The following is a 57,671-nucleotide window of genomic DNA, read 5'->3' as shown; positions in this document are numbered from 1 at the left end:
CGAGCCCGGTTCCATGGCAGTGTGGACACGGATTGTCGATGATCTGCCCTTCGCCGTGGCATTTGTCGCAGACCACCGTCTGAGCCATCATGCCGAAGGCCGTCTGGCGGCGCATTGTGACCTGGCCGCTGCCGCCGCACTTGTCACAGGTTCTCGGGTGAGAGCCTTCCTGCGCGCCGGAGCCGCCGCAGGCCGAGCAGGTTTCTCGGCGCTTGATCTTAATCTTCTTTTCCGTGCCGAAAACGGCGTCCTTAAAGGACAGCCGCAGGTTGATCCGCATGTCGGAGCCTCTGGACGGGCCGCGTCTGCCGGAGGAGGTTCCGCCACCGCCGCCGAAGCCGCCAAAGCCGCCGCCGAACAAATCTGAGAAGATATCATCAAAGCCGCCGAAGCCGCCAAAACCGGAGCCGCCGCTAAAGCCGCCGAAGCCCTGACCGTCTACGCCGGCGTGACCGAACTGGTCGTAGTTGCGGCGCTTATCTTCATCGCTCAGCACTTCATAGGCTTCGTTGATTTCCTTGAATTTTTCTTCCGCTTCTTTGTTCCCCGGGTTGCGGTCGGGGTGGTATTTCATCGCCAGCTTGCGGAAAGCCTTTTTAATTTCATCAGCGCTGGCGTTTTTGTCGACGCCCAGCACTTTGTAATAATCGCGTTTTTCTTCACTCATTGATAATCACCTCTTTTGGCTTTGCTGTTCAAACTGCACAGCATTATATCATTTTCGCCGGTGTAAAGAAAGGCAGCTCGTGCAAGCTGCCCTTTCTTTTTATCCATTTTTATGCAGATGATTATTTATCGGTGACGTCTTCGTAAGTGGCGTCTTCGACGTTGTCGTCGCCGCCGTTATTGCTGCCGCCCTGCTGCGGTCCGGCCTGTGGACCCGCCTGCGGGCCAGCCTGTGCGCCGCCCTGAGCCTGCTGCTGCGCCTGTGCGTCAGCGTAGAGCTTCTGAGCAATTGGGTAGAGAGATTCGTTCAGCGCATCGGTTGCGGATTTAATCGCGTCGAGATCGTCGCCCTGAGCTTTTTCTCTCAATGTCTTAATCGCGTCTTCAACCTTGGATTTTTCGTCTGCAGTCGCCTTATCGCCGATGTCCTTTAAGGACTGTTCAGCCTGGTATGCAGCCGTATCCGCGTTGTTCTTCGCTTCGATTAATTCTTTTTCTTTCTTATCTTCTTCTGCGTGCTGTTCCGCTTCTTTAACCGCTCTGTCGATATCGGCTTCGCTCATGTTAGAAGTGGATTTGATGACAATGTTCTGTGCCTTGCCAGTGCCCAAATCCTTCGCGGAGACGTTGACGATGCCGTTGGCGTCGATGTCGAAGGTGACTTCAATCTGCGGCACACCGCGGCGTGCAGCCGGGATGCCGGTCAGCTGGAAGCGGCCCAAGGTCTTGTTGTCTCTTGCCATTTCACGTTCGCCTTGAAGGACGTGGATGTCGACAGCGGTCTGGTTGTCCGCTGCGGTCGAGAAGACCTGGCTCTTCTTCGTCGGGATCGTGGTGTTGCGTTCGATCAGTTTAGTGGTCACGCCGCCGAGGGTTTCAATCCCCAGTGAAAGCGGGGTAACGTCGAGCAGCAGCACGTCGTTGACTTCGCCGGCCAAAACGCCGCCCTGGATAGCTGCCCCAACGGCAACACATTCGTCCGGGTTGATGCTCTTGTCCGGTTCTTTGCCGGTGATTTCCTTAACCGCCGCCTGAACTGCCGGGATTCTTGAAGAACCACCGACAAGCAGGACACGGCCGAGTTCTGAGCCGGAGATGCCGGCGTCAGACAATGCCTGGTTGACTGGGCCTCTCGTCGCGTTGACAAGGTCTCTCGTCAATTCATCGAATTTCGCACGGGTCAGATCCATCTGCAGGTGCTTCGGACCGTCGGCCGTTGCGGTGATAAACGGCAGGTTGATTTCAGTTTTCAGCATCGAGGACAATTCGATCTTGGCCTTTTCAGCCGCTTCCTTCAAACGCTGCAGGGCCATCTTGTCCTGTCTCAGGTCGACGCCGTTTTCTTTCTGGAATTCGTCAGCCATCCAATCGATGATCTTCTGGTCGAAGTCATCGCCGCCCAAGTGGTTGTTCCCGGCTGTCGCCTTAACTTCGAAGACGCCGTCGCCGAGTTCGAGGATGGAGACATCGAAGGTGCCGCCGCCCAAGTCGAAGACCATGATCTTCTGGGATTCGCCCTTTTCAAGGCCGTAAGCCAGAGATGCAGCGGTCGGTTCGTTGATGATTCTCTGAACGTCGAGGCCTGCGATACGGCCTGCGTCCTTTGTTGCCTGACGCTGTGCGTCGTTGAAGTACGCCGGCACGGTGATGACGGCTTTTTTCACTTCTTCGCCGAGGTAAGCTTCCGCGTCAGCTTTCAGTTTCTGCAGGATGATCGCTGAAATTTCCTGCGGAGTGTAGGATTTGCCTTCAATAGTGACTTTATAATCTGAACCCATGTGGCGCTTGATCGAGGAAACGGTGCCGTCCGGGTTGGTGATGGCGCCGCGCTTTGCGACCTGACCGACCAAACGTTCGCCGTCTTTGATCTGAACCACTGACGGGGTTGTCCGGCTGCCTTCAGCGTTTGGAATGACAACCGGGTCGCCGCCTTCGAGGACAGCCACACAGGAATTCGTAGTACCTAAGTCGATACCGATGATTTTTTCTTTACTCATAACTCTTTCCTCCTGAGTTTCTCATTTCTAAATTTAAATACGATTTATTTTTGATTGATCCGGACCATTGCCGCCCGAATCACCTTGTCTTTGTACATATACCCTTTTTGGAAAACGTCCAAAACGATCTGGTCGTCCACGTCGTCTTCATTTCCGATAGCGACGCCGTGGTGATATTTCGGATCAAAGGGCTTGCCTTCCGCTTCGATTTCCTGAAGTCCTTCGTCCTGAAGGGTCTTCATCATTTCCTTGTAGACCATTTTGATACCGGTCGCAAGTTCTTCGCTGCCGTCGTCGTTTTCGCTCGCCGCAAGGGCTCTTTCCAAATTGTCGATAATCGGCAACAGCTTCTTCAAGAGCTCTTCGGTGGTGTACGAGGCGATTTCAGCTTTTTCCCGGCTCGTCCGCTTTTTGTAATTGGAAAAGTCAGCCTGGAGCCGCATCAGCTGATCCGTCAGCGCTGCCACTTTGGCGTCACTTGCTTCCTGCTTTTCTGCCGGTTTTTCTTCTTCCGGCTGCTGATCCGTTTCGGCTTCCTGTTTTGTGTCAGTGCCCTTTGGATCTTCCTGCTTCGCCGCTTCCTTTTCCGCTACATCTTCTTGATGCTGCGGTTCGTCGGCTGCGGCCTGCGTTTTGTTTTTTTCTTCCGCCATATTTCCACCTTTGATATTGATTGTTCTATTTCAGCAATTTTACAATGTTGGCGTTCAATTCATCCCGAATGGCGTCGAGAATGGATGAAACCTGCGAATAATTCATCCGCGTCGGTCCGATGACGCCAAACGCGCCCATCGGCACACCCTCTCGCTCGTAGGTCGAGGTGATGATTGAAAATTCCTTCAAATGCTGATTGTCATTTTCGTCACCAATGGTCACGTGAATGACACTGTTGTTATCGTCTTTCCGCTCAGCTCCGTTGATCATCACTTTCGCGAGCAGCGGCTTCGCTTCGACGACATCGACGAGATTTTTGATCTTGTCAATGTTGTTGAATTCCGGATAATTCAGCAGATTCTTGAAGCCGCTCGCCGTCACGTTGGTTTCCGATTCGAGAAGGGCATCCCGAATCATCGGAATCAACTCGTCGAGAAGCTGTCTTTCCGTCGGATTCAGATCGCCGATCTTGTCGATGAGATCCGTACCGAAATCCTGAAAGGCCACATTCTTGAGAATGCTGTTGAGCACGTTGGACATTCTGAGTGCCATCGCGTCGTCCACATCCGAGGACAAGGTCACTTCCAGATTTCGCGCGATCCCTTCGATCGTCACCATGACGACCAGAACACGGTTGCGAATCAGCGGCACAATCTGCAGATGCTTGCAGTTGAAACGCGACACCCGAGGCGCCAGCACCACTGCCGTGTAATTGGTCAGCTGTGACAGGACGTTGGCCGTGTGGTTGACCGCCGTGTCAATTTCCTGACCCGCCTGCAGGTAGCCCCGGTGAATATCCCGGCGCATCGTTTCAGCCAGCTTTTTGAACTGCATGATTTCGTCCACATAATAGCGGTAAGCCTTCTGTGTCGGAATTCTGCCGGATGAGGTATGTGGCTGCATCAGATAACCCATTTCTTCCAAATCAGACATTTCGTTCCGAATCGTCGCCGGACTCACGCCCAAATCGTACCGTCTCGACAATGTTCTCGAGCCGACCGGTTCAGCCGTGTTGATGTAATCTCTGATTACGGCTTCTAGAATTTTTTTCTTTCTCGGCTTTATGATACTCACCACCTTATTTATTAGCACTCTTTTTATTTGAGTGCTAATATCTTGAATATAATATAGCACCGCCTTTTCAAATTGTCAATAACAATTCAGTCTCAATTTTCACTTTTTGAAAATTTTCAGACGTTTTTAAGTTGATGCTTCTTGTCCAATATCCATTCCCTCAGACAAAGGCCATAAACACCTGGTTAGCCAGGTCCAGCCCAAGGGTCGTCAATCGGATTCGCGAACCCTCCCGCTCGAGCAGACCTTCTTCTATTAAGGAATGTATTTCTCCAGCGTAGCGGTTTTCAATGGATTCGCCGAATAACGTCTGGAAATCCCTGTCGTCGACGCCTTTTGTTCTGCGAAGGCCCAAGAACATGTAATCGCCCTCGGCCTCTTTTTTAGAGAGCCGATGCTTTTCATCGCAGGCGGCCGGATTTTGTAAATACGTGTCAAAATCCGCTGTCGTCGTCTTTCTTAGGAAGGCGCCGTCTTCGCCTGGCGCTTTGTTTTCCAAGAATAATGACGCCGCGCCGAGGCCAAATCCGGCGTAGGGGGTTAAATCCCAATACCCGGAATTGTGGCGGCTTAAGTAACCCGGACGGGCAAAATTGGAAATTTCGTACTGTTCAAAGCCATTTTCCGCGAGGCGTTCACAAATATCGTGATACATCGCCCGCTCGGTTCTCTCGTCCGGCAGGGCCAGCCTGCCCTCGCGCTGCCATTTCTCAAAGACGGTTCCCGGCTCGACGATTAAGCTGTAGCAGGAAATGTGGCGCACCGGTGCGAAATGGGAAAGCTTGTCGATCGTCTGGTCCACATCCTCGAGAGTCTGCCCCGGCAGGCCGAAGATCAAATCGGCGGAGATGTTGTCATAGCCGGCGGCCGCCGCGTCGCGGAGGGTCTTTTCCGCTTCGTCCGCGGTGTGCAGCCGGCCGATGGTCTTGAGCAGCTCGTCATTAAAGCTCTGTACGCCCACTGACAGCCGATTGAAGCCGAGCCTTCTATAATAGTAAAGCTTTTTTTCGTCCACCGTTTTCGGGTTGACCTCGATGGTTTTCTCAAAGGCCGCCCTTTGAAAGTCAAAGCCGAATTTTTCTTCTAAAGCGCCGATCGTATCAGAAAGCAGGGACGACGGCACCGCTGACGGCGTGCCGCCGCCGAAATAAACCGACCGAATGGGCAGCGCACCGCTGTAGGGAAAGGCCGCGATCTCTCTTTTGAGCGCCTCGAAATACTGTTTGACGCGGTTCAAATCATGTTCCGGCCAGGAAACGAAATCGCAGTACCGGCATTTTGACCGGCAGAACGGGATGTGAATGTAAATTTCCAGCGCGTGATCCATATTTTTTCGCCTCTTCTGTAAAAATTTGTATTTTTATCCATTATTTTCGCAATTTTATAATATTCTCTTGATTTTATTTTAACTTGCTTTATAATTAAAGATAAAATAAATAATTCCTTAAGGAAGGAGATTTTTTCTGTCATGAAAAAGAAAATACTCGCATTTGCATTAACGCTTGCGCTCGTAAGCGTCGCAGGACTGGCTGCCGGCTGTGGCTCTAAACAATCTGACCCGCTGTCGGACGGCGTTTTAAAGATCGGGACAAACGCTGAATACACCCCGATGGAATACAAGAACAAAGACAACAAGATCGTTGGCTTCGATATCGACTTGGGTAAAGCCATCGCGAAGAAGCTCAAGGTCAAGGCTTCCTATAAAGACACCGACTTTGACGGCATTTTCAACGGTTTGAATTCCGGCCAGTACGACTGCATCATCTCCGGTGTCAGCAACACCACTGCCCGTCAGAAATCCTTCGCAATGAGCGATTCCTACCTCGGCAACGGGATCGTCATCGTCTCCAGAGCAAGTGTCACCCCGGCTACAAAGACCGAAGACCTCAACGGCCAGAAGGTTGGTGTTCAGCTCGGCACCACCGCTGACGACTCCGCGAAAAACTTGAGAAAAGATGGCAACACGATGAACCTGAAGGAATTCGACTCGATGGTCGACGCGTTTACCGCTCTCCAGGGCGGCCAGATCAGCTACATCATGACCGACAAACCAGTTGCAGACTTCTACACCGCTCAGAAGCCAGACGTCTACAAGACCACTTCTGACGAACTCTCCAACGAACCGATCGCCATTGTCTGCCGCAAGAGCGACAAAAAACTGCGCGACAAGATCAACAAAGCCCTCGACGAAATTAAGAAAGACGGCACCTTCGGCAAGCTGACTAAGAAATGGTTCGGCGAAGATTTAACAAATGCGAAGATTGACGACGTCACCAAGACCGTTAACTAAGCAAAGCAAAATCGCCCGCATCCTCAGGATACAGGCGATTTTTTTATGCCGCAAATTATTTATTAAACAGCTTAACGAATAAAATGGGTGTATTGACCGGTTTCGATTTCAGGTTCCTTGACGCCAGCCTTTTTCGCGGCCTCGACGGATTTTAAAAACCACGCCATATTTCGGCCAAGGTTGCGCATGGTCTGCAGCCCTTCTTCATCCTTTTCGACGTGTTTGGGCGTAAAGCCGTGAACCTCGTTCCAATAACTCGAGCAGACGATGAACATGTTCGCGAGGCCGTAATATTTGTTCATCTGATCGAGGGCCGCCACATCCCCTGCTCGGCGACAGGACGCGACCGAGGCGACCGGCTTGTGCGTGAAAATATCGGAGCCGGCGTTCATATTGGAATAAAACACCCGATCCATGAAGGCGCTCATCTGCCCGGCCGACGATGCGTAATAGGTCGGCGAGCCGAACACAAAGCCGTCGTAAAATTTCGCGATGTTCGAGAATTGATTCACCACATCATCAAAAATACATTTCTTGTTTTTCAGGCACATATTACAGGCGATACAACCGCGAATCGGGTCGTTTTCAATCCAAAAGATATCCGCTTCGACGCCTTCCTGCTCCAGCGTCTTTTTGATCTCCTGAAGCGCGCGGTCGGTACAGCCGTGCTGATGCGGGCTGCCATTGACGAGTAAGACTTTCATCGTTTCTTCCCCTTCTCTATGAAATAATATAACTATTTTTATTTTACGGCCTCTATATCTGCTTGTAAATGTAAAATTATGGGTTCTGAGGACAGATTATGCGGTGGTCCTTGTCCATCCTGACGTGCACGTCGGCGAGCCGCTCGGCCAGCTCGCGGTTATGGGTTGAAATGATGATCAGCTTCCCCGTCGACTTTAACGACGCGATAAAATCCGCAATCCATTGCTGACCGTCCTCATCGAGACCGCTCAACGGCTCGTCAAGCATCAGAATCGGCGGGTCCATCGCAAGCACTGCACCGAGGGCCACCCGTTTCTTTTCACCACCGCTTAAATTGTAGGGCGTGCGCTTTCTCAGCGGCTCAAGTTTTAATAAACGGATGTATTTTTCCACCCGCTCCCGGATTTCGTCTTCGGGCAGGCCGAGCTGAAAAAGGCCAAAGGCAATTTCGTCCTCGACGTTTTTACAGAAAAGCTGCACCTCAGAATTCTGGAAGACGTAGCCAATTTTCGCGTGAAAAGCCTTGGCAAAGGCGTCGTCTCGGAGGCGCTTCTCTGTAATTTCCTCGCCGTCCAATAAATACCGCCCGCCGGTCGGAAAGGCCAGGCCGTTTAGGATCCGAAACAGCGTGGACTTGCCGCAGCCGTTAGGCCCCTCGAGGCAGTAGCAGTTTCCCATTTCAAAACTATAGGTGATGTCCCGGAGCGCCGGGATTTCCTGATAATCGTAATCGATGTGTTCGAGCTGAATCATATTGTCTCCTTTTTATTTCGTCATCACAAATAGCGCGATCATCGCGGCGTAGACCCCGAGAAACAAGACGTCCTGCCAGGTGAATCGGTGGCGGTGGTAGCTTCTGTACTGCCCGTCAAAGCAGCGGCAGGCCATCGCCTCCGACGTCGCCTCAGCCATCTGCCGTGATTTCAAAAACGTCGTACCGAGAATGCCGTCCACCTTCGCGTTTTTCCAATTGGTTTTGCCGACGCTTCTGAGCATGACCGCCTCCAGCAGTTTGTCGCTGTAATCGCCGAGGATCATCAGAAAACGCATTGTCATGTCGAGAATCAGGACGAAGACCGCCATCCCTTTTGTGACGCTGAAGGCCTCGGTGACCTCGCGCCAGTCGAGGCTTTCGTTCATCACCGCGAGCACCAGCACCGATTCACACACCTTCATCGTCACCGTGAGCATGGTCCGCGGGTGGCCGAAGAAAACGGCGGGCAGCATGATCAGCGCCGTAAAGATTACCGGCAGGATCAAGGCCTTTAAAACCCTAAGGATGCGCTCAGGCGGCATCAGGGCAAGCCTGAGCAGCTCGACGGCGATGACGGTGATGACGTAAACAGCGTTTTGCGAGATGGCGCAGAGCAGAATACAGAGCACCGCCGCACCGACCCTCAGAGCCGGCGCGACGGGGCTGGGCTTTCGTCCGGCGTTCTCACGGTCGTTTTTCAAAAGCCGGCCGGTTAATTCCATGACTTTTAGATTCAGTCTCATATTTTAATTCGAATGTCTTTCTAGGGTTTCCTTTTTTTGATCGCGGCTCACGCGTGACTGGTTTTCGAGCGGCCGCCCGCCGCGTAACCGATCAGCCTAAAGATAATGATCAGCAGCGCGACACCGATCACGGCAGAAAGGATATAACCGAACCATTCAGGCAGTCCAGAGAACGAGTAATCCGGCAGCAGCGCGCTGTAATCGAAACCGTGCACCATGCCTTTTGGCGTGTAGCCGACGCCAGTCGCGGCAATTTCGTCCGCGCCCCATTCTCCCCAAGCGGTCCCCGCGGCGAGCAGCCCAAGGGGCGTGGCCACGATTAAAACGGCCAAAAGCACCTTGAGGGGGTTGGACGATTTGGATTCCGCCGTACTGACACTCAGCTCCGGCGCAGCCTTTCGAACAAAGGCTAAAATGGCGACGGTAAAAACGACCTCAGCCAGCCCAAACACCGTAAGATGCCCGATCATCATGGCCGGAATAGAGACATTTAGACCGTAAGGGCAGTACAAAGCGCTGCCCGCAGCGTCTCTGAACAGCATCGGCTGAATGCCGAATTCAATGGCCGCGCAGAGGGCCGCCACGTTGATGCCGAGGTAACTGCCGACCCCAGCGCCAATGTATTCCCGAGTGTCTTTCTGATGACCGCCGGCAATGAGCTTATAAACCGCGTAACCGACGAAAGGCAGGACAAAAGCCATATTAAAACAGTTCGCGCCGAAAGCCAGGATCCCGCCGTCCCCGAAAATCAGCGCCTGCAAAAGCAAGGCGACACTCACCGACAGACAGGCCGCGTAGGGCCCCAAAAGGATCGCGATCAGCGAGCCGCCGACAGCGTGGCCGGTGGATCCCCCTGGAATCGGCACGTTGAACATCATCGCCAGAAAGGAAAAGGCCGCGGCAACGCCCATCATCGGGATTTTGGCCTTAGGCATGTTTTTTTTAATTTTATTGATCGACACCGCCCACACCGGCACCATCGCGGCCGCCATGACGCCGCAGGTCTGCGGGCTGAGATAATTATCAGGGATGTGCACCTAAATCCTCCTCTTGTTTAAGATTCACGCATTTCAGTATAACAAAAGAACAAAATAAGTTATAATTTTATTGATAAAATGTAAAAATTTCGAAAAAGGAGAGACGATTATGAATATTCTTGTGATCGACGGACAGGGCGGCCAGATCGGCGCCCGCCTCATTTCAGCACTGAGCAGCCAAACCGAGGGGCACACCGTCATTGCCGTCGGCACCAACAGCATCGCCACCCAGGCCATGATCAAGGCAGGCGCGGACCGGGGCGCGACCGGCGAAAACCCCGCCGTCGTCCTGGCGGCGCGCGCCGACATCATCGCCGGCCCCCTCGGCATCATCGCGGCCAACGCCCTGCTCGGCGAAATCACCCCGAAAATCGCGATGGCGGTCTCCGAGAGCCGAGCCGAAAAAGTGTTGATTCCGGTAAACCGCTGCGGCATTCAAATCGCGGGCGCGTCCCACCAGTCCATGAAAGAGGATATCCTCGACGCGGCCCGCATCATTGCCGGGCTGATCAGCCGATAAAAAGGCCGCAAAGATCGTCTTGATCTTTGCGGCCTTCCTGGCTCTTTTGAAACCGCGTATTCGTACGCGGTCTCTGCGCTTCCTGCGCCTTTAATTTTATGCTTTTGTGTCAGCTTATTTGGCTTCTGCCACCGCGCGGGCAGACTGAATCAAATAAGAGATGGACGTCGCACCTGGATCCTGATGACCGATGGAGCGTTCGCCCAAATATCTCGCGCGGCCCTTTGTCGCGATAATGCCTTTGGTGTATTCCACACCCTTCCAGGCAGCGTCTTCCGCGTCTGCGAAAGCGTCCGCGACGGATTTGCCGTCTGCAATCGCCTTGTCGTAGGCTTCCTTCGCCGGGCAGATCGCGTCGAGCATGGTCTTTTCACCTGTGGTCGATTTGCCGGCTTTTTCGATGCTCGCAATGGCGGCACCGATCATTTCACTGATATCTTCCGGGCTCAGTTCTTCCTTGCCCTTCGCTTTGGCACTGGCTTTCACAAAGGCCATGCCGTACAGCGGACCGGAGGCGCCGCCGACCTTTGACATCAGCGTCATCCCAACGGTTTTGACAATATCTGTGATGGTTTTGTCCTGGACACCTGGGATCTTTTCCATGACGGCCTTCATCCCACGGTTCATGTTGATGCCGTGGTCGCCGTCGCCAATGGCCTGGTCGAGATCCGTCAATTCCTGATGATGTTCTTCGATGCGTTTATCGAATTCTTCAATGAATTTCAATACATCTTCTTTTGTTGCTGCCATAAGAATTCCTCTTTTCGTCAATTGATTTTAAAAAGAATTGACAGGCACGAAGGCCTGTCAATTTCCTTTATTTCATTATACTATTAACGCGACGATTAGTCCTGAGTGAATGCGATGGTGTCAGCCGGTGCATTCAGCAGTTCTTTCATTTCGTCGTCGAGTTTCAGCAGAGAAATGGAAGCACCTGCCATATCGATGGAGGTCATGATGTTGCCGACAAAGGTCTTTGCAACTTTGATGCCTTTTTCGGTCAGTACGTCGTGAACGCGTTTGTTCATCAGGTAGAGTTCCATTAACGGCGTTGCGCCGGAGCCGTTGACCATAACAGCCACTTCAGAGCCATCGTAATCGACGTCGTCGCCTAAGATGTGGCTTAACAATTCATCGACAATCGCGTTCGCCGGTTTCAAAGGTTCGCGGCTGATCCCCGGTTCGCCGTGGATCCCGATCCCGATTTCCATTTCATCGTCTGCCAGTTCGAACCCTGGTTTGCCAGCTGCCGGAATGGTTGACGGTTTGAGTGCGGCACCCATGGTTCTTGTATTGGCGATGACTTTTTCTGCGACAGCTTTAACTTCAGCTAAGCTTGCGCCAGCTTCAGCCTTTGCGCCGGCAATCTTGTGAACAAAGATCGTGCCTGCAACACCGCGGCGGTCTTCTTTGTTGTCGACTGCAACGTCATCGTTGGTGATGACTTCTTCAACTTCGATATCGTCTGCCATATCTGCAGCCATTTCGAAGTTCATGACATCGCCTGAATAATTCTTAACGACCATCAAGACGCCCTTGCCTGCATCTGCTGCGTTAATGGCTTCGAGAATCTGGTCTGGTGCTGGTGAGGTATAGATTGCGCCAGGAACAGCTGCGTCCAACATCCCCTTGCCGACGAAGCCAGCGTGTGACGGTTCGTGGCCGGAGCCGCCGCCTGAGATAATGGCAACTTTTCCTTCTTTTTTCTGTTTTCTAACGATAACGTCTGTTCCTTCTAAGCGTTCGACCTTATCAGGATAGGCATCGCACATACCTTCGAGCATTTCGTTTTCGACATCTTCAACAGCGTTAATAAATTTTTTCATTTCGATTAACCCTCCTCAAGAGTAGATCATTTAATGGTTTTATTATAGCATGAAAACTATTAAATAAAAATAAATTTTAATCAAATTCTATGGTATGAAAACGTTGAAATTTTCCCGCTGTGGCTTTCTTCTTTAATAATAGGCGACGATTTACTTCGTGAAAAATGCAATGCGGTGGAGCACGTCCCGATCGCAGGCGTACGGAACTTTTTTAAGCTTATCCGGTTTGCCGGCCAGCACCTCGACCGCGTACTCGAGGTCAGCGTCAGACAGTTTTTCGCTGCCGCAGAGGGCTTCGTAAAAGCTTTGGTAATCATCGACCGAATCAAAGCCCGCCAAAGCAAGGGCTTCTTCCCGATCCGCCGCGTCAGCTTCTGCGAGATACCCGGCCTGGAAATAGCCGACAGCTTTGCCGTGGGGCATGTGCTGATTGTAGGTCACCGGATAGGAAAGGCCGTGGGGCACGGTCGTGCCGACCTGCGCGATGGACATGCCGGCCAGACTCGACGCGTTCATTAAATTAGCGTAGTCTTCGTCAGTGGCTTCCCGTTCACCGAGGAGCACCGCCTTGCTCCGTTTCCAGACCCGCAGGCCTTCCGCCACGCACATGTGGGTGTAATCGTCAGCGTCAATATTAATGAGCGACTCCCACAAATGGGCCAGCGCGTCGATCGCCGTGTTGTGCAGCACAGATGCCGGCGCGGTCCTTAAGTATTTGCCGTCGCTGAGTGCGTAATCCGCGAAAATTTTGTGCGGGATCGAGCCCTTCGTCTTTTCGGCGTGAATCGTCAGCACCGAAACCGGGGTCACCTCTGACCCGGTGCCGCAGGTCGTCGGTACTTCGACGATCGGCAGGGTCGAACTGTCAGCTCCCTTCTGATAGAGATAGCTGCGGTCCTTGTCCTTGTGCTTGATCATCAGCGCGATGGCCTTCGCCGCGTCGAGGGGAGAGCCGCCGCCGATGCCGATAACAAAATCGACGCCGTTTTCGACGCCAAAGTCCCTGGCCTTCATAACGGTTTCAATCGACGGATTCTGTTCCACTTCGTCAAAAAGCACATGGCCGATCTTTTCAGCGTCCAAAGCCCGGCACACGTCATCGTATGAGCCGTTGGCCTTTGCGGAATGCTTCCCCGTCACAATCAGCGCGCGACTGCCCAGCGCGGCCATTTCACCACGATGGGCCATGACGCAGTCCGGCTCCTGGAATAGTCTCGTCGGCATAAAAAACTTCATCGCTGTTCCTCCTACCTATAATGAATGATCTTTATATTTAGATTTATTTTCTGCCTATAGTTTAGCATAAATCATAAAACGCTGGGTGAACAAAGTTTTAAACTTGTTGTTTTATTGTGTTTTATGTCAAAATACACAAAATCTTTACTGAAAGTTAATGAAAATTTATTTCGACATTTTTTAGTGTAAACCCTTTACACAAAAAATAAATTATGCTATTATGAACACATCGAAGAGATGTAATCAATTCAACAATCATTAACAGAATAGAAGCTGGAGAACATGGAGAAGCGTAGAACACAAACAACTTAATCGTTGCAGTAAAAAGCTATTTATGTTCTTTTTTTGTGTCGTCAATTTCATGACAGGCGCAGTCACATTGATTTAATTGCACTGCAGAGCGGTGTATTAAATAAAAACATTTATAAACGAGGGGGTTTATATTATGGCAAAATATGTTTTGGCTTGCGACGCTGGTACAACCAGTTCTCGTGCCGTTCTGTTTAATCACGACGGTGAAATCGTTTCGGTTGCACAGCACGAATTCCCGCAGATTTATCCGCATCCAGGCTGGGTAGAACATGACCCAATGCAGATCTGGGCTACACAGAACGCTGTTTGTGCTGAAGCAATGGCGAAAGTCAACGCAACAGCTGAAGACGTCGCCGCAATCGGGATCACCAACCAACGTGAAACCACAATCGTTTGGGACCGCAAGACTGGCGAACCTGTTTACAACGCGATCGTATGGCAGTGCCGTCGTACCGCTAGCTACGCAGACCGCTTCAACGCAATCCCAGGATTTGCTGATTACGTACAGAAAAACACCGGGTTAATCCTCGACCCGTATTTCTCATCTACAAAACTGTTATGGATCCTCGACCATGTCGATGGCGTCCGCGAAAGAGCTGAAAAAGGCGAACTCGCATTTGGGACTGTCGACTGCTGGCTGCTCTGGAAATTAACCGAAGGCCGTGTACACGCAACAGACTACTCAAACGCATCCAGAACCATGCTGTTCAACATCAACACATTGGAATGGGATGACAAACTGTGCGAAACCTTCGAATGCCCGAAATCATTGTTACCGAAGGTTCAGCCTTCATCAAGCAAATTCGGTGTCACCACATTGTTCGGCGGCGGCGAAATCCCAATCACCGGTATCGCAGGTGACCAGCAGTCCGCTCTGTTCGGCCAAGCTTGCTTCAAACCAGGTATGGCAAAGAACACCTACGGCACTGGCTGCTTCATGCTGATGAACACTGGCGAAAAACCGGTTAAATCTGAAAACGGCCTGTTGACCACCATCGCTTGGGGCATCAACGGAAAAGTCAACTACGCACTCGAAGGTTCTATCTTCGTCGCAGGTGCTGCAATCCAGTGGCTGCGTGACGAACTCCGCATGGTCGATACTTCACCAGACTCCGAACACTTCGCTAAGAAAGTTGCCGATACCAACGGCGTTTACGTTGTTCCTGCCTTCACAGGCCTCGGCGCACCGCGCTGGGATCCGTACGCACGCGGCTGCATTGTCGGCTTGACCCGTGGCGCTAACAAGAACCACATCATCCGCGCGACCCTCGAATCTCTCGCATATCAGACAAGAGATATCCTCGACGCGATGGAAAAAGACTCCGGTATCGCACTGCAGTCTCTGAAAGTTGACGGCGGCGCTTCCAACAACAACTTCTTAATGCAGTTCCAGGCTGATATCCTCGGCTGCCCGGTAGACCGTCCGTCAGTTGTTGAAACCACAGCTGAAGGTGCTTCTTACCTCGCAGGTCTGGAAGTTGGCTTCTGGGATGACTTACAAGATGTTGTCGATCACTGGCAGATCGACCGTACCTTCGAACCGATGATGGATGCTGAAACCCGTGCAAAACTGTACAAGGGCTGGACAAAAGCTGTCGGCCGTTCACAGCACTGGGTCGATCCTGACGAAGTCGAAGAATAAGTCAACACTTCATTTTAGAACTTCATTTCAATTTTGTTTTATACTCTCCGACGATCGCGTGTCGTCGGAGAGTTATGTCGTGAGTTGATCACGTTTGTCTTTTCAAACAGAAGGGGGGATCAATGTCCACAAAAAAATGTCTGCACTTATTGGAGAAAAACCCAATTATCGCGGCGATCCGCGATCCAAAGGACATTTATGACGCTGTCGCCTCTCCCTGCCAAATTGTCTTTCTTCTGACAGGCAATATTTACAATCTCAAAACAATGATTGACTACATCAATGTCGCTGGCAAATACGCTTTCGTGCATTTGGATCTTCTGAAGGGCTACGGACAAGATCACTACTTTGTCAAATACCTAAAGGAAGAGCTTCACCCTACCGGTATCATTTCAACGCGGAATTCGTTAATTACCATCGCTAAGCGTGAAAATTTGATGACCATTCAACGTTTATTTCTTCTTGACTCATCAGCAATGGATGTCACCATCAACGCTGCTAGGAAAATTAAGCCCGACGCAGTCGAAGTACTCCCCGGTCTGGTTTCCAAGGTCATCCGCAAGGTCAACGCGGAATTATCCATTCCGATCATTACCGGCGGATTCATTGAAACGGAAGAAGAAGTAAAGAGCTGTATAGAAGCAGGTTCGATTTCTTCCAGTACCTCTTACAAGCCATTGTGGGATAAATTTGATGCAGTAAAAATTTTTCGAGAAAATTTTGTCAAAGAACCCGATTCTATGTTAAAATAAAGACAAACATAATTAAAACTAAATGAAATATGGCAATGGAGAGCCGCACAACTAGAATGATGTCATGACTGTGTCATCATTTTCTTGCTTGTGTGGTTTTTTATTTGTATAAATTTATCATTCATCAAGGAGGATTTTATTATGTATGATATCGCTATAATAGGTGCCGGTATCGCCGGATCCTACGTAGCACGGGAGCTCTCCCGTTATCAGCTGAACGTCGTTTTACTTGACGGCGAAAATGATGTCGCCAACCAGATCACAAAAGCGAACTCCGCTATTGTCCACGCTGGCTACGATGCAGTCCCAGGCAAGAAAAAGGGCCTGTTCAACGCACCTGGCAACATCATGTACGAAAAAGTCTGCAAAGACTTGGGGGTTCCATTTAAACGCACCGGTTCACTGGTTGTCGCGCACACTGAACGCGAAATGATGACACTGCAGCGCCTGTATCAGCGCGGGGTCATGAACGGTGTACCAGATATGAGAATCATCTTCGAAGACGAAGTTCACGAAATGGAAGAAAACCTCGCTCCGGATATCTGCGGTGCACTTTACGCAGGTACAGCTGGCCTGGTTTCTCCGTATGAATTGGGCATCAAGGTCGCAGAAAATGCTGTCGACAACGGCGTCGAATTGAAATTGAACCACCTGGTCACCAACATCGCAAAGAAAGATGACGGGACCTTCAAAATCGAAACGACCGAAGAAGACATCGAAGCCAAATACGTCGTCAACGCTGCCGGCGTTTACGCTGATGATATTTACAAGATGGTCGGCGATCCGTACTTCAAGATTCTCGCTCGCCGCGGTGTGTACTTCATCTTTGATAAAGAAATCGGCGACTTGGTTCACAACGTCATCTTCCCGTGCCCGACTAAGAACGGGAAAGGGATCCTGGTCTCCCCGACTGTCCATGGCAACCTGTTAATCGGCCCGGATGCAATGCCAGTTAAGAAAGGCGACATCGACACCACTCAGGATCGTCTGGACTACATCAAAGAAAACGCTTTGAAGAACTGTCCGGAACTCGAACACTACTTCAACAAGATCATTCGTTCCTACGCTGGAACCCGTAACACCCCTGTTGCTGACACTTACACCACAACAGACGGCGACTTCATCATCGAAGAATCACCGGTTAAGAACTTCGTCAACTTCGCCGGCTACGAATCACCGGGTCTGACCTCAGCTCCAGCATCCGCAACCTACTGCGTTGAAGACGTCATCCTGCCGATGCTCGAAAGAGACGGCGTCCACGTTGAAGAAAACAAAGACTTCAATCCGAAGACCCGTCCGCACATCATCTTCAACCAGCTCAGCGATGAAGAAAAGAAAGCAGCCATCGAAAAGGATCCGAAATACGGCAAGATCATCTGCCGCTGCGAATCCATCACAGAAGCTGAAATCGTCGACGTCATCAATCGTAACGTCGGTGCAACAACGGTCCGTGGCGTCACCAAACGCTGCCGTCCAGGTGCTGGCCGCTGCCAAGGCGGTTTCTGCCAGCCAAGAGTTGTTGAAATCTTAGCCCGTGAACTCGGCTGCGACATGGAAGACATCATGTACGATGCTAAGGATAAAGGCTACATCCTCAGCGGCAAAACGAAGAATCAGTAAGGGGAGGTTTTTTCACGATGTATGATATTATTGTAATCGGAGGCGGCCCTGCTGGATTAGCCGCCGCTGTTGAAGCCAAAAAAGAAGGCGTCGATAACATTTTAATCCTCGAAAGAGACCGCGAACTCGGCGGGATCTTAAACCAGTGCATCCACAATGGTTTTGGGCTGCACACCTTTAAAGAACAGTTAACCGGTCCGGAATACGCAGGCCGTTACATCGACATGGCGATGGACCTGAAGATTCCGTACAAACTGAACACGATGGTGCTCGACCTCGAAAGAAAAGACGACGACACCAAAATCGTTCATGCAATTAACGAAGAAGATGGCTACATGGCACTGGAAGCCAAGGCTGTCATCCTGACCATGGGCTGCCGCGAAAGAACCGCCGGCGCCATCGGTATTCCGGGATTTAGACCGGCTGGTGTCTTCACTGCTGGGACTGCACAGCGCTTCATCAATATGGAAGGTTATATGACCGGTAAAGAAGTCGTCATCCTCGGCTCCGGCGATATCGGATTGATCATGGCCCGCCGTATGACCCTCGAAGGCGCACACGTCAAATGCGTGGCTGAAATCATGCCGTACTCCAACGGCCTGACCCGTAACATCGTACAGTGCCTCAACGACTTCGATATTCCATTGAAGCTGTCCCACACCATCACCTTCATCCACGGCAAAGACCGTGTTGAAGCGGTTGATATTACCCAGGTTGACGAAAACCTCAAACCGATCCCGGGCACCACTGAAACTGTGCCTTGCGACACGCTGCTGCTCTCTGTCGGCTTGATTCCTGAAAATGAAATCTCCCGCGGCGCCGGCGTCGAAATCGACCGCAGAACCCAGGGTCCGTCGATCTCCGAACTCTGTGAAACCAACCTGCCAGGTGTCTTCGCAGCTGGCAACGTTGTCCACGTTCACGACTTGGTCGACTTCGTTTCTCAGGAAGCTGCTTTGGCTGGCAAGGGCGCTGCCCGCTACGTCAAGGGACATCTGGAAGAAGACATCAACTTCACCACTGTCAACGGCGACGGCATCGGCAACGTTGTGCCTGAAAAGATCACGGTTGCCAACCTTGATGATTCGGTCAACTGCTACATGCGTGTCCGTTCCGTCAGCACCAACACAGTCATCAACTGCTATGTGGGCGACGAAAAGATCGCGACGAAGAAAGCGCAGAAATTCGTTCCGGCCGAAATGGTCAACTTCAAGATCAAAAAATCTGTCCTTGAAAAATACGGCGATGGTGAATTAAAATTCGTCGTTGAACCGAAGGAGGCATAAACATCATGAAAAAAGAAATGGTCTGCATCAGCTGCCCGATGGGTTGCCACCTGACCGTTGAAGGTGAAGGCGACAACTGGACTGTCACGGGCAACAACTGCAAAAACGGTGAAAGATACGGTATCCAGGAAATGACGGATCCCCGTCGTATCCTGCCGACAACTGTCGTCATTAAAGGCGCCATGATTTCCCGTCTGCCGGTTAAAACCGCTCAGGAAATTCCAAAGGGAAAACTCTTCGACGCGATGGACGAACTCTCCAAGGTTGTCGTTGAAGCGCCGGTTAAGGTCGGCGATGTGGTGCTCAAAGATGTCTGCGGCACCGGTATCGACGTGATCGCCACCAAAACCATGCCCGCTGTTTAAATCAAATCCTCGTTGATACAAATACAATAGCAAACGCCCGAAGCTTTACGCTTCGGGTGTTTTTTTGTGCTATTTATTTTAATATTTATATACTTGATCGTGCTTTTTCATCCGCCCTTTCCCCTATCCATATTTTCAATATTTAAATACAAAGCCAAATAAAAAACAGCGGCCGCCGCAATTGAGATTCGTTTCAATTGCGGTTAAGCCGCTGTATAAGCTTTAAATTAGTTTCGGCCCTTGCCTGTAAACGTAAGGTTCGGGTAATAGGTCCGCGCGTCGACCTGCGCGTTGTTGACGTAGAAATCGTAATGGAGATGGGGCCCCGTCGAATGGCCCGTAGAGCCGCTTATCGCGACGACATCGCCTTTCTTGACCTTCTGTCCCACCTGGCACTTCACACTGCTCAAATGGCCGTATCCGGAGCCGTAGGTGGTGCCGTCGGAGCCGGTGCCGTAATCGATCGCGACAAAATTGCCGTAGCCGCTGGCTGCCCCCGCGTAGACGACGATACCGTCCGCAATGGCCATCACCGGCGTGCCTGTAGACACCGGCACATCGACCCCTTTGTGGTTGGTCGAACCGATACCGCCTGGGGAAGCTCGGCCGCCGAAGCCGCTGCTGATGTTCAGCGCGTTCGGGTTGTTCAAATCGATTGGCCAGATGTAATCGTTGGTCCAGGTGCCGCTGCCGAAGCTCAGGTTCATCGAATTGGCCGCCGAATTTTCAGCATTGTACTCGCTGGCCAGCTTCTTGTACTGCTCTTCCTGGGCTTTTTTCAGCGTCTTGAGCTCGTCCTGGGCCTTCTGGATCTCGGCCTTCGTCGTGTTGATCTGATTCTGCTGACTCACCAGCGTGTCAATCATATTCTGGTCGGATTTGAGAATCGTACGCATGCTGGTCAGCCGCGAGATCATCTCCGTGATGTCCTTGGACGAGAACAGCACTTCCAGATAGCCGGAATTTCCCACCATGTACATTGCCCGGGCCCGCTTCTGAAAGGCCGCCAGGGATTCGTCGTAAGACTTTTGATTTTGGGCCAGCTGGGCGTCGAGTGCCGCCATTTTCTTCTGGTTGTCCGCCATCTGCTGGTCGGTTTTCTGCATCTGCGCCTGCACGTTGTCGAGCTGTTCCTTTGTGGCCGCCTGCACAGGACGATTAAAGCCGAATCCCATCACAAAAAGAAGGCCTGCTGACAAAAGGCAGGCCAAAATTCGGATTCGTTTTGTCTGTTTAGTTGTACTCAAAATGAATCTCCCATTTCTAAATGCCGAGGTCTACGCTTCGAGGTATTTCCGCATCGAGAAGACGGACCCGAGGGATCCGATCGCAATGCCGTACACGAGGCAGAAGGCCAGAAGCGGCGCGAAAAGCGACGAGAAAGAGACAATCCCCGCGTCCATCGGCATCGACACCGCTTTCATAATGTAACTGGAAATGCCAGTATAACCGAAGCCGATAATCGCCAGCGCGATCACCGCGCCAAGGGCGCCGAGCACAGCCCCTTCGAGAATGAAAGGCGCGCGGATGTACCAGTCTGTGGCCCCCACGTAGCGCATGACGCGGATTTCCTTGCGTCTCGCAAAGCAGGTCAGCTTGATCGTGTTGTAGACGATGAACAGCGACACCACCGACAGGATGACGATGAGGACGGCGCTGAAGATATTACTGAAATGGCTGAAGGAAATCAGCGCGTTGACGTACTCTTCGCCGTATTTGACGTCAGTCACCCCGTATCCGTTAAGGCCGAGGGCGTAATTGCGCACTGCGGAAATATTCTTCGCGTTGTCGATTTTCACGTTGTAGGACGCCGGCATCGGGTTGTTGCTGCTGTTGTAGCCGTTGAGCAGGCCCGAATAGCTCTTCAGGCTCTTCGAAAAGTCGGACAGCGCCTTGTCCGCTGAGACGTATTTCGTGCTGACCACGTGTTCATTCGCTTTGAGCTTTGAATTGAGAATTTTGAGCTGGTCCTGGGACAGGTTGTTCTGAACGTAGACCTTCAGCTCCATTTTCGATTCGACCTGCTGGGTCACACTCTGGACATTGGCCGAAAAAATGACGAAAATTCCCAAAATAATCAGGGCAGCGACAATCGAAAGAATGGACGCGGCGCTCATCAGCGAATTGCGCCGGAGACTTCCCCGCGTTTCCTTGAGAATGCTCTTCACGTAGGCACTCGTGCTGCCGTCATGAGTTCGAAATTGATTTTTATCTTTAGACAATTGATTCCTCGCTGTTCTAGCGGTAATTCACTTCCGTTAAATTTATAAAAATTGTACCATAGAGGCCATTTTTTTTCAATATTAGCTTAAATGGTTCTGGTGTCCTCTACACGTAGGTATGCTATAATATTTTTACTGTCAATGCAAAGGAGACCCTGTGATGAAGCAAGCCAAACAGGCGGCGCGCCGCCAAATTTTAAAGCTCAGAGACGCAGCGCACGATCCTGCTGCCGACGCGGCGATCGTCAAAGCCCTGACGGAACTTGACGTTTACCAGAACGCTCGAACCCTGGCGGTTTACGTCAGCTTCGGCTCGGAGTTGAACACCTTCCCGCTGATCGAACAGGCGTTAGGCGACGGCAAGCAAGTCGCGGTGCCCTACTGTGTGCCCAAAACCCACATCATGAAGATGCTTTCGATCGCGCACTTTCCCGACGATCTCCATCCCGGGACGATGGGCATCCTCGAACCGGACCCGGCGGTCAGTCCGGAACTCGCGCCCGACGCCATCGATCTGATCGTCGTTCCCGGCGTCGGCTTTACGAAGCGGGGCGAACGCCTGGGCTACGGCGGCGGTTTCTACGACCGCTACCTGCTAAAGCTAAAATCCACGGCACACTTAGTCGCCCTCGTCCCGGAATTTCTCCTTTTCGACGCGCTGCCCACCGAGGCTCACGACCTGCGCATCCCCACCCTCATCACAGAAAAGCGCATCATCGACTGCAGTCAATTCATCGAATAAAATCACAATGATTCATAAAGAAAGAGAGGCTAATTATGACGCCTGAAGAAGCAAAGGCATACATCCAATCCCGAAGCGTGTTCGGCAGTGTCCTCGGGCTCGACACCATCGGTGCGATTATGGACGAGCTCAACCATCCGGAACGCTCGATCAAATGCATTCACATCGCCGGCACCAACGGCAAGGGCTCAACCGCCCATATGATTTCCGCCGTCCTGACCGAAGCCGGCTATCAGACCGGGCTCTACACGTCACCGGCGCTGGAATCCTTCAACGAACGGTTCTGCCTGAACGAAGAGCCCATCACAGACGAAGACCTCGCAGCGGCCACAGAAAAGGTCAAGGCCGCGGCAGAGGCGGTCGTCGAAAAGGGCGGCGCTGAGGCCACCTGCTTCGAGCTGGAAACGGCCATCGCCTTTGTTTACTTCTGGGATAAGAAAGTCGATTTCGCGGTGATCGAAGTCGGTCTCGGCGGCCGTCTCGACGCGACCAACATCATCCCTGGGCCGAAATGCGCGGTTATCACCAAGATCGGCATGGACCACACCGAATACCTCGGCGACACCCTCGAAGACATCGCGGCGGAAAAGGCGGCGATTATCAAATTCGGCACCGGCGGCGTCGTCATGGCGCCCCAGTCCTCCGAAGGCGTGCGCCAAGTCATCGAAAAACGCGCCTGGGACAAGGGCGCTCGGATTTACGACGGCGAACAGTACAAGCTGCAGCTGGTCAAGGCGGATCTCGACGGCCAGCTCGTCACCTCGCGAAGCCTCGCCTATCACCCCCTTGGCCGGTTCCGAATCAACCTCCTCGGCCGCCATCAGCTGGAAAACGCCGGCAACGCGCTGGCCGCGCTGGTCGCGCTGATGGAAGAAAAATACGTGATCCCCTTTGAGGCGATCCGTCAGGGCATTAACCACGTCAAGCTCCACGGCCGATTTGAAATTCTGTCGAAGTCGCCGATGGTTCTGATCGACGGCGCCCACAACCTCGACGGCATTCAGTGCTTCGTCGACAATCTCGACGATTATTTCCTGAAAACCGACAAGCCTTACCGGCTGAACCTCTATTTCGGTATGCTCAAGGACAAGGATATCGACGGCTGTCTGAAGCTGCTGGTGCCCCGAGCTGAAAAGATTTCGACGCTGACGCCGGACAACGAACGGGCCGTCGACGCCGAGGCCATGGCCGAAAAGATCAAAAATGAATACGGCAAGGACGTCACCGCCTTCGACTCACCGGAAGCCGCGCTGGATACCCTCGACGATGCCGATGACGTCGTCAACGCCTTCGTCGGCTCCCTCTATATGATCGGCAAGGTCCGCACAGCGTTTTTTAATCGTTAATTTTCGAAGGGAAGTGCGCATTGATCCTATGATTCAGTTAACTGACTATCTATACTCCGGTGATACCCTCTTGCGTATCATCCACAAATACGCCGACGATCTGCGGAAAAACGCCGCGGACACCCATAACGCTCTGGATCTGATTCATGCCAATTTTCTAATCCAGATGAGTGAGCTTCTGGAGCATAACGATTTCCTGACCTCCCAGTCTCAGCGGATCCGGGAATTTTATAAGTATATGGCCGATCACTACGGCCTTTTCGCGTTTACCTTCCGGGGCCGGATCAAATCGCTGATCCGCACGGAGGAAAAGTTTAACGCTTATATTGTCAACGGCATCTATCGCTATCACGCGGAACATGGCACCTATCCCCCGATTTCCATGCTTCGAGAACAAATCGGCCGTTTCAAGGATCTGATTGCTTACCGCATCGTCCTGTCCCTGCCGGCCTGTCATCTGAAACCCGGAGATGACCGGGCACAGATCGAAGCGCATACGCTGTATGAGATCGCCAATATCCTACCAGCGTTTCTTGAAGAGCGGGGATTTACCGCGCAGCTCTCCCGCACCGATCTTCCGGTGTGCTCCCCGCTGCTTAGCGACAGTGTCCGACCGTACTACAAGGATTATGTGGCCAACACCAATGAGTTGGGCTACCGTTCACTTCATCTGTCACTTTTTGATAATCTGAGCAGAAGTTATCTGGAGATTCAGCTGCGCACGAAGGACATGGATGATTACGCGGAAATCGGGGCAGCCAACCACAGCAGCTATGAAAAGCGCCAGGCACAGGAGCGGCTGCGACGCAAGGAAATCCCGGAGGGCGCGTGTCCTTATTTCGACGAGGCCTACGCACGCATTGCCGCGCTTCAAAACCTTGACATTTCAAAGATTGATGTCAATATGTTCACCGCTCTCGACCGCTACCGGATCAACGACGGCTGTGGGCTGTACACTGGAAGGCTCATCCTCCCCTACGAGCACCTGTCAAAATTTCAAAATGATGAGATTGGGTGAGGGGCTGATGAGGCAAAAAACGTAATAATTTTAATATACTTCATTTTGTGTACTTCTATATCATTTCCGAAGGCAAAAAGATAAGGGACTGCCTCATCGACAGTCCCTTTTGAGATGGATATTCTTTTCCTTACTTTTTCTTATTTATTCATTTTAAGCAAGTCCGCTAAAATCATGACAGGCAGCAACACGATTCCCAAAATAATCAGCGATAACATCGCATTGACCCCCTTTCGCATCAAGCGGTCAGTTCGCCTGCTTTTTGTTTAAAATCACGCTGACCACCGCCAGCACCGCGCAGATCAGGCACCACACCGACCAGACGTAAAGGTCGGAATAGCTGCCCGCATTGGTAAAACCGATGAGCGCGGCCAAGGCAAACATCACGATGAGCGCGATATTGCCGCCCTTGCCGGTGCTCTTCCGCGTCGCGATGGAGACGATGCCGCCGGCGAGCATGAAAACCGCGACCAAAAAGCCGGCGCTCCCGCTGACTTCGCCGTTAGCTTCCAGCGCGTTGTAGGTGCCTGCCGCGCAGGACTGAAACAGCACAAAAACACAAAGCACAATTGATAAGATTCCCGAAACTAATTTCCAATTTTTCATTGATGTCCTCCTTGTTTTGTCTCTTTATTTACTTTCCGGCACGCCTTTAACTGTACAGCCGCTGACCTGAAGGGTCTGCCCTTTCTTGAGTGTCGCGTTATGGAAAACCGTCGTGCCGAATGACTGATCGTTCGACATGATTTCGTTGAGTTCTCCGTCATCGGTGTCAAGGTTGCCTTCCCCGTTTACCAGCGTGAAATTGTAAGTACCGGGGGCGATGTCTTCACCGACAACGTAACTGCCGCTCGAATAGTCCTTGGCCTTTGAATCATCGTATGTGCGCTGCTGAATGGTACTTGTCACATCCGAATAGGTCAGGTTAACCTTCAGCGAACTCGACACCGTAACGATTCGGCCCTTCTTCGCGCGATATCCTTTGTAGTCGCTCACTTGATCAAAATCCGTGTCTGATCCCATCACTACATTGAGCGTCGTGCTGTCATCCATCAAATTGCCTGATCCGGACGCCAGCGTAAAGTCGACCTTGCCCGACGGAATGTCCTTGCCGACTTCGTAGTTGCCGGCTTCGAGAGTGTAGGTCTTCGACACCTTCGACAAATCTCCCTTCTTCGCTTTGCTCGATTTCGAACTCGACGATGACGCGTCCGAGCCGCCGCATCCGCCGCACACCAGCGCCGCGGCAAGTCCAATCAAAACAACAGCCGCAATCGTGCTTATCCGTTTACTTATGGTTTTCATGCTGCTTCCCCCCTTTTATGGAAATAAACGTTTAAGGTAGTGTAGCACAAAAAAAAGACCGGTTGGTGTCCTCAGAGGACACACCAGTCTTGTGAATCGATCGTTATATGAGCGAGCCGACGGTGAACACGATGAAGGAAATCACCCACGCAATGATGCACTGCATCGCGATGATCCCGATCATCCATTTGGTGCCCAGCTCCCGGCGCACCGACGACATTGCCGCGACACACGGCGTGTAGAGCAGGCAAAAGGCCAGAAAGGCCGCCGCCGAAACCGGCGAAAGCACCGACGCGAGGGCGGAACCAGAATACAGGGTGCCCAGCACCGCCACGACACTTTCCTTGGCCAAAAAGCCCGAAATCAGCGCCGTCACCATCTTCCAGCTGCCGTAGCCCATCGGCGCGAAAATCGGCGCGAGCACCCCGGCGACGATCGCGAGAATGCTGCTGTCCATATTGGCCGCCGTCACCATGTGCAGCGCCGGGTTGAAGGAACGCAGGAACCAGATCACGATGTTGGCGATCAGCACGATCGAAAAGGCGCGCTGAATGAAATCTGCAGTCTTATCCCACATCAGCCGGCCGACATTTTTGATCCCCGGCATCCGATAATTGGGCAGCTCCATGACAAAGGGCACCGGTTCGCCTGTGAACGCCGTGTGCTTGAGCACCGCCGCCGTCAGGATACCGACCGTGATGCCGAGCACGTACAGTAAAATCATCACCAGCGCCGCGTAATGCGGAAAGAAGACGCCGGAAAACAGCGCGTAAATCGGCAGCTTCGCCGTACAGCTCATAAAGGGAATGAGCATGATCGTCATCCGGCGGTCCCGCTCCGACGGCAGCGTCCGCGTCGACATGATCGCCGGCACCGAACAGCCGAAGCCGACGAGCAGCGGCACGATCGACCGGCCGGACAGCCCGAGCTTTCTCAAAGGCTTGTCCATCACAAAGGCGATGCGCGCCATGTAGCCGCTGTCCTCGAGGATGGACAGAAACAGGAACAGGATGACGATGATCGGCACGAAGCTGACGACTGTCCCGACGCCGTCGAACAGGCACTCAGTCACAAAGAGCCTCAAGCCCTTGGCGACGCCGGCCGCGGTCATCCAGGCGCCGACGCCGTCGCGGACCGCCGTAATGCCCCGGTCGAGCAGGTTCTGAAGGGGCAGCCCCAGCACGTTGAAGGTCAGCGCGAAGACAGCCGCCATGACCAGTACGAAAATCGGAATCGCCGTGTACTTGCCGGTGAGCACGCGGTCGACGCGTTCGCTCCGCCGCTGTTCCTTGGACTCTCTCGGCTTGATGACGCAGGCACTCGTCACCTGTTCGATGAAATGGAAGCGCATGTCCGCAATGGCGGCTCGGCGGTCGAGCCCCCGTTCCTTTTCCATCTGAACGAGGATGTGTTCGATCATTTCCTTTTCGTTCTCGTCGAGATTCAGCGCCTCGATGACCTTTTCATCCTGCTCGACCACCTTCGTCGCCGCGAAGCGCAGCGGAATGTCTGCCCGCTGAGCATGGTCTGAAATCAGCGTCATGATGCCGTGAATCGCCCGGTGCACCGCGCCGTTGTGATCCTCCGGCCCGCAGAAATCCGTCACCGCGTCGCATTCTTGATACCGCGCGACGTGCACCGCGTGGTGAATCAGCTCGTCGACCCCTTCGTCCAGGGACGCGGAAATCGGCACCACCGGAATGCCGAGCATTTCTTCCATTCGGTTGATGTCCACCGAACCGCCGTTGCCCCGCATTTCGTCCATCATGTTCAGCGCCAGCACCATCGGCACGTGCAGCTCCATGAGCTGAAGAGTCAGGTACAAATTGCGCTCCAGATTTGTCGCGTCGGCGATGTCGATGATGCCCTGGGGTTTCTCCTTCAAAATATATTCTCTGGAGACCACTTCCTCCTCCGTGTAGGGCGAAAGGGAGTAAATCCCCGGCAGGTCCGTCACCTCGGTGCGGGCCTGTCCGCGGATGACGCCGGTGCGCTTGTCGACCGTCACCCCCGGGAAATTCCCAACGTGCTGGTTCGCGCCGGTGAGCTGGTTGAACAGCGTCGTCTTGCCGCAATTCTGATTGCCTGCCAGCGCGAAGGTCAAAATCTGATCCTTCGGCAGTGCCCGGCTCTCGTCGGTTTTCGCGTTGTGAAAACGCACGCCCGTTTCGCCGTAGCCCGGGTGCTCGACATGGGCCGGCGCCTTTTTCGGGTGGGTCTCTTCAGACTGGGGCAGATCTTCGACCGTAATCTGCGCCGCCTCGGATATGCGGAGGGTCAGCACGTAATCGTGGATTTTAAATTCCATTGGGTCGCCCATCGGGGCGTACTTAATTAAGGTGACACGCACGCCGGGGATCATGCCCATGTCGAGGAAGTGCTGCCGCAGTGCGCCCTGGCCGCCGACCTCGATTACCGTGACCGTTTCACCGATTTTCATATCTTTCAGTGTCTTTGCCATATTTAATTCTCTCCTATCAGCTTGTTTCATTATACCCAAGGCCGGGCCCGTTATCAAATAAAAAAGCGCCCGAAGGCGCTCACGCATGCAAATCCGTATTCATTCATTTAATCCGACAGGATGTAAAACCCTTCGAGATCGTCTGGAATTTCCAGACGGCCCGAATAATACTGCCGGCCCTCGGCCCCGTAAAGGGCCTTGCGGTCCGTGATGTGGTGATCCTCGGTGTGGTAGAGAATCAGGTTTGGCACCTTCAGCCGTTCGGCCAGCTCGCAGGCGTCCTTAACCGTCGAGTGGTGCTTTTCGTAGGGCTTGTAAGTCTCGCGGTCGCTGTAGCGGCAGAACGCCTCGTGGAGCATCCATTCGCTCCCCGCAGCCAGCTTTTCCGCCGACTTCGGGCACGGCTCGTCGCCGCAGCAGGTCAGGTGCCGCCCGCCGCCCAAATCCATCACAAAGCCGAACTGCTTCGCCTTGGTCGAATGGATGTCGAACACCGTGATCTTGTGACCCGCGCCGTAAAAGCTTTCGCCGTCCTTCAGCGGGATGAGGTGCAGGCGGTCGCCGATGAGGGCGGCCTGCTTCCCCGTCAAAAGGTGGATGCTCATGTACGTAATCAGCTCAATCACCTCGTCGTGGCTGTAAATCGTGAAATCCCCGTCGTACGTCCCCTTGAGCATGTTCATCGTCACCACACGGACGATCCAAATCACCCCGAGGAGATGATCGATGTGCTTGTGGGTAACAAACATCGTGTGCAAGTCATTGACTGCAATGCCGGCTGCGGGCAGCCGCTTCAATATTTCGTTGCCGCCGCCTGCGTCGACCAAGAGGGTCTGACCGTGGTCCTGCACCGCAAAGCAGGTGTTGTAGCATTGGGTCGCGATCGCGTTGCCCGTTCCAAGTACCGTTAATTTCATTTCTATTCTCCAAAAATACACAAAATCAAAATCACCGCCGTGATCAAAATCAAGCAGAAAAAGACGGCCCCGTAGACGAGCTTCTCGACGATTTTCCGGCCCAGTGAAACCTGCCCCTGCTTTCTAAAAGGCAGGTGGTCAAAGGCGCCGGTCCAGTCGAACCACACCTCGATAACTGCCAGCTGGGCGACGAAAAAGGCAATCTGCGTGATGAGATCCTCCGCCGGCCCCGACGAGTTGTCGAAAGTCATCGAGCGGCACAGCGCAAAGGCGAGCATGACGCAGAGCGCCGTGCCGATTCCCTTGAGCCAGCCCCAGTGAGCCGTGTTTTCGATTGGCTTGTCGAATTTTTTCAGCGCGCGGTCCAGCACCGCGATATTGGGGTAGCGGCGCTTCGGATCCAACCGCGTCGCTTTTTCAACGATGTGATGGTAAACCGGTGCGTCGCCAAACATCGCCGCGATGAGCCTGCCGGTGCCGTAGACGTCGGTGCGCACGTCCGACGCCCCAAATCCGTACTGCTCCGGCGCCGCGCTGTCCCGCGTCCCGAGGAGCACTGTATCCCGGGACTGGGCCGGCTTGACCCGTTTCGACGCGTCGTAATCCATCAAAACCGCCCGGCCGCTGTCGGTCACCATGATGTTCTCCGGCTTCACGTCCCGGTGCACAATCGGCGGCGACGCGCTGTGCAGCACCTCGAGGGCGCCGCAGACATCGTGAAGAATCGTCTGTTTCTCCTGCGCGCTCAAATCGCCCCGCCGCAGGCGCTCGCTCAACAATTCACCCTGGACGTACTGCTCGAGGACGACAAAGCGGCCGTCCTCCTGCCAGGCGTCGAATACGGGAACGAGCCGGCTGTCGCGGCAGCCCATCAAAAACTGGTAAACCGACGGGTCGTAATAGGTCAGCTCTTTGCGCAGGAACAGCCGCCCCGACGTCTCGTCGATCACCAGGCTTTGCCCGGGCGTATCGAAATGGTATAATGTTTTGAAGAAAGTATCCCGACACGCGCGATACTGTTTGGTATGGTTCTGATTCATACCGTTATTTTAACATAGTACAAAGGAACTAAGCGATGCCACCGATAAAAAAGACCGAAGAATTGATGAACGTCCTCGTCTCTGCCGACAGCGAGCCCGAGCTGCACGATTATTTGGGCGGACTCGATCCGCTGCCCGCGGATTTCGCGGCCTATTTCACCGCCCTGCCCAAGGTGCAGGCTCTCTCTCGAAACGAATTGATCCGCGAAAGCGGCCTCGACCGGACCTACGCCTACCACATTTTAAACGGCAGCCGCAAGCCAAGCCGAGACAAGATCGTCGCGCTGTCCCTCGCCGCCGGCTTGGATTTAACCGAAACCCAGCGCGGTCTGGAGCTGACCCACGAAGGCATCCTCTACGCGAAGAACCGACGGGACGCCGTGCTGATCTACGCGGTCAAAAATCAGCTGTCTGTCATGGCCGCCAACGAGCTCCTCGCCCAATTCGGCGAAGCGCCGCTGGCATAAAAAAAGCGTGTGAAAAAATTTTTCACACGCGCTTTTTTTACGGTAAGCCTACGCTTCGGGATATCGGTTTTCGAAAATAAATTCCGAGAACGGCCGCTTCGGCACCATGTAATTTTTCTGATTATCCAAATAATATTTGACATCCCCCGACGCCTTTTGGTCCACGATTTTCGAGGTGTGGGTCGGATACCCCAGCGCCACCGCCGAGTGAATGGTCACCCCGTCGGGAATGTGGAGCAATGCCGCAATTTCTGGCCGGTCGATGTTGTCGAGAATGCAGCTGCCCACGCCGTGGCCCCAGGCCGCGAGGGTCAGGTTTGACAGGGCAATGCCCGCGTCGGTATCGGTCCATTTCGTCTTCTTTTCGTAGGTCAGCACCGCGTACATTACCGGATGTTCGCCCGGCTTCGGCGTGCCGAGTTCCTTCGGCAGGTACGCCGCGAAATGGGTGTGCGGGAAAATCGCCTCGACAATTTCGGGATCGGTCACGAACACGCAGCGCAGGGGCTGAAGGTTGCCCGCGGAAGCGGACCAGCGCAGTGCCAGCGCCATATCGTTGATCGCCTTCGCCGGCACCGGCCGGCTTTGATCGAACCGTCTGTAGCTTCTGCGCGATTCGAGCAATTTCATCAAATCCATGTTATTGTCCCCCTTTATTTTCAGGCGCCACCTGTTCTTTTTCGGGCGCCGCCCCATGATCTAAACGCTTTTGACGCCGCAGCCGCTTGAAATGGGCCAGCTCCTTTTCGTGCGCTTCGAGAAAGGCTCTTTCGTCCTGCGCCTCCAGCGCGTCTCGGACCGCTTTGTCCTCTTCCGGCACCACGATGAGCTGTTCAGCCATCAGCCGCTGACGCTGACGCCCCTTTAACGCAAAATAGCCGATGGTGCAGAAAATGAGGGCGCCGATAAAATTGACGAAAAGATCGCTCATCGTGTCGATCAGCCCGATATCCAGGTACCCGTGAATCGGCAGCACCTTGCCGTTGACTATCGTCTGGGTGATGTGGCTGATGGTCTTGACGTGCTGGCCCTTCGACGGGTCGAGAGCGACCGAGTGAATCGCGTGCACCACGGTGTCCTTCTGCATATCCGTCATGAACAGCTGATCCATTGTAAATTCGAAAAATTCCCAGATGACGCCGATCGTCATCGAAAAGCAGAAGGCGACAATGGACACGAAAACCGGCGAAAGCCTGAAAATCGCCCGCTTGTCCGCGTTGAGTAAAAGCACCAGCGAAAAACCGATGGCGGCGCAGACAAAGCCGTTGAGGGTGTGCAGAATCGTGTCCCAGAAGGGAATGCGGGTGTAATATTTGTTGACCTCGCCGAGAATTTCAGCCGCGTAGATGAAGACGTACATGACGATTTCCATCGTCTGCGGAATCACGACCCTGAGCGACGCCTGAACCAGCCCGGGCAGGATCATCAAAAGCAGGGTCAGCACGCAGAGGGCCGCCCCTTCGTAATCGTGCATCGCGACCTGACGGACCATGGCGACGATCACGAGAATCCGCAAAATCCAGAGCACCCTCCTGCTGCGGGTGTCGCGCAAACTCTGGTCGCGCATGGCCTGATTGATCTCTTTCAGCCGGGATTCGCCGTTTTCAGATGTCTCGGGATAAGGATGGCGGGTCCGCACATCCCGTTCGCGTTTCTTTTTCACAAAAACCTTCCCCTATTGTCATTGATTTCATGGAATAATTTTATTATAGCACATTCGCGGAAAACCCACCCAAATAAAAAAACCGCCTTTCGGCGGCTCATAAGGAAAAGAAATGAAAAAGACATGTTAGCAGAAATCGACTTAACAGCCGATACAACGCCTTTTTCTTGGCAATTTCATTATAGCATAATCGGGAAAATTTTCAAATTTTTTAGACACTTTTAATAAAAATGACGGGTTTTTGCCAGATTTTCTATTTTCACTTAATTTCTGATAAATTTCATCACTGGGCTGTGCCCGCCGCGCCGTTACGCCATCCATCCCCGCTTGCGGAAAAGCGCCGCCGCCTTTTCGTAGGCCGGCACCGGCACGCCGCACCGCTTCGCCATGCGCAGCACCTCGGCCACAAGGCCGTCCATCTCGGAAACGTGCCCGGCCATCACGTCCCGCTGCATCGACGTGCCATTGTTCGGATCGAGAGACGCGACGATCTCGAGGTTGCACTCGACGATGTCGTCGGGCAGCGGCGTCCCCATCGCCTCGCCGATGGCGCAGATTTCCCGCATCAGCTCGACGAGCATGTCCCGCGGCTTTCCAGGCGTGCGGAAGCCGCCGGAAGTCACGTCGTAATAGAGGCTGGCCGTCCCGACCGGCGAAATGTAGCAGAATTTTTCGAGGGCTTCCTCCTCGATGTGGTCGCTGAGCTTCCCTTCAATCCCGCAGGCGTCGAGCTCCGCCGCGATGGCTTCCAGCACCGGCCGCTTTTCCTGATCCTGCCGTGGCCCGAACACGATGCGCATGATTTTGCCAAACTGGAAAATCTGCCCCGGCTTTTCCTTCGAGGCCGCCACGTAAATGCAGCCGTCCAAAATATACTTGTCCGGCAGCTTCTGCTGAAGCATCCGACCGGTGCCGTAGATGTTGAGAATCGGAATGACGACGGTGTGGGCATTGGCCGCTTGTGCGATAATTGGCAGCGCGCTTTCGATCGAATACCATTTGAAGCAGACGAAGATCACGTCGTAGGGCCCGCCGCAGTTTTCCGCCGTAACCGCCTTCACCGGCACCGCGTCGACCGCGTCATCCCACTGTGTGTGCACCTTCAAGCCTTCGTTTAGAATTTTTTCAAGGTGTGCCCCTCTGGCGATCAGTGTGACGTCCTGTCCACCTTTGGCCAGCTTGTAGGCAATCATGCCGCCCGTTCCGCCGGCGCCGACGACTAAATACTGCATTGTGACCCCTCCTATCGCATTTCTATGTTTTTCTTTAATTTTATCACAGCCCGGTGCAAAATGCCTCGGTTCTGTGTTAAAATTGTTCTAAATAATAAACAATGGAGTGCGCAATATGAAAGACCCAGCTGATTCCAACTTAGACCAACACCAGCCGATTTTATCCTTTCTCGAATTCGACGAAAACAACCCGGACGCCAAAGCCGCTGACGATTCTGAAGCGGGCAAGGCAGAAGCCAAGGCCGCCGCGCGGGAAAAGAAGTGTCAGATCCTGACCGACGCCTACCTGACCAGCCGCGGTCTGGACGACATGCAGGCGTACGCCGAACAGACCCGAGCCATCGCGCGGGAGCTCGTCGGCGCCACGCAGATGAAACCGGCAAAAAAGGGCGAAAAAAAGCAGGCCCAGAAGGCCGCAGAACGCGCCAATCTCAAAGCTGTCGTCGAACAAAACTGGCTCTTAATCCAGCAAAACGACACGCTGATCGCCACCCTGCACCAGCTCGATCAGGATTTGCGCACAGCGACCCGTTACATTGCCGGAAAAATGGATTCTCCGGACAAATAATTCTTAGAAAGCACAACACGATGAAAATTAAAAACGCAGAAATGGAAGACGATATTAACCGCGTCACCAACATGCTGATGCTGGATTACAGCGAAAACAAAAAAATCGATCAGCTGATGCCCTACACCCACCCAGACAAGGAAACCGTCATCTCGCTGATCCGTCACCTGATGATCCTGGTTTACCCGGGCTACTACCGCAACAAAGTGTACCACGGCTACACCCGCCGCACCAACGTGCAGATGATCCTCGAGGATGTGGTCTACAACCTGATTCAACAGATCAAAATGACCCTGCCCTACCTTGAAGACAACAAAGACCTCAACGACGAGGCGTTAACCAAAAAGGCCAAAAAGCTGACCTTCGCCTACCTCGAAAAGCTGCCCGCCATCCGCGCCTACACCGAAACCGACGTTCAGGCGGCCTACGACGGCGATCCGGCGGCCTTCAACAAGGATGAAATCATCTTCTCCTACCCCGGCCTCTACGCGACCCTCGTCAATCGGCTGGCCCACGGCCTCTACGAGCTCGGCGTGCCGATTCTGCCCCGGATGATGACGGAAATCGCCCACAACATGACGGGCATCGACATCCACCCCGGCGCCACCATCGGTAAATACTTCTTCATCGACCACGGCACCGGCATCGTCATCGGCGAAACCACCGTCATTGGCGACAACGTCAAGATATACCAGGGCGTGACCCTCGGCGCGCTCTCCACCAAGGGCGGCCAGAATCTTAAAAACGTGAAGCGCCACCCGACCATCGGCGACAACGTCACGGTGTACGCCGGCGCGTCCATTCTCGGCGGCGAAACCGTCATCGGTGAAGGCTCGGTCATCGGCGGCAGCTGCTTCATTACGACCTCGATTCCGCCCCACGCCCGGGTCTCGATTAAAAATCAGGAGCTGTCCATCAACTATCCGAAATCCGACGCCAATGATGCCGCTGAACCGAAGGACGTCCCGCTGGACAACCGCTGGTTTTACATGATTTAAACGCCAAAACAGCCGATGCGAATCTAATAACAGGGATCCGCATCGGCTGTCTGTTTTTAATTTGATTTGAAAGGATAAGCCATGCACGAAATGAGCACCGTCGTGCGCTTCGTCTCCGCCGCCCTCGAGGAGGCGGAACGCCGCGGCATCACCGAAATTGAAAGCATCACCGTCGACGTCGGCGAAATGACCGACATCGTCCCCGACTACCTCCTCCGTTACTACCCCGCCGCTGTGAAGGGCACACTGCTGGAGGGGTCGCGTCTCGTCGTTCACGTCGTCCCGGTCGAGGCCGAATGCGCCGCCTGCGGCACCCGCTTTCACCCAGACAGGACCAACGATTACCGCTGCCCGGCCTGCGGCAGCGCCAAGGCGAAGCTGATCCAAGGCAAATCCACGGTGCTGCGGTCGATCGCGGTGAAAACCCCTTAAATCTTCTTTTTCGCCTGCGCCGTCAGCCAGTCGGCCCATTCCTGGACGCCTTCTCCGGTTTTTGCCGACATGAAAAAGATTTTCGCGTCGGGCCGAAGGGCGAGGATGCGCGCGCGCGCAGCCTCCCGGTCAAAGTCGAAGGCCGGCTCGGTGTCGATCTTATTGATCAGCACCACCGGACAGACCCGAAACATCAGCGGGTATTTCAGCGGCTTGTCGTCGCCCTCGGGCACCGAAAGAATTTCAACGTTGAGGTCCGCGCCAACGTCGTTTTCCGCCGGACAGACCAGATTGCCCACATTTTCTAAAAAGACGAGATCGACAGGCACCTCGCCAAAAGCGGCCAGTCCCTGTGCTGTCATCGCCGCGTCCATCGCGCACTCGCCGCCGGTGTGCACCTGCACCGCGTGGAGTCCAGCCGCCTGCATCTGCTCCGCGTCGACCTGCGCCGCGATATCCGCCTCCATCACGCCGAGCCGAAACCGGCTGCAGAGGGCCTCCGCCGTTTTCAGCAGCACGCTGGTCTTACCGGCGCCAGGTGAGGCCATCACGTTGACGAGGTAGCGGTGCCGTTTTGCGTTGTCTTCCCGAATCTGCTGCGCGGCCGCGTCATTTTCCTGGCTGAGATCCCGGCCGATCTCGATCACTTCAATTTTTCTGCTCATCTGCTTTTCCTTTCCACCCTTCGATTTGTTCGGCGAGCCACGTCACCCATTCCGCGACGCCTTCGCCGGTTTTCGCCGACAGGAAGAAAATCGGCACCCCCGGATGGATGCGGTGCACGTAATCGGCAAAACGCCCTCGATCGAAATCGAAATACGCTGCTGTGTCCACCTTGCTGACGCAGACTGCGTCGACCTGTTCGAACATCAGCGGGTACTTCAAGGGCTTGTCATCCCCTTCAGGCACCGATAAAATGGCGGCGCAGGCCGAGGCGCCGGTGTCAAATTCCGCCGGACACACCAAATTGCCGACGTTCTCGAGGATCACGACGTCGAAAGCGTCTCCCAGCGCCGAAAGCCCCTGTCTGGACATCGCCGCGTCCAAATGGCACATGCCGCCGGTGTGGAGCTGGACGCTCTCGATGCCGCTGGCTAAGAGCGCCGCCGCGTCCACGTCGGAATCGATGTCGGCCTCCATCACGCCGACGCGGTAACGCGGTTGAAGCCATTTCGCCGTTTCGCGAATCAGCGTCGTCTTGCCCGATCCCGGAGACGACATCAGATTGAGATAAAACACGCCCTTTGATTTGAGCGCCGCTCTCAACGCGTCCGCCTCACGGCCGTTGTCATCGAGGATTTGCTTTTTGAGCGCAATTGTTTTGACCTTCTGCACCTTCCGCTCCTTTGCTAACAAATTCTCGGCAGGCCTTCGCCCCGCAGGACGTCGATATTCCGCCGGCCGCCGACGGCGGTCTCGACGACGACCTGTCCCGGCTCACCGGCGGACACCCTGCCGACGACCGCCGCGTGGGCGCCGTAGGCGCTGGCCCGAATCAGTCTAAGGGCCTCGTCCGCGTCAGATTCCGGCACCATCACAGCCATCTTGCCTTCATTGCCCATGTAGAGCGGGTCCAGCCCGAGCAGGCCGCAGAAATCCCGCACCTTCGGCGTGACCGGCAGGCCGCTTTCTTTAAGCTCAAAGGTCAGCCCCGACGTTTCGGCCATTTCTTTCAGAATCGTAGCAAGGCCGCCCCGAGTGATGTCCCGCATCGCGTGAACCGTTACGTCAGATGTCATCAGCGCCCGCACCATCTCCACCAGCGGCGCGCAGTCGCTGGCGATGTCCGTGTCGATCGACAGGCGCTCGCTCAATATGGCCGCGTGATGCTCGCCAAGGTTGCCCGACAAAATGATCACGTCCCCCGGCTGAATCTGTCTTGCGCCGATTTCGCGGCCCTGCGCAAAACCGATGCCGGCTGTGTTGATGTAGAGCCCACCGCCGCCTTCCACGACCTTCGTATCTCCCGCGACAATCGTGACGCCGGCTTCCTTCGCCGTCGCGGCCATCGACGCCGCGATGCATTTTAGTTCTTCGACCAAAAGACCGGTCTCGAGAATAAAGCCACAGGTCAAATATTTCGGCACTGCGCCCCGCATCAGTAGGTCGTTGACGGTCCCGCAGACCGATAAGCGGCCGATGTCGCCGCCGTTAAAAAAAAGCGGATCGACGACAAAGCTGTCCGTCGTCACCGCAATCTCACCGGCCCCCGGCACCACGGCGCTGTCTTCCATCTGCGCCAGCACCGGATTGTCGAAGGCCTTGGCAAAAATCCCGTCGATGAGCGCAGCAGTCGCGGCGCCGCCGCTGCCGTGCGCTGTCGTAATCACTGTCTGTTCCATTGATCTCCTGTCCTTTTAATTCTGATTGTAAACCGAAAGGCAATTGCCCTCCGCCGAAACCATGCAGGCGCCTTGCGGATGCAGCGGCGTGCAGGCCGTCTTAAACAGCGGGCAGTCTTGGGGCGCAATCGCCCCTCTAAGCACCTCGCCGCACCGGCAGGCCGCATTCATCGGGTGGTCGTGCTGAAGGGCCCGGCTGCCCATGTCAAAGCGCTGAACCGCCGGTTTTAAAAACAAGCCGGAACCGGGAATGACACCGATGCCCCGCCAGAGGGCGTCCCCCGGCTCGAAGTATTTCGCGACAAGGGCCTGGGCCTTCACATTGCCCGTCGGCGTCACGGCTTCGGGGTAGAAATTCATCACGGTGCCTCTGCCGCGGGCGCGGACGATGCCGTCGATCGCGTAGAGCAGATGCATGCCGGAAAAGCCGGCGACCCCAAAGGGCAGCTGATAAGCTTCAGCCAGCGGTTTGAAGGCGTCCGACCCGATCACCACCGCGACGTGGCCCGGCGCGATCAGCCCCTGCACGTCCGCGCCGCCCGCGCACAGCGCGTCGATGACCGGCGGCATGGTTTTGAGCGCCGTCAAAAATCGAATGTTCTCAATATGGGCCTCGACGATTTGGTCGAGAAGCAGCGCGTAAACTGGCGCCGTCGTCTCGAAGCCCACCGCCGCAAAGATGAAGGTCGTCGCAGGTTCCGCCTGCGCCATCGCGAGGATATCGAAGGGCGAGTAGACCATCTCGGCGCGGCCGCCCGCGTTTTTCGCCTGCATCAGCGTGCCTGCGCTGCCGGGCACCCGCAGCAGATCCCCAAAGGTCACGACGCAGGTGTTCTCTTCCTGTGAGAGCGCGATCAGCCGATCGATGTAATCCGTCGGCGTCACGCAGACCGGACAGCCCGGCCCGGCGACGAGCTCGATCTGCTTTGAAAGCAGCCCGGGAATGCCGTTCTTGACGATCGCCGCCGTGTGGCTGCCGCACACCTCCATGATCCGCATCCTCGGCCCGTCGTAGGCCTTCAGCCGCGCCTTAACCGCCGCGAGCGCCTCATCCGACATCGCCGAGCTCCTTAAATAAGCGTTCCAATTCCGCGGCCTCTTCCTCGCGCATTTTCTGCAGCACGCAGCCGGCGTGCACCAGTACCTTGTCACCCGGTGCCACGTCGACCAGCCCCGTCTTCGCCCGCACGCGGTTGCCGCTGAAATCCACGACGGCCGAATCGCCGTCACACGAGATCACCGTACCTGGCAATGCCACGCACATTTAATCGCCCTCCTTTTTCGCTTCAGCCGCCTGAGCCGCTTTCGCAGCCTTGGCCGCCTGGGCCTTTTTCAGCGCTTCCGCTTTTTTCTTCGCCAAGGCTTCCTTCTTCGCTTTTTCCGCAGCCATGACCTCCGGTGATTTCTGATAAGTCGCTGCCTGTTTTTCGGTGCCTGGCTTCTGATGGCCGTTGACGACCTTCAGGCAGTGCTTCGGGCAGTTGACCGTACAATACCCGCAGACGATGCAGTCGAAGCGGTTAATCGTCCAGGTCCCGGCGTTTTTGTCAACCGCGAGGCATTCCGTCGGGCAGTTTCTCACGCAGAGGCTGCAGGAAATGCACTGATCGATGTCGATCTCGATATGGCCGCGGCTGCGCGCCGGATAGTCGATGGGTGCGTCGGGGTATTTCGTGGTGACCGGCTTGGAGGTTAAATTTTTCAGCGCCGTCTTTGCAAATGTAAAAAAGTGTGCCATTTTCTCACCTACCGTTCTGTACAGCTGATGCATGGATCGATCGTCAATATCATCAGCGGCACGTCCGCGTAATCCGCGTTCTTGAGCATTTCGCAGAGCCCCGGCAGATTGGCGAAGGTCGGTGTGCGGATGCGCATCCGATTGACGAATTTCTTTCCTGTTCCGCGGACGTAGTAAATGGCCTCGCCCCGGGGCTGTTCGATCCGCGCAAAGCATTCGCCGTCCGGGTTCCCCTTGACCTTCGCGGCGAGCTCGCTGTCGGGGATTTTCGCGGCCGCCTGACGGATTAGGTCGATGGATTGGAAAATTTCTCTGATGCGCACGTCGCACCGCGCGTAGCAGTCGCCGTCGTTGCTGATGACCGGCTCAAAATCCAAATCGGGATAAGCCTCGTAGCCGAGCTTGCGCATGTCGACCTTAAAGCCGCTGGCCCGCGCGAAGGGGCCGACGCTCCCGCAGGCGTGAATCTGCCGCTTCGTCATGACGCCGACGCCCACCGTCCGCGACTGAACCGTGTAGTCCAGCATGAAGGTCTTCTGAATTTCATGCACTTCCGTCTCGACCTCGGCGAGCACGTCGAGAAAATGCTTCAGCATCTCCGCGTCCATGTCCTTGAGCACGCCGCCAATCTGGTTCACCGAGAAAATGACCCGGCCGCCGGTGGACAGCTCGATCAAATCCAGAATTTTTTCGCGGATGCGCCAGCACTGATAAAACAAGCTTTCAAAGCCGAAGGCGTCAGCCATCAGCCCCAGCCACAGCAGGTGGCTGTGAAGCCTGGAGGTTTCGCCCCAGATCGTGCGCAGGTATTTGGCGCGCGGCGGCACCTCGATGTTCATGATCTGCTCCACCGCTTCGCAATAGCCCATGCCGTGCTGGAAGCTGCAGATGCCGCAGGTCCGTTCCGCGACGTAGACCATTTCTTTGAAGTCCCGCTTGTCGACGAGGCCCTCGAGTCCGCGGTGAATGAAGCCCACCGACGGGATGACCCCGACGACCTTTTCGTCGTCGAGCACCAGATCCAGATGGATCGGCTCCGGCAGCACGGGATGCTGGGGCCCGAAGGGCACGATGTTGCGCTTGTGTTTTCTCGCCATCATTCATCCTCGCTTTCCGGACCGAAGGGCGTCTTTTCTTCAATGCGGTAGAATTTGTCCTTGTAGTCCATGCTGATGTTTTCGACCTTGACGCCGAACAATTCCTTCATTTCGTTTTCGTAAAAGACCGCGCTCGGGTAGATCGGCGTGATGCTCGGCACCTCGACGTCCTTGTCGATGACGACCCGCAATGTCAGGAGCAGGTAGTTGCCGTCGTTGGCAAAGGTGTAGCTGAGCTCAAACTGCTCGTTCACCCACGCCGCGCAGATTTGACAGACCCGCATCCCGCGCTTTCGAATCGCGATGACCTCGGGCAGCAGTTCTGCGATGGTGATGGTCTTCTGCTCTGGTTCTTTTTTAATGATGACCGCCATTGGCCGCTCCTTTCTTTTTCTGTTCGTGTTCGTCCGACCGCTTCTGGAACAAATCGACTGCCTGAATAATCCCGTCGATGATCGCCTGGGGCCGCGCCGCGCACCCCGGCACGTAAATGTCCACCGGAATGACCTTGTCGGCGCCACCGAGAATGTTGTAGCAGTCCTTGAAGATGCCGCCAGTGCACGCACAGGTGCCGACCGCGACCACGACCTTTGGCCGGGGCATCTGCTGGTACAGCTGTTCCACCACGCTTCTGTTCTGGGTGTTGATGCCCCCGGTGATCAGAAAGATATCCGCCTGGAGGGGGTCGCCCGTGTTCACCACGCCGAAGCGCTCCGCGTCGTAAACCGGCGTCAGACACGCCAGGGTTTCAATATCGCAGCCGTTGCAGCTGGAACCGTCGTAATGCAGCAGCCACGGCGATTTTTTTACTTTTGCCATAAATTTGCCTCCTTCCCTCAACTAGCGGATCAGCATCAAAATCAGCAGGTTGACGCCCGCCGCCAAAAGGGTCATGGCCCAGGTCCATTTGAGCATGGCGCCGTATTTCACGCGGGCGGCGCTGTTGTCGATTAAAATTTCCAGGAAATAGACCGCCAGAATGATGATAGCGGCCAGCACAAAGCTCCACCACTGCTGATTGATGACGAACAGCGCAACGAATCCGAGCAAATAGACCACTTCGTACCATTCCGCGATGGTGTAAATCGCGAGGTTGCGTGCGCCCATTTCCGTCGTGACCCCTTTGACCAGCTCCTGATGAGCGTGGTGCGAGGTGCTGACGTCAAAGGGCGATTTGCGCATTTTGATGGTCAGGATGAAGACGAAGGCGATAAAGAACCCCGGCAGTCTCGTGATCATGACCATGTCTGAATGGATAATCCCGCTGACGTTGAAGGTGCCCGAGGCCATGTAGAAGCCGACACAGGCGAGGATCACGGCCGGTTCGTAGGTCATGATCTGGATCAGCTCGCGGGACGCGGCGATCGAATTGTAGGGCGACCCCGTGATGACCGCCGTGAAGTACAGAAACAGCGACGCCGTCGACAGGACGAAGACGCTCATCAAGATGTCGTTGCCGGCGAAGAAGATGCACCCCGAAAAGACCATCAGGAGCAGATACGAATAGAGCATGGCCGCCTGAGAACTGTTGATAACGCCGACGATCTGCTTGGCGAAAAGCTTTCTCACGTCGTAAAAGGGCTGCAGCAGCGGCGGGCCCACACGCCCCTGCATCCGGGCTGAGATTTTCCGGTCGAGCCCGTCGAGCAGACCACCGACCAGCGGCGCCAGCAGAATATACGCAGCTACGCCGATTATTTTTTCAATCATAAGACGCCTCCAATTACCACACAGATCATGATGATCAGTACAGCCGCTGCAAAGATCTGGCTGTACCGCATCATGCGATCGGCCTGGATGAAATCTTCAAAATAATAATTGACCAGCCAGATTTTCTTCTTGTCGCCCATCGCGTCGATGAAGCGCTTGTTGTTGCCGGCGTTGATGCCGCTCATGTACGAGAGCTTCATGTTCATCTTGAGGTTGCGGGTGTAGACCATCGACAGCATCGGGATGGCGAAGACGAAGCAGATCGTAACCACCAGCATGATCAAAATCGACGTGGACAGCACGTCGGTATAGGTGCCGAACATTTCGACCAAAAGCGGATCCACGTAGGCCTTCGAGATCAGCGGCAGCAGCACGCACAGCGCGATCATCAGCACGGCATGCACCGTCAAGGACAGCACTTCTTCTGGGAACATGTGGTCCGATTCCTTTTGGCCGCTGCGGTGGCTGAAGGCGATGAGCTTGCCCATCCATTTGGTCCAGTAAAAGCCCGTCGTGGCCGATCCAAAGGCAATGAACAGCACGAGGATGATGTTGTTGTTGTCCACAGCCGCCTTCAGCGCCGACCATTTGGAAATGAGCATGCCGAAAGGCGCCAGGTACATCCCGGCAATCCCGACGAACATGAAAATCGCCAAACGGGGCAGGCGGTACATCAGCCCGTGCATGTCTTCAATATTTCGGCTGCCGGTGGCATTTTCTGTGGCCCCCACATCCTGGAACAACAGCGATTTGGATACGGCGTGGAACAGCATCAAAAAGATGCCGGCCCATATCGTTTCGGGCCGTCCGACACCGGCGCAGGCCACCATCAGGCCGAGATTCGAGATCGTGGACAGTGCGAGCACCTTTTTGGCGTCCCGCTGGGAAATCGCCATGATTGAGGCCATGAAAAACGTAAAGCCGCCGACCAGGGACACCATCATCCCCGTCGTCGTCCCCGGCATCGCCGGCGCCAGCCGAAACAGCATGTAGATGCCGGCCTTGACCATCGTCGCGCTGTGCAGCAGTGCAGACGACGGCGTCGGTGCGACCATCGCGCCCATCAGCCACGTCGAGAAGGGCAGCTGCGCCGCTTTTGTCAGCGCCGCAAAGGCAATCAGCGCGATCGGAATAATAGCGATGACCCTGCCGGCCGTGCCGAGGCTGATCAAATACTGCAGCGACACGTTGCCTCCGCGATAAGCCAGATAGACGATGCCAACAGCCAGCGCCGTCCCGCCGAGGAGATTCATCCACAGCGCGCGGAACGAGTTGGTGATCGCCTCATCGGTTTTCGTGTAGCCGATGAGCAGGAACGAACAAACCGAGGTGATTTCCCAGAACAAATCGATCCAGAGCAGGCTCGACGACAGCACAAAGCCGAACATCGCACCCAAAAAGAGAAAAAGCACCATGAAAAAATAATTTTTCCGGTTGACGAATTCGGTGTGATGTTCGTGGTAGCCTTCCATATAGCCCACCGCGTAAACGACGATGAGCACGCCGATGATCCCGACGATCAGACACATCAAAATCGACAGATGGTCGACGTAAATGGCGTTGACCTCAGCAAGCGCCGGCCCCTTTAATTCCAGATAGGTGATCATCCCCGTCGGCACGATGGCCAGCAGGCTGATGATGCCCCTGTGGTATTTAAAACACAAAATCGTCACGATGACCGCCAACACGATTTCGCCGGCTAGAATCAAATGATCGATCCATTCCGCCGGGTCGTAGGCTTTGATGACCTGCATGCCGCCGGCGCACCAGCGGACCGTCAGGCACAGCGCCGCCGCCGTGATCACTGCCCCACAGACGTAGGTCACCCGGCCGCGCACCTTATCGTTTCGAATCAGGTACATGATCGGCGCGACGATCAGCGGAAAACAAATGAGAAAAATTGCCACTCCCATAAATAAGGTCCTCCTATCCCCCCTATTTTTATGTTTGCTACTCGTTTTCAATGTCATTATTATCATACCACAAAATGTCTATTTCTTCCGATCAATCGCAAAAAAAGCCAGCTGAAATTTCGTTTTCATCAATTTGAAATTTCAACTGGCTGTACACATCCGCTTTATAGCTTCCGCCCACGCTGGCCGCGCCGGGTCAAGCCGTTTTGTTTTTTCATCTGCCTCGAAATGATGACGCTGACGATCAGCGCGAGCACAACAATTGCCACGCAATACGTCAATACGCCGAAACGGGACGGATTTTTAAAGTAAGCGCCCACCGTTCGAATCTGAACCGCCTTTTTGGCGTTTCGCGTCACGACGTAGTTGGCTGACAAATCGGCCGCGCCGTCCTTGCTCTGGCTGCCGACGGCGGACACCACTGCCTGCCAGCCGAGGGTGCTCTGAATCTTCTGCTTTTTGACCGCGATTTTCATCGGCGCCGCTTCAAGCACCTGAACTGTGCCCTGGTCCGTGATCACCGTATAATGACGGTTGGCCCGCACCGCCTGCCACTTGCCGTCTGCCTTCACCCGCACCTGGGTCACGCGGTTAAAGGGCGTGCGGCTGGGCGCGTAGTCATAGGTGAGGCCGGAAAAATACAGCTGCCGCCCTGTCGCGAGGTAGCCGATTGTCGCGTCAACCTCACAGAAATCCCGAAGGGTCTCGCCGGAAACCGTCAGCTTCACGAGGCGCCCGCTGTTTCTCGAAAACAGGTCGACGACGTTTTGGACCGTCACATCGCCGAGGGCCAGCCCGTCCTTGAGAGAGGATTCTGCCACCACGCCGACCGCGCCGTCTGCCTGGGCCGCGTAGGCGTCTGAGACCAGATTGCCGGTGTCGTTGTCAGCGAATTTTTTCGTTCTCGTTTTTTTCGAGGTGAAATCCTGCTGGCTCACAGCCAGCACCTTGGACGGATCGATCTGCTGCGTGAGCGCGGCCGAAATCTGCCCCACCTGATCGGCCGTATCCTGATCGTTCTTGACATTAGCGCCCATTGGAATCAGCCCGTCAGTTTTGACCTCCTGCGCGTCGACGCGGTAATCCATCACACCGATCTGCGTCCCGTTTTTCCCTGCTGAGACGATCGCAGCCTTTCCAGCGGTAATCGGATCGTCGATTTCCCGTCCGCTCCGGCCGTCGACGATGATGTTGATGCGGTGGTTGAGCCGGGCGATGGTTTTGTTTTGGCTGTCCGTGAGGTCGGAAAGCGCGACGATCACGTCACAATGATTGTCCTTGAGACGGGCGATATCCTGGCGCGCCTGCTGTGCCGTTGTCCAGAAACTGCCTCCTGAAGAAAGGGCCATCACGCCAACTTTGATGCCGCCCTTGTTGAAAACAGCGATGCGCTCGGTCTGTTTCTCGAGCGCCGACGGCGCACTTCGGCTGACGATTTTCGGCGCTTGATTCTTCTGCGTCTTCACCGCCTTGGCCTGCTTCGAATATGCGGCGAACCGATTGTCATTTGTCTGAAGGGCGGCGTCGTAGCCCATCGTCCCCATCAAACTCCAGGGATCGCCCACTTCGCCGTAGACCGCCGCGTTGAGCAGCCCATTGCCAAAGCCACCGCCATCGACCACGATCGTGTTGTCCGTCCGGTTGGCCTTGATCAACGCCGCCAGCTTCGCCGCACCGCCCCGGCCCTTCGCGTCGCTGTTCATCTGTCCGTCAACTCGAGTGGTGTAAATCACGCGGAGGGTCTTGGCCTTGCTCGCGCTTTTCGCCAAAACCGGGGATGCCGCGCCCAATAGGGCCAACAGCCCAATCAACACCACCAGCCATTTCGCAAATCGATTCATCTGTGCTCGAACGCAACCCTTCATTGTCTTTCCCCCTAAGGTTCAATGATTTGCTCTTATTATAGCAAAAAAACAGAGCGGACTGGCCGCTCTGTCGTGATTTGTACCCTATAATTTACTGGCTGATGTACATTTCCCGATTTCGTGATAGATAACTCGCGATTAAGCTCTGACGACGGAAATACGTTGTTGAATGTGATCGCCCTTTTCGATTTCGTCGACCATCGCGATCGCATAATCCGCGTAGGAGATGATGGATTCGCCGCGATCGTTGAGGGTCAGTTCTTCGCCGCCGAGGATGTACTGGCCGCTGCGTTCACCGTCAGCCTGGAAATCCCCTGCCGGAGAGATGTAGGTCCATTTGACGTCATCGCGTTTGCGCAGTTCGGCAAGAGCCGCCGCCATCGCTGAGGCCAGTGGTTTGAAATCGTCCGGGAAATCCGGGCCGTCTGCCACCACCGCGGTGTGTTCCGGGTTGACGAACAGGGAGCCTGCGCCGCCGACGATCAAGAGTCTCGTGTCTGTGCCCGAGAGGATATCGCAAAGGTGGAGGGTTGTCGTCGTGTGCTGCGGCAGGGTTTCCGCTGTCCATGCGCCAAAGGCGTCGACCACCGCGTCAAAGCCAGCGAGATCTTCTTTCGTCAAATCCAGAATGTCTTTTTTGATGTAAACCGGCGCGTCCGTGTTGTTTTCGTCGTGACGTCCGAAGGCGGTCACATCAAAGCCGCGGTTAATCGCTTCCGTGATGACCTTGCCTGCTACTCTGCCGTTTGCTGCTACTACTGCTAATTTCTTTGTCATTTGAAATACTTCCTTTCAATCATCAATTCATTTAATAAAATCCGTAAATATCTGTGTCTTTTTCAAAGAAACTAAAAATTGTTGTCAATTTGTTTATTTCATCTTTGATGATTGTAGTATAACAGCTTACATTTATATTGTCAACAATTTTATTTCATTTATTTTGATTTTTTTTATAAAAAAAGAGCGGCGAACCGCTCTTTTGTAATTTAAATATATTTTGAGATTGAAATTAGATTTGCTGTTCTATTTCCTTGATGGCGTAAGGCTTGGCGATTTTGACAAAAGTATCGCTTACAAAGATCGTCCCTGACTGCTTCGGTTTTTTCCACATCGCAGGGTAAATCACCAAATTTTTCACATTGCCATTTTTAGAAATTCGGATCTCTTTCGATTCTGTCGAAATTTGGTAACCAGCGGCATTCAGGATGCTGCTTATAGAACGCACCAGCTTTCTCTGTTCCTCTGCCTCAATGGCTTTTTCCCTTTCGCCTTCAACACCCCATCTTAAGAGTTCTAATGCGGCAAAGCGATCCAGCAGGCCATGCACATGTTGATTGCGGTAATGCTTCAAACATTTGCCGCAGGCGCTCTGGCAGTCGCAGCCTTCGAGAAGCTCTCGGATCCCTCCGAGAAGTCCATTGATGTTGTCCGCAATGCCGACCGCGTAACCGGCGCCGCTCGACAGATTGTCATACAAATAGATATCGACAAACGTTCCTTTTGGATTATTTCGCAGACGATAGCCGGTCATGAGTTCCGAGAACTCAATATCTAGTTCTTTGCTCGCAACCAAGCGGAGCGCTTCAGCTAAAGACTGAGCTGCACGGTTCAACCAGATATTGTTTTTCCGGTCTGTTTCAATTTGCGACTCGTCCAACGCAAATTCCAACACGAGCATGTCTGTCACGAAATCGTACCCGAGATTGACGTTGATCACGTTGGTATGGCTGCATTTCTTTTTCCCATATTTTTGTTGATACGGGCGGGATATGTTCTTCAAAACCTCCGGATCGTCACCGAGCATCGCCGCGCCGCAGTCCGCACAAACCATAAATCCGCGGCCTTCGACGCCTTTGTTGATCATCATAATTCTCTGGTTCGTCCGCGGCGCAATCCGAATATGGGATGTGCCCGGCACCCGCTTCATTTCGTCCGATTTCGGCAGCGTCGAATACAGCGGCTGTTGGACCGCTGAGTATTCCTCGTTGAGCTGGGCTTCCGGAATGGCTTTCGCGTTCTTTGGCGCAAATCCCCAAGGTTTCAGCATTTGCCGCATGGGTTCAAGCTGTGTGTTTCCGCAAAATGGGCATTTGCCGTCGCTTTCCGAAGCCAATCCGAACCAGCCGCATTCCGGACAGCTGAGCACATCTTTTAAATAATTTGGGTCACTTACGAAAGACGACGCCGGCGAATTGCCTCTACCCCGCCATTCGGTGCCTGGATAATAAAATCCGCCGATTTGATAAGTCTGCTTGTCGACGACAATCGCTCGTCCCGGCGCGTATTCGCCAATGGCCACATCTAAACCGCGCTGAACTTCGTACTGAACCCTTCCGTCTTTCATGATGTAGGTACTGACGACATTTTTCGGAAAAGAATAGGTTGGCACGATGCCGTCTTCGTACAGCTCGTCGAGCAAAGTTTTCGGATTTTGCATCAACTTACCGCTGTCGTACACACCGAACAATTCGGGGTGGTGTTCGCATTTAACGGTCATATCCTTCAAAGAATACACCAGCGACTGCTTTGATTGCTTCAAATCGAACGAATCCCCATCCGGAAGCAATGCCGTGCTGCTATCAATTTGATAGTACTTGAGGAAATCGTGAAATGATTTCAAATCCCTTTTCAAAAATTCCGCGGCCGGCAATCGATCAAGACTTGGTCTATGATTTTCCGACAGATATTCCTGAAAGATGACCATATTCATGTGCCGCTGAAGCAGTTTCGGGCTTTGAATATCGACCCAAGGCTGTCTCGGATCGCCTCTAAACATCGGCACCGGATCTCTAAAATATAGCGTGTCGTGCGGCCCATCCTCGCAAAAAGTGACAATCGTCGAAAGACTGGAACCACGGCGACCGGCACGCCCTGCTCTTTGCTGATAATTCTCGCGCATCGGTGGGATGTTTCTAAGGCCGACAGCCACAAGGGAGCCGATATCGATGCCGACTTCCATTGTCGTCGTGCTGCTCAAAATATCGACCGGCGTTTCATTCCCCTGAATCAAATCCTGAAAGCGAAGCTCGTATTTTTCGGTCTGTGACCACATGTCATCCCGTTGGTCTTTATGGGAAAGTTGCGCCGTATGCTCTTCCGTGTCGATGACGCGTATGGGTTTCCCGTTCAGCGCGTCCTCAATCGGTTTGCGCCAAAATGCGAGAGATTGCTTGTCATTTTCATTGAATTCGTGAATGTGCGCTGACCCACAGCTCGGGCATTTTCCGCTCACTGTGTAAGGCGTGATTTCTGAACACTTTTCGCAGCGGTACCATACATGGTCTTTATCGAACCGCGGTTTAATTCTTGAAAGGTCGACGTAAAACTTCCCGCTCTCCTGCTGCTGATCGAGGAAATGATCGTGCAGCACGTTCCTCCACGCTTCCATTTCCCTTGGATTGTCCTTCCAATCCATAATGTCGATCATGGTCTTGGGGAATTTCCAATTCGCGTCGAGCCCATAGCCGTCGTAATTGGGTCTAACTTCCTCTCGAATTAAATCGGGGATCGTCTGACCGAGAGCGGTGAACCGATCATTGAGCCACAGCATCCAAGCATTAAAAATTTCAATGAATGTGTCATCCTCAACTTCGATGCCTTGATCTTCAAGGTCATCCTGACAGTCGTACATTTTTTCGCGCATCGGTTCCAGCCAGGCAACTGCCGTATCGCAAAGCGTGTTGTACCCGCCGCTGAAAAGACTTAAAATATACTGCTTCATCTGATCGGGCGTATTGTCCATTTTCAGCTCCGGACTGTAAGATCGTTTCCGCCTTTTCATGCGGTTATATCTTTTGAGTGTCTTACCGCAGTCGCCGATAAATTTTTCTCGATCCGGTTCATGGAAAAGATGAACGTGGTGCTTTCCTGCTGTGAGACAGAAAAAATCGTAAAAAACATTCATCGACCATTCATCTTTCGATTTTTCCATTTCATTTATCGCCAGAACAAAGAGCTGGCGCGCCGCTTCGGTATCTGAAGCGTCGGACATGTCTCTCGCGAGCTTTGCCGCACGTTGACGGCTGTCAGAGAAAAGCAATACTTTGCGCCCTTCATTAGGCAGATGCTCTGGATCGTGGTTTTTTCCAGGTACGGCTGGCTCAGCCTGAAATTGCGTTTTGATCAAATTGAAAAAAGACTGATTCCCACGTGTACTGAATGGCGTCAACTGTAAACTGGACAATGTATGGCCGCAGTGGGGGCAGCTTGAAAAAGTGATCTCATCGGGTTTGCCCTTGGCCGTATAATCGCAGTAGTACAATTTCCGAATGCCCGGCTGTCCGTTCAGCCTGTCGTCCTGAAAATCGACAAATCCGCTTTGGATGTCAAGATAACAAGGCGAAATGCGATTCTTTCCTTGTTTTCTCGGCGCGCGGTAATCCGCCGGTGGAATGTAGAGATGTATTTCTTTCATGCGCCGGTCGATCATCTGTCCCGGATAGCGCCAGAGATAAGTCCGCTCTTTTCGCTCATAAGCGTCTTCAAAAACGTATCCTTTGAAAAACAGCGCGCCACAGCGTCTGTCATTGTACAATTCGTAGACGCTGCTGCCGCATGCCGGACACATCAATTCACCGTCCGACAAAAAGATTTCGCCAAGGGTCAATTTCCCGTCTGAATGGGCGTGGCTGCAATCTGGATTGGTGCAGGCGTACACACCTCTAATGCCTCTGAACAACATGTGCATGCGTGCCGGAAACAGCACCGCCCCTTTGCGGTCTCGAGCGATCGGCGCGATGGCGAGCAGCACGCTCACCGCCTTCAGCGCGTCGTCTTTTGGCTCACCTCTAAAGATACCGGACGCCAACTCGTCGAGGGAGCAGGTCTCTCCCCGGCATTGCTTCATGAGCTTGGCAAAAGGCTTGTAATAGACGAGATTGTCGTACATCCATTCAGCCGCAGCCTCTGTGGTCTCAAAGGGCGCACCCGCACCGTCCACGCCGTGCCAAAAATCGTTCAGTGCGTCCAGACGGGTTGCGTCATCCTCGAACTGCTCGGGCGAAATCGATAAAAATTTTTCAAGGAGGATCTTTCTCGTGGCGAGTCCTTCTAGCGTTTCTCTTTCGCCGGTTAGAAAAACAAACGGATGATCCCCTTTCGCCGCGGTCAAATCCCGAGCAAATTGCATCACCTTTTGCCGGTCTTCTTCGTTTCGATTTGGCATGCTGGCCGTCGTCAGAATAAACTGCACACGGCCGCGCCCGATACCGAGCTTGTGGAACAGCCGTCTGATCAGCAGGGCCACTTCGCCTCCGGACGAACCGCGGTACATGTGCGCTTCATCGATGATAAATAACAGCTTGTTTTTCGGGTCAGCTTCAAGCCAACGTTTCGTGTCGTCCCAGATTTTCTTTTCTCTCGGACGCAGCAGCATATATTCCAACATGGAATAATTTGTAATCAAAATGTCAGGACAGCATGCCTGCATTTCAAAGCGCGTGATCAGCTCCGCGTCCTCTGGATCAGGCCGATGCTCGCTGTTGTGAATCCGTTCCAAAAAAGCGCTCAAATCCTTTTTCGCCGGAACCTTCCCGTCCGCTTTCAATTTTTCGAGATAAATGCGTTCTTCCCCATTTTCAGAGTCGATCATTTTTCGAAGTGTCCTCTCAAGGTCATGATCTTGCTTTGCGCTTGGATCATCTCCCGGATAAGGCGTCCGCCCGGTGTACATGCCGAATTGAGGGCGGCGTACTTCAGCTCCGCAAATGCCTCTAAACGTTTGAATAAATTGTTCCTCCGGATCGCCGATCAATTTTCTGAGGCGACTGATCTGATCGGATACCAGCGCATTCATCGGGTACATGATCACCACTCTCACGCCCCGCTGATGCCACGTTTTGTTTTCCCGCGCTTCCGCAGCCAGTTTTGCCAAAAGCGGCCACATGAAGCACTCGGTTTTCCCGGAGCCCGTTCCTGTCGAAACGAACAAATCTTTTCCAGCAAAGGCTTGTTCGAGCGCGTCGACCTGATGCTTAAAGGGTGATGGAAAAACGCCGAGGCCCTTTTGAGAGAGTTCTGAAAAGAAAGTCTTGAGCCAATCCGGCAGAGACGACTTCGCAATACCGTCTTCCACCATTTTGTACGCCGGAGAAGACTCAATATAGGGCTTCCGGTACAAAAGTCCTTCTTCATCTAGCTTATCATTGATGGCGTTCAGCAAAAGCGGCGATTTCCCAAAATACTGTGATTTGATGTAATTTTCTAATTCCGTCCGCAGCTGTTTGTGAACGGCATTTGCTCCGTTGGACATGATACCTTATTTCCCTTCTTTAAATTGGAATCCCAATGTTTCAAGCGTCTTGCGAATCACTCGAAAAACGTCCCGATTCATGACGCGCTCAAACGCACTCTTCTTTAAATCATTGAAATATTTCGGCCATGAGAAGAGTTTGATAAAATTCTGAATATTGGGTGGATAGAGATATTGAATATGAAGATGTATCAAATCGCCATCGTTTATATATAGAGACGGCGGAAGTGTCCTCTGCCGTTTCAATATCCAATTAGATGCAAAACGGTAACCCTTATTTTCGATCAGCCAATACGGCAGCTGACGCGCTTTAACCATTTGACCCTCTTTTTTGTAAAGATAATAACTGCTCTGTTGTCCCTGCGTGTTCACTTCTGTTCTCATAAGTGAAACGATTTGTTCATCCGGCTTTCCCTGCCAATAACCATAATAAAAAGGCGTCTTGATTCGAAGATATTCGACATCCCCAGCTGTCTTTATTTCTTGCCATTCTTCTTCGTTTACCGATTTTTCTAACCATTTATCGTATGGTGTCGTTTGTAATTGATATAAATCGATAAGGCTTTCTACACGTTCGTAATTTCCCATCGCATATGCGATATTTTCGTATAACCCAAGTCCGCAGACCTTTAGGGGTTCCTGAAGACCGCAGCCGCGCACGAAGGATAAGCCATTGATCCGCACGATTTTCTCCTCGCATGGCGCAATGCGATTAGGGGAATGATAAATATAGCCGCAATTTAAGTAAATATCGTAAATTTCACCGACTATTGCGTCAATCTGTTTTTCTGCTTCAATTTGATATTTCAGGTCATAATCGATTGCGCAAAGCGCTGTAAGCTCTCTCTCTGCCCTGTGTTTAAAATGCCGAACCGAGATCGGCGTATTGTCGTCTTCTTCATCCCAAAGTGATCCCAATGCCATTTTCCCAGCCGCACTGTAGGCCACGCGTACTTTCCAAAATTCTTCAGACTCTCTGCTGCCTTTTCGAATGCCTAAATCATCAGCGATTTGTTCTAGCAAATCCCGTGTCATTGGTTGTCTCCGAGGTATTGCATGATGATGTCCCGGCAATCATTTGAAATTTTCTCGGATGACTCAATCGTTTCAACTAAGAATCTTTCATTTCCCGTTAAAATCGCGTATGGAAGTAAAACAAAATAATAGGCCCAATCATCCGAGTAGCCCGGCATTCCGTTAAGCGTTTTTAAAATCATCTCAATATTTCTGCGATATAAACTGCCTAAGCCAAAACCTTGTAAAACCTTTAAGCAGCTGCGGATTTTCCTATCTTCACCTTTAATATCAAAATCCTGCTTTTGTTTGCCGTAATAAGTTGGATCAGTATCAGGGCGGACTGTAACAAATAAATCTGTTACAACTGGAATCATATAATTGTACAGGCCTCTAGGCTCTATAATAAGATTTTCTGCAAAAGCATTGGTAAACCAGCAATATTGAAATTCACTTGTAATATCATCAACATGATCGAGCCAATTTGCATGAAAAACATTGTCAATCACTGTAAAAGGACTTTCATTTCCATTTGACAATTTCGTAATTTGGTATTGCCCTTCACAGTTAAACCGATCCGCAGTCTTTCCGTAAACAGCCGCGGAAAAGGCATCAGCAATATTTTTTGCATTTGGGCCGGCAAGTAAAACCGGAATTTCGTTTAAATAAGCTGCGTATAAATAGCTGACAAAACCAGTAAGTATGCTATTTTCATTTTCATCTACACCAGCAATACCAAAATTTTCTTTTAATATCGAGCACATATCGCTCCAATTAGCGCACTCATCTATATCATTATCTGCCAATGGTTTTCCCTCAATAAATAATTTTTCTACATCTTGAGGTGATTCAATGCTATTGATTCTTTTTGATTGAGATACAATTTGATTATCCGCTTGATTCGTTATCTTTTCTGCTTTTTCCCTCTGTTTTGCAACTTTTTGCTCAAGTTCCTTGATTTGTTTCTGTTTTCTATCAATTTGATCTTTAAGAATATTCAGTTCAATTTCTTTATTTACTTTCTTTTGTTGAGATTCTTCCTTCCATTTTTCCAGAGCATGGGCTTCTTTTTCTTTTTCCTGCTTAAGCACTTTAATTTCCGAAGATAAATCATTTTTCAATTGCTGCAGTCCAGATTGCTCGTTTTTGATTTTTTGTTTCAGATTATCGTATTCTTTCTGTTCCGCCTGTATTTTTGAAGCATGTTTTTCGTTCCATTTTTCATCAACTCGTTTTTCATATTTTTCACGAAGTGAACGATTGTGCTCGAAAATATCGTCAATAAATTGATTTTCCCCATCACTTTTCTCTTGTAAATAGGTCCCGCTGTTTTTTATAAAATCCCGGCAAATCGCTTTTGCATCTGTAAGCGTACATCCACTTCTCTCTGCAAATTCTTCATAAAAATCTTTATTCAAAAAATCATTTAAATACTTGTTGACTATTTTGTAATCTTTTTGCGAAAGCCCTTTTGCGCTCATAGACGCCCAATCCGAATGTTCAAGGAGCAGATCGATTAATATTTCTTTTGGCTCTTTTAATTCAATAAAATCATTAGCTACGCCTAACTCAAGCCTATAATAAAAGTCGTACTGTTTTGTTCTGACAATCTCGTTCGAATCTATTTGGAAAAGTGGAAACTTATGAATATTGTCTTTTAAGTGTAATTTCGAATCGATAATTTCAAATTCATCGTTTTTACAATATACACCGTCATATAAATTTTCTTTTTCTGATGATGGAAAGCAAATTAAAACATCCAATCCGTTTTCTTTAGCTTTGATTGCGTTCGATCTGATATAATTCGCCACTTCAGATTTAGATTGAACTTGCAGTTCAATTGCGATGATTTCAATTGGCCTGACATTCTCAGTATATTGACTTTGTATAAAAACGATATTTCCATCTGTTTGATTTGTCTGTCTTGTCCAATTCCACACCCCTATCGTGCCAATCTTTTCCGGTCCATTGCTTTTATAATAATATTTTTTGTCTTTTTCAAGCCTTAGTTTATCTTGTTTTAACCTTACAATCGTTCCATCTTTAATTCCAGCAAGCCATTGTAATATGACGCCATTATTGCTAGGTTTTACTTCGCAGATTATATTACTCATTCTTTTTATCCTCTGAAAACTTTGTAATCAATAACTTAATCGCTCTTCTTGAAATTTTACCACTGTGCAACTGAGTAGAAAGCCATCTGCAAATTTCCGGATTATCTTTGAACTTTGCAGCCACTGCGCCGATCGACCTCGAAACCGGTATATAATCCCCTTTAAACGAAACAAGTTTTTGCAGCAAATCGCGGTCAAACGAAGTCTTTTTATTTTTCCGCTCTTTCCTTTTGTAGGATACTTGCCACACACAATCTTGTCCGCAAAAAATTTTAAGCTGGCGGTCCAATCGTATATCCCCGATACTGCAGTTTTGATCCGCTTTAATGAAATATTTTTCAATTATTTCACCCTCCGAATCGAACAACTCCGCAACTCCATCAAATTTCATCGAAACGTTAATTTGATTTTTATGTGGTAATTTTGTTTGTTCTCCCGGTTCGATCATTTGTCCATTTTCATCCACAACACTGACTATGGATTTTGAATGATTCGCAAATTCTGATAAATCCTTTCGACTAAAATATGTGTACAAAAGGGCTTTTGTCCGGCTGACTAATGCTATCTTCTGCCTATCATCACATAATGTTCTATAACAGCGTGAAGATTCACTCTCCCATACCGGTGTTGAAGATCCAGGAATATTTAGTTCCGTATAATGCCCCATCAAATAGAAATACAGTTCCCTTTCACTTCTTCCGCAATAAACTTGATAAGGCCGCTCCACACATGCTGGCCAAATCGGAAAAAGTTTAGCCGGTTCATCTGTCAGTCTAGCGTGATAATTTTGGAAAAACGCAGCGACATCCTGAGAAACCCGCTCAGCTGAAACTTCATAGATACGCCAACCATTCCCAAATTCTTTAATTGGCTTCACGCTCAAACCGACACAACGATAGACACCATATCCAATTCTTCTAATGACAAGTAAATATTTATGATGAATGGTAACATCCGCGTCTATTGACAATTTCTTGCCTGTTTCTTGGTCGAATAATGTACCACTCGCTTTAACGCCTTCTACGACTTTCGGGCAGTTTTTCTTTAATAATCCGCTGCTGTCATGCAATTCATACCTTTCTGACGGTACGCTTCCCACTGATAGATAAGATATTTTTTCATCATCTAATCTTTCTCTCGAATAAGTATATGTTCTCGGTTTTTCTCCGTCTCTCTCTATGAAAATATTTCCGCTTTTATTTTTTTGGTTCATACAACCACTTGGAAAACCAATTTGAAATTCAATACTATTTTTAATAATTATTTTTAATGGCAGCGAAAATTCCTTCTTTAATGCTTTAAGTTGTGTTTCTGAAAGTGTTGCACGATCTGGGCAGCTTTTTTCCTCATTTGTTTCGTGCTTAAAATAGGGCTCCCTAATCTTCCCATATGCAAGTGCTACATACTGACCGCAAATTTCACACATCAATTTATGCTCATAGGCATGTACAGTGCGTTTAACTTCTCTTGCATAAGACCCGGCATTCGTCCTAACCCATCCGTGCTCCGTCCATTTACAGACATGTTCTAATGCCATCTTTCATTCCCTCTCTCACTTATTTGTAAACGTCATCTATCTGTATATTTTATTTTATATTTTAATTGACGAAATGACAATATGACAAATTAATTAAGTTATAAAAAACCGCCAGCAAATCTGCTGACGGCGTTTGAAAATTCAAACAATAAAAAAAGGCTTCGCAACGATCTATCCTCCCAGGCAGCTGCCCGCCAAGTA

At 52.5% G+C, this 57,671-nt stretch carries 54 protein-coding genes (1 of these 54 running past the window's edge); 14 read left to right on the top strand and 40 right to left on the bottom strand.

Annotation, left to right across the window (positions count from 1 at the left end; translation table 11 throughout):
* The 5 genes from dnaJ to hemW all read right to left on the bottom strand — a co-directional run.
* Positions 1-667, bottom strand: partial view of a molecular chaperone DnaJ gene (dnaJ, locus tag QZX60_RS03575; protein ID WP_295361507.1) — the 5' portion only. It extends 488 nt beyond the left edge of the window; the window shows 667 of its 1,155 coding nt (coding positions 1-667); the start codon lies at positions 665-667; its stop codon lies off the left edge, out of view.
* Between the two features lie 121 nt (positions 668-788).
* Entirely contained in the window at positions 789-2,663 is a 1,875-nt protein-coding gene (gene dnaK / locus QZX60_RS03570) for a molecular chaperone DnaK (RefSeq protein ID WP_295361506.1), read from the bottom strand.
* Between the two features lie 44 nt (positions 2,664-2,707).
* A complete protein-coding gene (gene grpE, locus QZX60_RS03565; protein WP_295361504.1) occupies positions 2,708-3,316 on the bottom strand; it encodes a nucleotide exchange factor GrpE in 609 nt (202 codons plus the stop codon).
* Positions 3,317-3,341: 25 nt separating this feature from the next.
* Complete coding sequence (hrcA, locus tag QZX60_RS03560; protein ID WP_295361502.1) at positions 3,342-4,391, bottom strand: heat-inducible transcriptional repressor HrcA; 1,050 nt, start codon at positions 4,389-4,391, stop codon at positions 3,342-3,344.
* A 160-nt stretch (positions 4,392-4,551) separates the two neighbouring features.
* The gene (hemW, locus tag QZX60_RS03555) at positions 4,552-5,718 is read right to left on the bottom strand and encodes a radical SAM family heme chaperone HemW (RefSeq protein ID WP_295361500.1); all 1,167 of its coding nucleotides are present in this window, start codon (positions 5,716-5,718) and stop codon (positions 4,552-4,554) included.
* A gap of 141 nt (positions 5,719-5,859) precedes the next feature.
* Here hemW and QZX60_RS03550 point away from each other — a divergent pair, with 141 nt between their 5' ends.
* Positions 5,860-6,681: an ABC transporter substrate-binding protein gene (locus tag QZX60_RS03550; RefSeq protein WP_295361499.1), complete on the top strand. Its 822-nt coding sequence runs from the start codon at positions 5,860-5,862 to the stop codon at positions 6,679-6,681.
* A 71-nt stretch (positions 6,682-6,752) separates the two neighbouring features.
* Here QZX60_RS03550 and QZX60_RS03545 read toward each other — a convergent pair whose 3' ends face one another.
* The 4 genes from QZX60_RS03545 to cbiM all read right to left on the bottom strand — a co-directional run bounded on the left by QZX60_RS03545 (position 6,753) and on the right by cbiM (position 9,920).
* Entirely contained in the window at positions 6,753-7,385 is a 633-nt protein-coding gene (locus tag QZX60_RS03545) for a flavodoxin family protein (RefSeq protein ID WP_295361497.1), read from the bottom strand.
* Positions 7,386-7,461: 76 nt separating this feature from the next.
* Positions 7,462-8,139 carry an energy-coupling factor ABC transporter ATP-binding protein gene (locus tag QZX60_RS03540; protein WP_295361496.1) on the bottom strand — a complete coding sequence of 226 codons (678 nt, stop codon included), beginning with the start codon at positions 8,137-8,139 and terminating at the stop codon, positions 7,462-7,464.
* 12 nt (positions 8,140-8,151) lie between these two features.
* The gene (locus tag QZX60_RS03535; protein ID WP_295361495.1) at positions 8,152-8,883 is read right to left on the bottom strand and encodes an energy-coupling factor transporter transmembrane component T; all 732 of its coding nucleotides are present in this window, start codon (positions 8,881-8,883) and stop codon (positions 8,152-8,154) included.
* Between the two features lie 47 nt (positions 8,884-8,930).
* A complete protein-coding gene (gene cbiM / locus QZX60_RS03530; RefSeq protein ID WP_295361493.1) occupies positions 8,931-9,920 on the bottom strand; it encodes a cobalt transporter CbiM in 990 nt (329 codons plus the stop codon).
* A gap of 109 nt (positions 9,921-10,029) precedes the next feature.
* Between cbiM and QZX60_RS03525 the strand changes: the two genes are divergently transcribed.
* Positions 10,030-10,440 carry a DUF3842 family protein gene (locus QZX60_RS03525; protein WP_295361491.1) on the top strand — a complete coding sequence of 137 codons (411 nt, stop codon included), beginning with the start codon at positions 10,030-10,032 and terminating at the stop codon, positions 10,438-10,440.
* A 114-nt stretch (positions 10,441-10,554) separates the two neighbouring features.
* On the opposite strand, the gene dhaL is transcribed toward QZX60_RS03525, so the two are convergent.
* The 3 genes from dhaL to QZX60_RS03510 form a co-directional block, all read right to left on the bottom strand.
* Positions 10,555-11,190 (bottom strand): dihydroxyacetone kinase subunit DhaL, encoded by a 636-nt coding sequence (gene dhaL / locus QZX60_RS03520; RefSeq protein WP_295361490.1) that lies wholly within the window; start codon positions 11,188-11,190, stop codon positions 10,555-10,557.
* 95 nt (positions 11,191-11,285) lie between these two features.
* Positions 11,286-12,266 (bottom strand): dihydroxyacetone kinase subunit DhaK, encoded by a 981-nt coding sequence (gene dhaK / locus QZX60_RS03515; protein WP_295361488.1) that lies wholly within the window; start codon positions 12,264-12,266, stop codon positions 11,286-11,288.
* A gap of 150 nt (positions 12,267-12,416) precedes the next feature.
* The gene (locus QZX60_RS03510) at positions 12,417-13,502 is read right to left on the bottom strand and encodes an iron-containing alcohol dehydrogenase family protein (RefSeq protein WP_295361487.1); all 1,086 of its coding nucleotides are present in this window, start codon (positions 13,500-13,502) and stop codon (positions 12,417-12,419) included.
* Between the two features lie 445 nt (positions 13,503-13,947).
* On the opposite strand from QZX60_RS03510, the gene glpK reads away from it, so the two are divergent.
* The 5 genes from glpK to QZX60_RS03485 all read left to right on the top strand — a co-directional run bounded on the left by glpK (position 13,948) and on the right by QZX60_RS03485 (position 19,479).
* A complete protein-coding gene (gene glpK, locus QZX60_RS03505) occupies positions 13,948-15,456 on the top strand; it encodes a glycerol kinase GlpK (RefSeq protein ID WP_295361485.1) in 1,509 nt (502 codons plus the stop codon).
* 122 nt (positions 15,457-15,578) lie between these two features.
* Entirely contained in the window at positions 15,579-16,208 is a 630-nt protein-coding gene (locus QZX60_RS03500; protein WP_295361483.1) for a glycerol-3-phosphate responsive antiterminator, read from the top strand.
* A gap of 141 nt (positions 16,209-16,349) precedes the next feature.
* Positions 16,350-17,828: an NAD(P)/FAD-dependent oxidoreductase gene (locus tag QZX60_RS03495; protein WP_295361481.1), complete on the top strand. Its 1,479-nt coding sequence runs from the start codon at positions 16,350-16,352 to the stop codon at positions 17,826-17,828.
* A gap of 17 nt (positions 17,829-17,845) precedes the next feature.
* Complete coding sequence (locus QZX60_RS03490; RefSeq protein WP_295361479.1) at positions 17,846-19,114, top strand: NAD(P)/FAD-dependent oxidoreductase; 1,269 nt, start codon at positions 17,846-17,848, stop codon at positions 19,112-19,114.
* Between the two features lie 5 nt (positions 19,115-19,119).
* On the top strand, positions 19,120-19,479 hold the full coding sequence (locus QZX60_RS03485; RefSeq protein ID WP_295361477.1) for a DUF1667 domain-containing protein: 360 nt from the start codon (positions 19,120-19,122) through the stop codon (positions 19,477-19,479).
* A 227-nt stretch (positions 19,480-19,706) separates the two neighbouring features.
* Here the strand turns inward: QZX60_RS03485 and QZX60_RS03480 are convergent, their stop codons facing one another.
* Both QZX60_RS03480 and ftsX read right to left on the bottom strand, forming a co-directional pair.
* The gene (locus QZX60_RS03480) at positions 19,707-20,726 is read right to left on the bottom strand and encodes a murein hydrolase activator EnvC (RefSeq protein WP_295361476.1); all 1,020 of its coding nucleotides are present in this window, start codon (positions 20,724-20,726) and stop codon (positions 19,707-19,709) included.
* A 30-nt stretch (positions 20,727-20,756) separates the two neighbouring features.
* The gene (ftsX, locus tag QZX60_RS03475; protein WP_295361474.1) at positions 20,757-21,701 is read right to left on the bottom strand and encodes a permease-like cell division protein FtsX; all 945 of its coding nucleotides are present in this window, start codon (positions 21,699-21,701) and stop codon (positions 20,757-20,759) included.
* 160 nt (positions 21,702-21,861) lie between these two features.
* Here ftsX and QZX60_RS03470 point away from each other — a divergent pair, with 160 nt between their 5' ends.
* The 3 genes from QZX60_RS03470 to QZX60_RS03460 are packed head-to-tail and all read left to right on the top strand — an operon-like array spanning position 21,862 to position 24,807.
* Complete coding sequence (locus QZX60_RS03470) at positions 21,862-22,443, top strand: 5-formyltetrahydrofolate cyclo-ligase (protein WP_295361472.1); 582 nt, start codon at positions 21,862-21,864, stop codon at positions 22,441-22,443.
* A 35-nt stretch (positions 22,444-22,478) separates the two neighbouring features.
* Complete coding sequence (locus QZX60_RS03465; RefSeq protein WP_295361471.1) at positions 22,479-23,789, top strand: folylpolyglutamate synthase/dihydrofolate synthase family protein; 1,311 nt, start codon at positions 22,479-22,481, stop codon at positions 23,787-23,789.
* A 28-nt stretch (positions 23,790-23,817) separates the two neighbouring features.
* A complete protein-coding gene (locus QZX60_RS03460) occupies positions 23,818-24,807 on the top strand; it encodes a guanosine polyphosphate pyrophosphohydrolase (protein ID WP_295361469.1) in 990 nt (329 codons plus the stop codon).
* Positions 24,808-25,053: 246 nt separating this feature from the next.
* Here the strand turns inward: QZX60_RS03460 and QZX60_RS03455 are convergent, their stop codons facing one another.
* The 5 genes from QZX60_RS03455 to QZX60_RS03435 form a co-directional block, all read right to left on the bottom strand.
* Positions 25,054-25,413, bottom strand: coding sequence for a hypothetical protein (locus QZX60_RS03455; RefSeq protein ID WP_295361467.1), 360 nt, complete (start codon positions 25,411-25,413; stop codon positions 25,054-25,056).
* A 24-nt stretch (positions 25,414-25,437) separates the two neighbouring features.
* Positions 25,438-26,112 carry a hypothetical protein gene (locus QZX60_RS03450; protein WP_295361465.1) on the bottom strand — a complete coding sequence of 225 codons (675 nt, stop codon included), beginning with the start codon at positions 26,110-26,112 and terminating at the stop codon, positions 25,438-25,440.
* A 103-nt stretch (positions 26,113-26,215) separates the two neighbouring features.
* Positions 26,216-28,573: a ferrous iron transport protein B gene (feoB, locus tag QZX60_RS03445; RefSeq protein WP_295361463.1), complete on the bottom strand. Its 2,358-nt coding sequence runs from the start codon at positions 28,571-28,573 to the stop codon at positions 26,216-26,218.
* A gap of 107 nt (positions 28,574-28,680) precedes the next feature.
* Positions 28,681-29,490 carry an MBL fold metallo-hydrolase gene (locus tag QZX60_RS03440; protein ID WP_295361461.1) on the bottom strand — a complete coding sequence of 270 codons (810 nt, stop codon included), beginning with the start codon at positions 29,488-29,490 and terminating at the stop codon, positions 28,681-28,683.
* Between the two features lie 2 nt (positions 29,491-29,492).
* Complete coding sequence (locus QZX60_RS03435; RefSeq protein WP_295361459.1) at positions 29,493-30,530, bottom strand: protein kinase; 1,038 nt, start codon at positions 30,528-30,530, stop codon at positions 29,493-29,495.
* A gap of 35 nt (positions 30,531-30,565) precedes the next feature.
* Here QZX60_RS03435 and QZX60_RS03430 point away from each other — a divergent pair, with 35 nt between their 5' ends.
* Entirely contained in the window at positions 30,566-30,997 is a 432-nt protein-coding gene (locus QZX60_RS03430) for a helix-turn-helix transcriptional regulator (protein ID WP_295361458.1), read from the top strand.
* A 48-nt stretch (positions 30,998-31,045) separates the two neighbouring features.
* Here QZX60_RS03430 and QZX60_RS03425 read toward each other — a convergent pair whose 3' ends face one another.
* The 4 genes from QZX60_RS03425 to QZX60_RS03410 all read right to left on the bottom strand — a co-directional run bounded on the left by QZX60_RS03425 (position 31,046) and on the right by QZX60_RS03410 (position 33,892).
* Entirely contained in the window at positions 31,046-31,636 is a 591-nt protein-coding gene (locus QZX60_RS03425) for a nitroreductase family protein (protein WP_295361457.1), read from the bottom strand.
* A gap of 1 nt (position 31,637) precedes the next feature.
* On the bottom strand, positions 31,638-32,660 hold the full coding sequence (locus QZX60_RS03420; RefSeq protein ID WP_295361455.1) for a hypothetical protein: 1,023 nt from the start codon (positions 32,658-32,660) through the stop codon (positions 31,638-31,640).
* Between the two features lie 141 nt (positions 32,661-32,801).
* Positions 32,802-32,981 carry a hypothetical protein gene (locus tag QZX60_RS03415; protein ID WP_295361453.1) on the bottom strand — a complete coding sequence of 60 codons (180 nt, stop codon included), beginning with the start codon at positions 32,979-32,981 and terminating at the stop codon, positions 32,802-32,804.
* A complete protein-coding gene (locus QZX60_RS03410; protein ID WP_295361452.1) occupies positions 32,969-33,892 on the bottom strand; it encodes a ketopantoate reductase family protein in 924 nt (307 codons plus the stop codon). The genes QZX60_RS03415 and QZX60_RS03410 overlap by 13 nt, the downstream gene beginning before the upstream one ends.
* A gap of 115 nt (positions 33,893-34,007) precedes the next feature.
* On the opposite strand from QZX60_RS03410, the gene QZX60_RS03405 reads away from it, so the two are divergent.
* From QZX60_RS03405 to QZX60_RS03395, 3 genes are all read left to right on the top strand, one after another.
* Entirely contained in the window at positions 34,008-34,460 is a 453-nt protein-coding gene (locus QZX60_RS03405) for a hypothetical protein (protein WP_295361450.1), read from the top strand.
* A 20-nt stretch (positions 34,461-34,480) separates the two neighbouring features.
* The gene (gene epsC / locus QZX60_RS03400) at positions 34,481-35,458 is read left to right on the top strand and encodes a serine O-acetyltransferase EpsC (RefSeq protein ID WP_295361448.1); all 978 of its coding nucleotides are present in this window, start codon (positions 34,481-34,483) and stop codon (positions 35,456-35,458) included.
* Between the two features lie 81 nt (positions 35,459-35,539).
* Positions 35,540-35,890, top strand: coding sequence for a hydrogenase maturation nickel metallochaperone HypA (locus QZX60_RS03395; RefSeq protein WP_295361446.1), 351 nt, complete (start codon positions 35,540-35,542; stop codon positions 35,888-35,890).
* Here the strand turns inward: QZX60_RS03395 and hypB (QZX60_RS03390) are convergent.
* The 17 genes from hypB (QZX60_RS03390) to QZX60_RS03310 all read right to left on the bottom strand — a co-directional run bounded on the left by hypB (QZX60_RS03390) (position 35,887) and on the right by QZX60_RS03310 (position 57,470).
* A complete protein-coding gene (gene hypB, locus QZX60_RS03390; RefSeq protein WP_295361444.1) occupies positions 35,887-36,555 on the bottom strand; it encodes a hydrogenase nickel incorporation protein HypB in 669 nt (222 codons plus the stop codon). The two genes, QZX60_RS03395 and hypB (QZX60_RS03390), sit on opposite strands and share 4 nt — an antisense overlap.
* Positions 36,539-37,225: a hydrogenase nickel incorporation protein HypB gene (gene hypB / locus QZX60_RS03385; protein ID WP_295361441.1), complete on the bottom strand. Its 687-nt coding sequence runs from the start codon at positions 37,223-37,225 to the stop codon at positions 36,539-36,541. The genes hypB (QZX60_RS03390) and hypB (QZX60_RS03385) overlap by 17 nt, the downstream gene beginning before the upstream one ends.
* A 14-nt stretch (positions 37,226-37,239) precedes the next feature.
* Positions 37,240-38,232: a hydrogenase expression/formation protein HypE gene (gene hypE / locus QZX60_RS03380; protein ID WP_295361438.1), complete on the bottom strand. Its 993-nt coding sequence runs from the start codon at positions 38,230-38,232 to the stop codon at positions 37,240-37,242.
* Between the two features lie 15 nt (positions 38,233-38,247).
* Positions 38,248-39,291, bottom strand: coding sequence for a hydrogenase formation protein HypD (hypD, locus tag QZX60_RS03375; RefSeq protein WP_295361436.1), 1,044 nt, complete (start codon positions 39,289-39,291; stop codon positions 38,248-38,250).
* Entirely contained in the window at positions 39,281-39,496 is a 216-nt protein-coding gene (locus QZX60_RS03370) for a HypC/HybG/HupF family hydrogenase formation chaperone (RefSeq protein WP_295361434.1), read from the bottom strand. Before QZX60_RS03370 ends, hypD begins: the two co-directional genes overlap by 11 nt.
* Positions 39,497-39,970 (bottom strand): 4Fe-4S dicluster domain-containing protein, encoded by a 474-nt coding sequence (locus QZX60_RS03365; RefSeq protein WP_295361431.1) that lies wholly within the window; start codon positions 39,968-39,970, stop codon positions 39,497-39,499.
* An 8-nt stretch (positions 39,971-39,978) separates the two neighbouring features.
* On the bottom strand, positions 39,979-41,070 hold the full coding sequence (locus tag QZX60_RS03360) for a nickel-dependent hydrogenase large subunit (RefSeq protein ID WP_295361428.1): 1,092 nt from the start codon (positions 41,068-41,070) through the stop codon (positions 39,979-39,981).
* Positions 41,067-41,441, bottom strand: a complete 375-nt coding sequence (locus QZX60_RS03355; RefSeq protein WP_295361426.1) for an NADH-quinone oxidoreductase subunit C — start codon at positions 41,439-41,441, stop codon at positions 41,067-41,069. The genes QZX60_RS03360 and QZX60_RS03355 overlap by 4 nt, the downstream gene beginning before the upstream one ends.
* Positions 41,425-41,886 (bottom strand): NADH-quinone oxidoreductase subunit B family protein, encoded by a 462-nt coding sequence (gene nuoB, locus QZX60_RS03350; protein WP_295361424.1) that lies wholly within the window; start codon positions 41,884-41,886, stop codon positions 41,425-41,427. The genes QZX60_RS03355 and nuoB overlap by 17 nt, the downstream gene beginning before the upstream one ends.
* Before the next feature lie 21 nt (positions 41,887-41,907).
* Positions 41,908-42,777: a respiratory chain complex I subunit 1 family protein gene (locus tag QZX60_RS03345; protein WP_295361422.1), complete on the bottom strand. Its 870-nt coding sequence runs from the start codon at positions 42,775-42,777 to the stop codon at positions 41,908-41,910.
* Positions 42,774-44,690: an NADH-quinone oxidoreductase subunit L gene (locus tag QZX60_RS03340; protein ID WP_295361419.1), complete on the bottom strand. Its 1,917-nt coding sequence runs from the start codon at positions 44,688-44,690 to the stop codon at positions 42,774-42,776. The genes QZX60_RS03345 and QZX60_RS03340 overlap by 4 nt, the downstream gene beginning before the upstream one ends.
* 164 nt (positions 44,691-44,854) lie before the next feature.
* Positions 44,855-46,555 (bottom strand): bifunctional metallophosphatase/5'-nucleotidase, encoded by a 1,701-nt coding sequence (locus QZX60_RS03335; protein ID WP_295361417.1) that lies wholly within the window; start codon positions 46,553-46,555, stop codon positions 44,855-44,857.
* A gap of 138 nt (positions 46,556-46,693) precedes the next feature.
* Positions 46,694-47,332: an NAD(P)-dependent oxidoreductase gene (locus tag QZX60_RS03330; protein WP_295361415.1), complete on the bottom strand. Its 639-nt coding sequence runs from the start codon at positions 47,330-47,332 to the stop codon at positions 46,694-46,696.
* Positions 47,333-47,564: 232 nt separating this feature from the next.
* Complete coding sequence (locus QZX60_RS03325) at positions 47,565-52,805, bottom strand: DEAD/DEAH box helicase (protein ID WP_295361412.1); 5,241 nt, start codon at positions 52,803-52,805, stop codon at positions 47,565-47,567.
* 6 nt (positions 52,806-52,811) lie between these two features.
* A complete protein-coding gene (locus QZX60_RS03320; protein ID WP_295361409.1) occupies positions 52,812-53,840 on the bottom strand; it encodes a hypothetical protein in 1,029 nt (342 codons plus the stop codon).
* On the bottom strand, positions 53,837-55,933 hold the full coding sequence (locus tag QZX60_RS03315) for a hypothetical protein (protein WP_295361406.1): 2,097 nt from the start codon (positions 55,931-55,933) through the stop codon (positions 53,837-53,839). Before QZX60_RS03315 ends, QZX60_RS03320 begins: the two co-directional genes overlap by 4 nt.
* A complete protein-coding gene (locus QZX60_RS03310; protein WP_295361403.1) occupies positions 55,926-57,470 on the bottom strand; it encodes a hypothetical protein in 1,545 nt (514 codons plus the stop codon). Before QZX60_RS03310 ends, QZX60_RS03315 begins: the two co-directional genes overlap by 8 nt.
* Between the last annotated feature and the right edge of the window lie 201 nt (positions 57,471-57,671).

This window comes from uncultured Pseudoramibacter sp. (assembly GCF_903789625.1).
Taxonomy (GTDB): Bacteria; Bacillota; Clostridia; order Eubacteriales; family Eubacteriaceae; genus Pseudoramibacter; species Pseudoramibacter fermentans.
Note: the sequence above shows the minus strand (reverse complement) of the source record. Positions and strands in the feature narration are given on the sequence as shown.

Excerpts from the sequence above, each read along its gene's own strand:
- dnaK (WP_295361506.1), bottom strand. The coding sequence starts at position 2,663 with ATGAGTAAAGAAAAAATCATCGGTATCGACTTAGGTACTACGAATTCC.
- grpE (WP_295361504.1), bottom strand. The coding sequence starts at position 3,316 with ATGGCGGAAGAAAAAAACAAAACGCAGGCCGCAGCCGACGAACCGCAG.
- hemW (WP_295361500.1), bottom strand. The coding sequence starts at position 5,718 with ATGGATCACGCGCTGGAAATTTACATTCACATCCCGTTCTGCCGGTCA.
- QZX60_RS03550 (WP_295361499.1), top strand. The coding sequence starts at position 5,860 with ATGAAAAAGAAAATACTCGCATTTGCATTAACGCTTGCGCTCGTAAGC.
- QZX60_RS03545 (WP_295361497.1), bottom strand. The coding sequence starts at position 7,385 with ATGAAAGTCTTACTCGTCAATGGCAGCCCGCATCAGCACGGCTGTACC.
- QZX60_RS03540 (WP_295361496.1), bottom strand. The coding sequence starts at position 8,139 with ATGATTCAGCTCGAACACATCGATTACGATTATCAGGAAATCCCGGCG.
- QZX60_RS03535 (WP_295361495.1), bottom strand. The coding sequence starts at position 8,883 with ATGAGACTGAATCTAAAAGTCATGGAATTAACCGGCCGGCTTTTGAAA.
- QZX60_RS03525 (WP_295361491.1), top strand. The coding sequence starts at position 10,030 with ATGAATATTCTTGTGATCGACGGACAGGGCGGCCAGATCGGCGCCCGC.
- dhaL (WP_295361490.1), bottom strand. The coding sequence starts at position 11,190 with ATGGCAGCAACAAAAGAAGATGTATTGAAATTCATTGAAGAATTCGAT.
- dhaK (WP_295361488.1), bottom strand. The coding sequence starts at position 12,266 with ATGAAAAAATTTATTAACGCTGTTGAAGATGTCGAAAACGAAATGCTC.
- QZX60_RS03510 (WP_295361487.1), bottom strand. The coding sequence starts at position 13,502 with ATGAAGTTTTTTATGCCGACGAGACTATTCCAGGAGCCGGACTGCGTC.
- glpK (WP_295361485.1), top strand. The coding sequence starts at position 13,948 with ATGGCAAAATATGTTTTGGCTTGCGACGCTGGTACAACCAGTTCTCGT.
- QZX60_RS03500 (WP_295361483.1), top strand. The coding sequence starts at position 15,579 with ATGTCCACAAAAAAATGTCTGCACTTATTGGAGAAAAACCCAATTATC.
- QZX60_RS03495 (WP_295361481.1), top strand. The coding sequence starts at position 16,350 with ATGTATGATATCGCTATAATAGGTGCCGGTATCGCCGGATCCTACGTA.
- QZX60_RS03490 (WP_295361479.1), top strand. The coding sequence starts at position 17,846 with ATGTATGATATTATTGTAATCGGAGGCGGCCCTGCTGGATTAGCCGCC.
- QZX60_RS03485 (WP_295361477.1), top strand. The coding sequence starts at position 19,120 with ATGAAAAAAGAAATGGTCTGCATCAGCTGCCCGATGGGTTGCCACCTG.
- QZX60_RS03470 (WP_295361472.1), top strand. The coding sequence starts at position 21,862 with ATGAAGCAAGCCAAACAGGCGGCGCGCCGCCAAATTTTAAAGCTCAGA.
- QZX60_RS03465 (WP_295361471.1), top strand. The coding sequence starts at position 22,479 with ATGACGCCTGAAGAAGCAAAGGCATACATCCAATCCCGAAGCGTGTTC.
- QZX60_RS03460 (WP_295361469.1), top strand. The coding sequence starts at position 23,818 with ATGATTCAGTTAACTGACTATCTATACTCCGGTGATACCCTCTTGCGT.
- QZX60_RS03455 (WP_295361467.1), bottom strand. The coding sequence starts at position 25,413 with ATGAAAAATTGGAAATTAGTTTCGGGAATCTTATCAATTGTGCTTTGT.
- QZX60_RS03450 (WP_295361465.1), bottom strand. The coding sequence starts at position 26,112 with ATGAAAACCATAAGTAAACGGATAAGCACGATTGCGGCTGTTGTTTTG.
- feoB (WP_295361463.1), bottom strand. The coding sequence starts at position 28,573 with ATGGCAAAGACACTGAAAGATATGAAAATCGGTGAAACGGTCACGGTA.
- QZX60_RS03440 (WP_295361461.1), bottom strand. The coding sequence starts at position 29,490 with ATGAAATTAACGGTACTTGGAACGGGCAACGCGATCGCGACCCAATGC.
- QZX60_RS03435 (WP_295361459.1), bottom strand. The coding sequence starts at position 30,530 with ATGAATCAGAACCATACCAAACAGTATCGCGCGTGTCGGGATACTTTC.
- QZX60_RS03430 (WP_295361458.1), top strand. The coding sequence starts at position 30,566 with ATGCCACCGATAAAAAAGACCGAAGAATTGATGAACGTCCTCGTCTCT.
- QZX60_RS03425 (WP_295361457.1), bottom strand. The coding sequence starts at position 31,636 with ATGGATTTGATGAAATTGCTCGAATCGCGCAGAAGCTACAGACGGTTC.
- QZX60_RS03415 (WP_295361453.1), bottom strand. The coding sequence starts at position 32,981 with ATGGATGGCGTAACGGCGCGGCGGGCACAGCCCAGTGATGAAATTTAT.
- QZX60_RS03410 (WP_295361452.1), bottom strand. The coding sequence starts at position 33,892 with ATGCAGTATTTAGTCGTCGGCGCCGGCGGAACGGGCGGCATGATTGCC.
- QZX60_RS03405 (WP_295361450.1), top strand. The coding sequence starts at position 34,008 with ATGAAAGACCCAGCTGATTCCAACTTAGACCAACACCAGCCGATTTTA.
- epsC (WP_295361448.1), top strand. The coding sequence starts at position 34,481 with ATGAAAATTAAAAACGCAGAAATGGAAGACGATATTAACCGCGTCACC.
- QZX60_RS03395 (WP_295361446.1), top strand. The coding sequence starts at position 35,540 with ATGCACGAAATGAGCACCGTCGTGCGCTTCGTCTCCGCCGCCCTCGAG.
- hypB (WP_295361444.1), bottom strand. The coding sequence starts at position 36,555 with ATGAGCAGAAAAATTGAAGTGATCGAGATCGGCCGGGATCTCAGCCAG.
- hypE (WP_295361438.1), bottom strand. The coding sequence starts at position 38,232 with ATGGAACAGACAGTGATTACGACAGCGCACGGCAGCGGCGGCGCCGCG.
- hypD (WP_295361436.1), bottom strand. The coding sequence starts at position 39,291 with ATGTCGGATGAGGCGCTCGCGGCGGTTAAGGCGCGGCTGAAGGCCTAC.
- QZX60_RS03370 (WP_295361434.1), bottom strand. The coding sequence starts at position 39,496 with ATGTGCGTGGCATTGCCAGGTACGGTGATCTCGTGTGACGGCGATTCG.
- QZX60_RS03365 (WP_295361431.1), bottom strand. The coding sequence starts at position 39,970 with ATGGCACACTTTTTTACATTTGCAAAGACGGCGCTGAAAAATTTAACC.
- QZX60_RS03360 (WP_295361428.1), bottom strand. The coding sequence starts at position 41,070 with ATGATGGCGAGAAAACACAAGCGCAACATCGTGCCCTTCGGGCCCCAG.
- QZX60_RS03355 (WP_295361426.1), bottom strand. The coding sequence starts at position 41,441 with ATGGCGGTCATCATTAAAAAAGAACCAGAGCAGAAGACCATCACCATC.
- nuoB (WP_295361424.1), bottom strand. The coding sequence starts at position 41,886 with ATGGCAAAAGTAAAAAAATCGCCGTGGCTGCTGCATTACGACGGTTCC.
- QZX60_RS03345 (WP_295361422.1), bottom strand. The coding sequence starts at position 42,777 with ATGATTGAAAAAATAATCGGCGTAGCTGCGTATATTCTGCTGGCGCCG.
- QZX60_RS03340 (WP_295361419.1), bottom strand. The coding sequence starts at position 44,690 with ATGGGAGTGGCAATTTTTCTCATTTGTTTTCCGCTGATCGTCGCGCCG.
- QZX60_RS03335 (WP_295361417.1), bottom strand. The coding sequence starts at position 46,555 with ATGAAGGGTTGCGTTCGAGCACAGATGAATCGATTTGCGAAATGGCTG.
- QZX60_RS03330 (WP_295361415.1), bottom strand. The coding sequence starts at position 47,332 with ATGACAAAGAAATTAGCAGTAGTAGCAGCAAACGGCAGAGTAGCAGGC.
- QZX60_RS03325 (WP_295361412.1), bottom strand. The coding sequence starts at position 52,805 with ATGTCCAACGGAGCAAATGCCGTTCACAAACAGCTGCGGACGGAATTA.
- QZX60_RS03320 (WP_295361409.1), bottom strand. The coding sequence starts at position 53,840 with ATGACACGGGATTTGCTAGAACAAATCGCTGATGATTTAGGCATTCGA.
- QZX60_RS03315 (WP_295361406.1), bottom strand. The coding sequence starts at position 55,933 with ATGAGTAATATAATCTGCGAAGTAAAACCTAGCAATAATGGCGTCATA.
- QZX60_RS03310 (WP_295361403.1), bottom strand. The coding sequence starts at position 57,470 with ATGGCATTAGAACATGTCTGTAAATGGACGGAGCACGGATGGGTTAGG.